Raw genomic sequence first — 57,671 nt, forward strand, 5'->3', positions numbered from 1 at the left:
TCCCGAGGGGGGAGAGATGCTCGAGGGAGGAGCCGGAAGGGGGGAAAGGTAAACGTCGTGCGGGTTGGTGTGCCGGTTTGCTGTGGCCTGGGTACACGTTGAGCTCCCTGCTAACGATGAACGTCGGGTTCATGGTTGAGTGTAGCGCTAACGAGAGGGGCGATGCTTGCTGCGCGAAAGGCGCGGCCGGGCAGGCCGCGCCCCTGGCGTTACTTGATGTCGATGAAGGGCAGGGCGCCGTTTGGTAGCACGGTAGTCGGCAAGACGCCATTCCAGCGCTCGGCCTTGGTCAGTTCCACCAGGTTCTGGTTGCTGGCCAGGGCCTGGGCCCGCGCCTTGATGGCTTCGGCTTCGGCTTTGCCGCGCAACTCGGTCGCCAGTGCGTCTGCCTTGGCCTGCGCCACTTGCGAATCGGCTTCGGCCTGGGCCTGAGTCACGCGAATCTGTGCTTGCACTTGCTCGGTGGCGAGCTGTTGCTCGCGGGTCTTGACTTGGACTTCCGCAGCCATGCGCGCTTCGATGGCTTTTTCGTAGGCATCACTGAAGTCAATGTTCTCGACCTGGACGCTGTCGATGATCACGGGGCCGGTAATGGTGGCCTTGATGGCGGTGGAAATATCGTTGACCAGTTGGACGCGGTTCTGCACGGCAGCCACGGCGTTGAACTTGCCGAATACGTTTTCCACCTGGGTTGGCACCTGGCGGCTGATCATCCGGTCGCGGATACCTTCCAGGTCCTTGAACTGGGTGTAGACCTTCGCAACATCCGAAGGCGCGATGTGCCAGGACACGGACACCTTGAGCTGGGCGGACTGTTGGTCCTTGCTGTAGGCCTGGAGGTCTTCATAAGCCGTCACTTGGCTCTGGACGCTGATCAGGCGTACCGACTCGATAAATGGCGTCTTGAAGGACAGTCCCGGTTCAATGACGCCGACCAGCGCCCCGTTGCGCAGCAGCACGCCACGCTCGGTTTCGTCGATCGTGTACCAACTGCCAAAGAACACGCACAACAGGACGATGCCCGCGATTGCGGCAACGATGGAGCCGATGGTTTTACTGGTCACTTTTCTTTCCTTGATTGGCTGGGGAGGGTTTGCCATAGCTGTGTCCAATGTTGAAGCCGCAATTGGCATTCTGAATGCCAGACACGAAAAAGCCCTGAATAATCAGGGCTTTAACGTTAGAAGATGGCGGAGGCGATGGGATTCGAACTCATGGACCTGTTACAGTCGACGGTTTTCAAGACCGTTGCCTTAAACCACTCGGCCACACCTCCGTATTGCGTTGCGGGCGCCATAATACCCGAATGAAACACACTGTCAAACTCTCTACGTAGCTTGTTACAGAGCGTCTGTTATGATCCTTGCCACTGAATGTTTCAAAACCGGAGGAGTGTCGCCATGCGCGAACAGGATTACGCAGTGAACAACAGCGTGCAGGCTGAGCAGCTAGAGGTTAGCCGCGTCCTGCGCAACACTTATGGCTTGCTGGCCCTCACACTCGCTTTCAGCGGTGTGATGGCCTACGTCGCGCAACAGATGCGGGTGGGTTACCCGAACATCTTCGTCGTGCTGATCGGTTTCTACGGCCTTTTCTTCCTCACCAACAAACTCCGTGATTCGGCCTGGGGCCTGGTGTCGGCTTTCGCCCTGACCGGCTTCATGGGCTTTTTGCTCGGCCCGATCCTCAATCGCTACCTGCAAATGCAGGGCGGCGCCGAAGTGGTCAGCTCGGCCTTCGCAATGACCGCACTGGTATTTGGTGGCCTGTCGGCCTACGTGCTGATTTCCCGCAAGGACATGAGCTTCCTGGGTGGTTTTATCACCGCAGGTTTCTTCGTGTTGCTGGGGGCGACGCTGGCCAGCTTCTTCTTCCAGATCAGCGGCCTGCAACTGGCGATCAGCGCCGGCTTCGTGCTGTTCTCGTCGGTCTGCATCCTGTACCAGACCAGCGCCATCATTCACGGCGGCGAGCGTAACTACATCATGGCCACCATCAGCCTGTATGTATCGATCTACAACCTGTTCGTCAGCCTGCTGCAGCTGTTCGGCCTGATGGGTCGCGACGACTGATTGCATTCGTGATGGGTGAGAAGCCCGCTTCGGCGTGATGCTGTTCACATACAAATAACGGCGTTTTTTCAGAAATGAAAGGCGCCGTTTTTTTTCGTTTTTAGGTGCATTTTTTTGGAGGGCATATCCGTTTCTGCGGTAACGGCTGCTTAGGGTTCCGCCCTGACGGCGGCTCACTTTTGAAAAGCCCGGGAGCCGGCCCAGTCAAAAGTAAGCAAAACGCTTTTGCCCCACCACTCGATGTCTCGCCTAGGCTCGGCATCCATGTCGAGGTGCCCACTGCGCAATGCCTGCGTTCGGCCAGCGTGGTTTAACGGGGCTCTCAGATCAAGATCCAAAGCAAAGCAAGAGCGGGACATGGGGCATGTCCGGCATCCATGTGGCTGAGTCACCGCTATCGCGAGCAGGCTCGCTCCCACATTGGATCTTCGGCAGACACAATATTCGTGTGCTCCCGGAGTTCCTTTGTGGGAGCGAGCTTGCTCGCGATGAGGCCCGCAGCCCAACATCCCTGTAACTGACCCACCGCCTTCGCGAGCAAGCTCGCTCCCACAGGAGAAACGCGATCACCAAGAACCAGGTCGGCTGTTAGGCCGCCTCGGCGTGGACGTTGATCTCGGCGCCCCGTTAACCACGATGGCCGAACGCAGGCATTGTGGAGTGGGCATCCCGGCATGATGGATGCCGGGATAGCCGTGCTGGGCCATGGATGGCCCTTCGCGGCGGCCCACGGAGCAATGCCTTCGTTCAGGCATGCCGAGCCTAGGCGAGGCACCAAGTGGTGGGGCAAAGCGTTTTTGGTTACTTTTGGCGCTCTTCCAAAAGTGACCCGCTGTAAGAGCGGAACCGCCAGCAGCCGTTACCGCAAAAACGGATATACACACCAAAGCAAGTAAATCCCGAGCCCCCTCAAAAAAAACGGCACATCCCCTTGGAAAAAGAGAGGTGCCGCTTTTGGAACCTAGGTGAACGGTATCGCCACATGAAGTGGACTTAAGAGGCAAACCGCCGCAACCCCACCGGTGGCACAAAGGCTTCCAGCTCGGCCTCCACCGCCTCGATTATTCGTTCAACATCCGGGGCATTCATCACAGTTGCGCAGGGGATACCCGCAATGGCGATCATGGTTTCGCCGCTGGCACGGTCAAACAGCCGGGCAACCATGCTGCCAGGCGCATCCATGCTCGCTTCGAATCCCATGGGATGGAAGTGCCAGCGCATCAACTGGCAAGCGTTGGGGAACGTAACCTTGCTGAAAGATCCTTTATTCATGTGTTGCCCGCCTTCTTCAATCGAGCGCTTCCTTTTGCTCATGTCAGGAAGGAAGAGCCATCATGGCTCTACCAGTGAGAACTAAAAATAGCACCTGAAAATGAAGCTCATGTGGATTTTTTCAGTCCGTTTTGCGATTGGTTCACTTTTTTTGATCTGGATCACGACTTAAGCGGCAATGTCCAGAATGCCATCACGCTTGGCTGGGGTTGTCCCGAGGCTTGGGCAATGGCTCTGGCACGCGGCTTTTCCAGGCGATGAGCAGGGCCAGGGTCATCATCGCCAGGGCGACGGCGAAGGTCATGTGCAGACCGTTCGTCACGGTCGCAGGGCTGGCGTGGGTGATGTCATTCGTCGCTGCCGCTGCCGCAAACACCGCGCCGAGCACGGAGGCTCCGGTGAAGAAACCCAGGTTGCGCGACAGGTTGAGCAGCCCGGCGATGACGCCTCGCCGCTGGGCAGCGACATCGGCCATGACTGCTGTGTTGTTGGCCGTCTGGAAGAATGCGTAGCCGAGGGTCGTCACCACGATAGCCGTGAGGTAGCCGACGATGCCAAGCGCAGGGGAAACCAGTGACAGCATCAGGCAGCCGAGGACCATGGTTGCCAGGCCGGCGAGCCGCATGGGCTGCACGCCGAAGCGATCCGCCAGGCGTCCGGCAGGCACTCCGGCCAGCGCCGCGACGGACGGCCCCGCGGCCAGCGCCAGCCCCACGAAGGCCGCCGGCAATCCGAGGGTGATGGACAAGTAAAAAGGCCCGACCAGAAGCGTCGCCATCAAGACCGTCGCGACCAGGGCGCTCGTCGCCAGGCCTGATACCAATTGCTTGTCGCGAAAGACTGCCAAGGGAATCAACGGCGATACGGCCCGGGACTGGGCCCGAATGAACAGTCCGCCGCCCACGAGCGCGATCAGCAGCAGCGCAAGATTCAATCCGCCAAAGTTTCCGTGTTCGGAGGTCATGGCCAAGGCATAGGCGGCGAGTGTCATTGCCAACAGCAATGTACCGGTCACATCGAGGCGGACTCCTTCGGGCTTCAGCGGCACTTCACGCACCGGTAGCGAATACCACGCCAGCCCTAGCGTCAGCAGGCCGAGGGGAATGTTGACCAGGAACAAGGCCGGCCAACCGAACCCGCTGATCAACATACCGCCAAAGGACGGTCCAAGGGCTGTGCCCACTGCCGACAGCGTTGCCAGCAGGCCCATGGCGCTGCCGGTTTTTTCCTGATCGACCGTTTCGCCAACCAGCGCCAGGGTCAGCGCCATCATGATGGCGGCCCCCAGGCCTTGCAGCGCCCGACCTGCGACCAGCAGCCAGAGCGAGGGCGCCAGGCCGCATACCGCCGATGCCAAGGTGAACAGGGCGATACCGACCAATAGCAGCTTGCGCCGGCCCATCAGGTCTCCCAAGCGGCCGACACTGACAATCAGCGTGGTGATTGCCAGCAGATAGGCCAGCACCACCCATTGGACCTGCTGGAAAGAGGCACCGAGCGCCTCGGCCAGCGTCGGCAGTGCCACCGAAGCCACACTGGCGCCAAGGGAGGCCAGCAGTGTCGAGAGCGCAAGGCTGGCCAGGGTCCGGCGAGGTGAAAAGGGCTTGAGCGTGGGCGCGGTTGCCGGCCGGTTCTGTTGCGTGTTGACGGGTTTCATCGTGTCACCTGTATCGTGGCGCTCGAAACGGAGCTGTCAGAACGTTACGCCTGGGCATAACATGGCGGAAGACGCAGCATTTGCACGTTATAGCTGCAGCAAACGCCATATCTTCAATTCGAGCTACCGCCATGTCCTCACCTGACCTCAATCTGCTCGTCACCCTTGATGTGCTGCTCTCGGAAGGCAGCGTGGCCAGGGCCGCCCGGCGCTTGCAGCTCAGCCCGTCGGCCATGAGCCGGGCACTGGCGCGGTTGCGTGAAACCACCGGTGACCCGCTGTTGGTTCGGGCCGGGCGAGGGCTGGTGCCGACACCCCGCGCGCTGGAGTTGCGCGAACAGGTCAGCCACCTGGTGCAGCAGGCCCAGGCGGTGCTGCGGCCAGTGACGACCCCGGATCTCGGGCGCTTGAGCCGAACTTTCACGTTGCGCACCCGCGAAGGGTTCGTGGAAAACTTTGCCATCGACCTGATCACTCGCATCCATGAGCAAGCGCCCGGCGTGCGCCTGCGTTTCGTGGAAAAGACCGACCGCGACAGCACGGCGCTTCGCGAAGGCACCGTGGACCTGGAGACCGCCGTCGTGGACAAGGACACCAGCCCCGAACTGCGAACCCAGGCCTTGTTCAGCGACCGCTTGATCGGCGTGGTGCGCGCGGGACACCCGCTGAGCCAGGCAACGGTGAGCGCCACCGGTTATGCCGCAGGCGGGCATGTCGGTGTGTCGATGCGCGGCCTGGATCATGGCGTCATCGACCAGGCCCTGGCGGCGTTGAATCTGTCCCGGGAAATCGTCACCACCGTGCCAGGCTTTTCCTCGGCGCTGGGACTGGCCCGCTCGAGTGACCTGATTGCCAGCGTGCCTGAACGCTACACCGCGAGCCTGCGGGTCGGCCTGCACAGTTTTACGCTGCCGTTTCCCGTACCTGGGTTCACGATCGCCATGCTCTGGCATCCGCGGATGGACGCCGATCCTGTGCATCGTTGGCTTCGAGGTTGTCTGCGGGAAGTGTGTGCACGTAAAACCGTTGAGGTTTAGTAGATATTCATTAATAGCATTTCGCTGGCACTTAGTTGGCGAAAGTGCGACGCCGTGCGCAAATTGCTAGTTATCGATATTTAATATTTAAATAGAATTTTGTCCGACAATCCGCAACTCGGGCAATTGAGCGTGGGCACTAACGAGGCAGAACCCTATTATTTATGGGCGTTAAGGGTGGGGCGTGAAATTGAACGAAAAAAATTGCTAGACGTTTGATTTCCAATTGTGTCAGGTTTCTTACGTCCTCATTGGGCGAGTGATAGGACGATCTCGCCAGAGATTGTCTGTCTGACTAAAACTGTTCCATTTGCAAACAAGGAAGTATGTTTATGTCGAAAGTCAAAAGCAGCGCTATTGATTCTGCCGAACAACTCCTCTGGGCGCCGCAATCATTGGCAGCTGCCAGTAGTGCGTTCAACCAGATCAATAGTTTCAGCCACCAATACGACCGGGGCGGTAACCTGACTGTCAACGGCAAACCGTCGTACTCTGTCGACGAGGCGGCCACTCAGTTGCTGCGCGACGGCGCGGCTTACCAGGACCGGGACGGCAGCGGCAAGATCGAGCTGACCTACACCTTCCTCACTTCCGCCTCTTCCAGCACCATGAACAAGCATGGAATCAGCGGCTTCAGCCAGTTCAGTGCGCAGCAGAAAGGCCAGGCGGCCCTGGCCATGCAATCCTGGGCGGACGTGGCCAACGTCACCTTTGCCGAAAAAGCCAGCGGCGGCGATGGTCACATGACCTTCGGCAACTACAGCGGCGGCCAGGATGGCGCGGCGGCGTTCGCTTATCTGCCAGGGACGGGTGCCGGCTATGACGGGACCTCCTGGTACCTGATCAACAGCAGCTACACCCAGAACAAGAACCCGGACCTGAACAACTACGGCCGCCAGACCCTGACCCACGAAATCGGTCACACCCTCGGCCTGGCCCACCCGGGTGACTACAACGCTGGTGAAGGCAGCCCGACCTACGATGACGCCACTTATGGCCAGGACACCCGTGGCTACAGCGTCATGAGCTACTGGAGTGAAAGCAATACCGACCAGAACTTCAGCAAGGGTGGCGTCGAAGCCTACGCATCCGGTCCGCTGATGGATGACATCGCGGCCATCCAGAAGCTCTATGGTGCCAACACCACGACCCGTACCGGCGATTCGACCTACGGTTTCAACTCCAACACCGGACGCGATTTTCTCAGTGCGTCTTCGTCGTCGGACAAAGTGGTGTTTTCGGTATGGGACGCGGGCGGTCGCGACACCCTGGATTTCTCCGGTTTCACCCAGAACCAGAAAATCAACCTCAATGACGCCTCGTTCTCCGATGTTGGCGGCATGGTAGGCAACGTCTCCATCGCCAAGGGTGCCGTCATCGAAAACGCCATCGGCGGCGCGGGCAGCGACTTGCTGATCGGCAACTCGGTGGCCAACGAACTCAAGGGCGGCGCGGGCAACGATATCCTTTGGGGGGCCGGCGGTGCAGACAAGCTCTGGGGTGGCTCGGGGTCGGACACATTTGTGTTCGCCGCCAGTTCCGATTCGCGGCCGGGAGCGACGGACCAGATCCTCGATTTCGTCAGCGGCCTGGACAAGATCGACCTGACCGGTATCACCAAGGGCGCGGGCCTGCACTTCGTGAGCGCGTTCACCGGGGCGGCGGGCGATGCGGTGTTGTCGACATCGGCTGGCAACAGCCTGCTGTCGGTGGACTTCTCCGGGCACGGCGTGGCTGACTTCCTGGTCAGCACCGTTGGCCAGGCAGCGGTCTCGGATATCGTGGCCTGATGTCCATGTCCCGCGGGGGCGGCTGCCCCTGCGGGACCCCGGCCAGGATGAAAAAATGCGTAGAAAATTCATGCCCAGTAGCGTTCAGGCAACCGCCGGGTTGCTCGCTACGCTGATGATGTTTTGTGGAGAAGTCGCCATGGCGCGCAGTCTGTTGTTAGCAGAACCCTCGCAGTTGGCCGGTCAGTGGCAGGCTGTTCTGTCGAGCCCGCAGGACAATGCGCAAACCCAGGCGATGCAGGACAAACCGTCCAACAGTTGCCTCGTCGAACTCAAGGTGGACCAGACCCTGGGCGGGCAAACCGATTGCCTGGGCCAATGGTTGGGGGATGAACCGGTTCGTTGGTTCACCGAACCCGACGGACTTTCCCTGATCGGCAAACAAGACTCCAGGACTCACTTGGGGCTGCGTCAGGGAGATCATTATCAAATGACCTTGAAGTCCGGTTTGATACTCAGGCTTGAGCGGAATAAATCCCAGAGTGCTCATTAACGAGTGAGTACAGTTGAGCCTTGATCGAAGTGCGCTTGTTCAAACAGGCGTGCGTTTCGGTGTGGACCGAATTGAAAAACAAAGATTGGTAAGTTGAATAACGGGCCCGTTCGCGGGCAAGCCAACTGCAAGGAAGATCATGAATAGGGTAAGGAGCGTTGCCGCGGCGCCGCTGTTTAAAGCGCTGGGCGATTATAAAAATATTCTGATCAGTGTTGGATGTTTTACCGCGCTGATTAATGTCCTGATGCTCGCACCTTCGATTTATATGCTCCAAGTGTATGACCGCGGGTTGTCATCACAGAACGAGACCACGCTGGCGATGTTGTCATTGATGGTCGTCGGCTTCTTCGTATTCATCGGGCTGCTGGAGATGGTCCGCAGCTTCGTGGTCATCCGCATCGGCAGCCAGTTGGAGAGACGCTTCAATCTCCAGGTGTACAAGGCCGCGTTCGAGCGCAATCTGCGCCAGGGTGAAGGCAACGCCGGGCAATCCCTGGGCGACCTCACGCATATTCGCCAATTCCTCACCGGGCCGGCGCTGTTCGCTTTCTTCGACGCGCCGTGGTTTCCCATCTATCTGCTGGTGATCTACCTGTTCAACGTGTGGCTCGGCGTGTTTGCCTCCATCGGCACGCTGCTGCTGATCGGCCTGGCCTGTCTGAACGAGGCCATGACCAAAAGAGCCTTGGGGCAGGCCAGCGTCTACTCGCAACAATCCACTCAACTGGCTACCAGCCATTTGCACAACGCCGAGACGATCCAGGCCATGGGCATGCTCGGAGCGCTGCGCAGCCGCTGGTTCACCGTGCACTCACGGTTTCTCGGCTTGCAGAACCAGGCCAGCGACACCGGCGCGGTCATCAGCTCCCTGAGCAAGACCCTGCGCCTGTGCCTGCAATCGCTGGTGTTGGGCTTGGGCGCACTGCTGGTGATCAAGGGCGAGATGACCGCCGGGATGATGATTGCCGGCTCGATTCTGATGGGACGGGTATTGAGCCCCATCGACCAGTTGATCGCCGTGTGGAAGCAGTGGAGCGGCGCCAAGCTGGCTTACCGGCGTCTCGACGCGCTGTTGCAGGCATTTGCGCCCCAGGATGACGGCATGACGCTGCCAGCGCCCAAGGGCCAGGTGAGCTTCGAACAAGTGAGCGCAGGGCCACCAGGGCAACGCAACGCGACGCTGCAGCAGGTCAGCTTCAGCTTGGCTGCCGGGGAAGTGCTCGGCGTGCTGGGGGCGTCCGGCTCCGGCAAGTCCACCCTGGCCCGAGTCCTGGTGGGTGTGTGGCCGACCTTCGCGGGTACGGTGCGCCTCGACGGGGCCGACATTCATCGCTGGAATCGCGAGCAACTCGGCCCGCACATCGGCTATCTGCCCCAGGACATCGAGCTGTTCAGCGGCAGTATTGCCGAGAACATCTCCCGGTTTCGCCAAGCCGATCCGCAAAAAGTCGTTGCCGCCGCGCAGCAGGCCGGGGTCCATGAGTTGATCCTGCGCCTGCCCCAGGGCTATGACACGGTGCTGGGGGAGGACGGCGGTGGTTTGTCCGGCGGGCAGAAACAACGGGTTGCGCTGGCCCGGGCGATGTACGACCGGCCGAGCCTGGTGGTGCTCGACGAACCTAACTCCAACCTCGACACGGTTGGCGAAGCGGCGCTCGCCAGTGCCATCGCGCAGATGAAGACCCAGGGCACCAGTGTCGTGCTGGTCACTCATCGTTCCTCGGCACTCGCCCAGGCCGACAAGTTGCTGGTGCTCGACGAAGGCCGGCTACAAGCCTTCGGCCCAAGCCAGCAAGTGTTGCGGGCGCTTTCCGGCCAGTCGGGCCAACAGGACAACGCGCCGCGCAGCTCACCGCCGAACAGTCCCCAGACGGCCCCCAACGGACTGAGCATGAGTCGCCAGTACCAGGCTGCCAGCAAACCGGGTGGCACATGAGCAAGGAACTCGACATGAATCTCGAACATTCTCAGGACGTTGAGCACCCGGAGCGCGACGCCCGCTTCTTCACCCGCATGGGCTGGGCGCTGGCGCTTGTTGGCGCGGGCAGTTTTTTTACCTGGGCCAGCCTGGCGCCGCTGGACCAGGGCATCCCCGTGCAAGGCACCGTGGTGGTTTCAGGTAAGCGCAAGGCGGTGCAATCGATGAGCAGCGGTGTGGTCAGCCGGATCCTGGTGCGCGAAGGCGAAGTGGTGAAGCAGGGTCAGCCGCTGTTCCGCCTGGACCAGACCCAGGCCGCCGCCGACGTGCAATCGCTGCAGGCGCAGTACCGGATGACCTGGGCAAGCCTGGCGCGCTGGCAAAGCGAGCGAGACAACCTGTTGCAGGTGAGTTTCCCGGCTGAGCTGAGTCGCGATCCCGACCCACGCCTGGCCCTTGTGCTTGAAGGCCAGCGGCAACTGTTCAGCAGCCGCCGCGAAGCCTTCGCCCGGGAGCAGGCTGCGTTGCGCGCCAACATCGAGGGTGCGGCGGCGCAACTGGCGGGCATGCGTCGGGCCCGCAGCGACCTGACCGCCCAAGCCGAATCCCTGCGCCTGCAACTGGGCAACCTGCAACCCTTGGCCGACAACGGCTACATCCCGCGCAACCGATTGCTGGACTATCAACGCCAACTGTCGCAAGTGCAGCAGGAACTCGCGCAGAACAGCGGCGAAAGCGGGCGAGTGGAGCAGGGGATCGTCGAGTCGCGCCTGAAGCTGCAGCAGCATCACGAGGAATACCAGAAAGAGGTGCGCAGCCAATTGGCCGACGCCCAGCTCAAGAGCGAAACCCTGCAACAGCAATTGAAATCCGCCGGATTCGAGCTGCAACACAGCGAAATCCTCGCCACCGCCGATGGCATCGCCGTCAACCTGGGGGTGCATACCGAGGGCGCGGTGGTACGCCAGGGCGACACCTTGTTGGAAATCGTCCCCCAAGGCACGCGGTTGGAGGTGGAAGGGCATTTGCCGGTGCACCTGATCGACAAGGTCGGCCCGCATTTGCCGGTGGACATCCTGTTTACCGCCTTCAACCAGAACCGCACGCCAAGGGTGCCGGGGGAAGTCAGTTTGATTTCCGCCGACCAGATGCTCGATGAGAAGACCGGCGCGCCGTATTACGTCCTGCGCAGCAGCGTCAGCGACGTGGCGATGGACAAGCTCAACGGCCTGGTGATCAAGCCCGGCATGCCGGCCGAGATGTTCGTGCGCACGGGCGAGCGCTCGTTGCTCAACTACCTGTTCAAACCGCTGCTCGACCGAGCCGGCTCTGCGTTGACCGAAGAATAAGGATGTCCGGCGGTATGAAGCGTTTCTATTGGCTGGCCGTGCTGGCCGTTTCCGTGTGCAACAACGCCTGGGCCATGGGGCCCTTCGAGTTCTACGAGCAGGCCCTGCGCAATGACCCGGTCTACCTGGGCGCGATCAAGGAGCGCGATGCGGGCCTGGAAAATCGCGCCATTGGCCGCGCCGGGCTGTTGCCGCACCTGGGCTACAGCTACAACAAAGGTCGCAACCAATCCAAGGTCACGTACCTCAACGATCGCGGCGCCAGTCAGCATGACGATCGCAACTACAGCAGCTACGGCTCCAGCCTGACACTGCAACAACCGCTGCTGGACTATGAGGCGTACGCGGCCTACCGCAAGGGCGTGGCCCAGGCGCTGTTCGCCGACGAAAGTTTTCGTGGCAAGAGCCAGGAGTTGTTGGTGCGGGTGCTGAGTTATTACACCCAGGCGCTATTCGCCCAGGACCAGATTGACATTGCCCTGGCCAAGAAAAAGGCGTTCGAGCAGCAATTCCACCAGAACGAGCATCTGTTTCGCCAGGGCGAAGGTACGCGCACCGACATCCTCGAGGCGCAGGCGCGCTATGAACTGGCTATCGCCGAAGAGATCGAGGCGCGCGATGAGCAGGACGCCGCCTTGCGTGAACTGGGCTCGCTGATTGGCGTCCCGGCCCTGGATATCGGCGACCTGGCCCCGTTGCACGACACCTTCCAGACCTTTGCCTTGCAACCGGCCAGTTTCGACACCTGGCATGAGCTGGCGGTGAGCAATAACCCCAACCTGGCATCCCAGCGCCAAGCGGTGGACGTGGCGCGTTTCGAGGTGGAGCGCAACCGCGCCGGGCACCTGCCCAAGGTCAGCGCCTACGCGACGATGCGCCAGAACGAATCGGAAAGTGGCAACACCTACAACCAGCGCTACGACACCAACACCATCGGCCTGGAAGTCAGTGTGCCGCTGTACGCCGGTGGCGGGGTCTCGGCGTCGACCCGCCAGGCCAGCCGCAATATGGAACAAGCCGAATACGAGCTGGATGCCAAGACCCGCGAGACGCTGATCGAATTGCGCCGCCAGTTCAGCGCCTGCGTGTCCGGGGCGAACAAACTGCGCGCTTATCAGAAGGCCCTGAGCTCCGCTGAAGCACTGGTGGTCTCGACCCGGCAAAGCATCCTTGGCGGCGAGCGGGTCAACCTCGACGCACTCAATGCCGAGCAACAGCTCTACACCACCCGCCGCGACCTGGCCCAGGCCCGTTACGACTACCTCATGGCCTGGACCAAGCTGCATTACTACGCCGGCACCCTCGGCCCGCAGGACCTGGCGAAGGTGGATGAGGCGTTTGTGTCCCGGGCGCCAATTCAATGATCGGCGCTTTGTCTTTGTGGCGAGGGGATTTATCTGTGGGAGCAAAGCTTGCTCGCGGTGCAGGCGCCTCGGTTCCAGAGATACCGCGTTGTTTTTATCGCGGGCAAGCCTTGCTCCCACAGATAAATCCCCTCGCCACAGAAGGTATTTTCAGCAATTCATAAAACGCTACTAAGGATGGTTCGTGATGAAAGTCGATAACAAAAAACAGCCCGGACAGACGGGCCGCGTGTTTCTGCTCAAGGCCCTCAACCGCGCCGTGCTCTGCGCCCTGGCGACCTTGGGCATGGCCCAGGCGGCGCCTTATGTCGAGAGCGGCAGGGCGGGCAACCCGGACAGCTGGCGCAGCAGCGAATTCAACGCCGAATGGGGGCTGGGAGCCATCAACGCGCAACAGGCCTACGCCGCCGGGTATACCGGCAAGGGCGTCAAGCTGGGGATCTTCGACCAGCCGGTCTACGCGGCGCACCCAGAGTTCTCCGGCACCGGCAAAGTCGTGACGCTGGTCACCAGCGGCATCCGTGAGTACACCGACCCCTACATCCCGGTGAAGGCCGGTGATGCGTTCCGCTACGACGGTTCACCCACTGTGGGCTCCGATGGCAAGCTGGGTTCCCACGGCACCCATGTCGGCGGGATCGCTGCCGGCAGTCGCGATGGCAGCCCGATGCACGGTGTGGCGTACAATGCGCAGATCATCAGCGCCGACAACGGCGACCCGGGCCCCGAGGATGGCATCATCCTGGGCAACGATGGCGCGGTGTACAAGGCGGGTTGGGACGCGTTGATCGCCAGCGGCGCACGCATCATCAACAACAGCTGGGGCATCGGCATCACCGATCGTTTCGACCTGGGCGGCCGCGATCCGGCGTTCCCGCACTTCACCGTGCAGGACGCGCAACTGCAATTCGATCAGATCAAGCCGCTGCTGGGCACCAAGCCCGGCGGCGCCTACGAGGGCGCCATCGCCGCGGCCCGCAGCGGGATCGTGACGATCTTCGCCGCCGGCAACGACTACAACCTCAATAACCCCGACGCCATCGCGGGCCTGGCGTATTTCGTGCCGGACATCGCGCCGAACTGGCTCACCGTGGCGGCGCTGCAAATCAACCCCGACACCGCCAGCGCCGATCCGTACACCATCAGCACCTTCTCGTCGCGCTGCGGCTACACCGCCAGTTTCTGCGTGTCGGCACCGGGCACACGGGTCTACAGCGCCGTGATTGGCGGCACCAGTGCCGACGACCTGACCGTCGGCTACGCCAACAAGAGCGGCACCTCCATGGCCGCGCCCCATGTTGCCGGCAGCGTGGCGGTGTTGATGGAGCGTTTCCCGTACATGACCGGCGCCCAGGTCGCCAGCGTGCTGCGCACCACCGCTACCGACATGGGCGCGCCGGGCGTCGATGCGTTGTACGGCTGGGGCATGATCAACCTGGGCAAGGCCATCGACGGTCCATCGATGCTGGTGACCGAGCAGGACATTCCCGAGGAATTTCGCATCGAGGGCGCCTACGGCTCCGGTCAGTTCGTGGTGGACCTGCCGGGCATTGGCGCGATCATCGATGCTGGCAAATCCACGGAGCGGGTGTGCAGTGGCATCCAATGTGGCCTGGACGTTTGGCGCAACGACATCGCGGGTCACGGCGGGCTGACCAAGGAGGGCATCGGCACCCTGGTGCTCACCGGCGCAAACACCTACAGCGGGCCAACCCTGGTCAATCAAGGACGGCTGGCAGTCAATGGCTCGCTGGCCTCGGCCGTTACCGTCAATGACGGCGGCATCCTTGGTGGCAACGGGCGCATCGCCAGCCTGACCGCCAACCGCGGCGGCAGCGTGGCGCCCGGTAACTCCATCGGCACGTTGCAAGTGGCCGGCGACGTGACGTTCCAGCCCGGTTCGAACTACGCGGTGGAGGTCTCGCCCACCTCCAGCGACCTGATCGTGGCCGGCGGCAAGGCCTCCATTGACGGGGCGACGGTGTCGCTGTCCCTGGAAAACAGCCCGACGCTGCTGACGGCCGGCGACGTGAAAAGCCTGCTGGGCAGGCAGTTCAATATCTTGCAGGCCGTCGATGGTATTGACGGGCGCTTCGCTGAAGTCTTGCCCAACTATGCGTTTCTGGGGGGCGACCTGGCGTACAGCGCCAGTGGCATTCAACTGGCGGTCGAGCGTAACGATGCGTCGTTTGCCAGCCTCGGCTTGACGCCTAACCAGCGTTCCGTCGCCTCGGCCGCCGAACAATTGGGCGCGGGCAACGGACTCTACGAAGCCTTGCTGCTTTCGCCCAGCGCCGCCGTGGCGCAACAGGCATTCCAGCAACTGTCTGGTGAAATCCATCCGGCCATTGGCACGCTGCTGATCAACGACAGCCGTCAATTGCGCGACGCCGTGGGGGATCGCCTGCGCCAGGACGCACTGTACGACGCCGGTACGCCGACCGATGCCAGCAGCAATGCCTGGTTCAAGGTGCTGGGTGCTTGGGGCAAGAACGATGGCGGACATGATCACGCCAGTACGACCAGCTCCATCGGCGGGCTGCTGGCCGGTGTCGACGGCCTGATCAGCGACCAGACGCGACTGGGCTTCGTCACCGGCTACAGCGACAGTTCGTTGAGCATGGGCGACGGCACCCACTCTTCGGCCAAGGCCGACAGCTATCACCTGGGCGTCTATCTGGGGCATGAGATCGACGCGCTGCGCCTGACCGTCGGCGGCGCCCACAGCTGGCATCGCATCGACGTCAAGCGGGACCTGCAATGGGGTGACGTCAGCGGCCGAGAGAAAACCAAGCGCGATGCCCGGACCACCCAGCTCTTCACCGAAGCGGCGTATCGCCTCGACTTGCAACCGGTCGCCCTGGAGCCGTTTGCCAACCTGGCCTATGTGCACCTGGACAGCGACAGCTTCCATGAGAAAGGCGACAACGCAGCCCTGCACGCTGGCGACGACCGTCGCGATGCCGTGCTCTCGACCCTGGGCGTGCGGGCCAGCCACACCCTGGCCCTGTCGGATAAACAACAACTGCAGCTGTCCGGCTCCCTCGGCTGGCAGCACAACCTGAGCAACACCACGTCCGAACAGGATCTGGCATTTGCCGACAGCAGCAGCACTTTCGCGGTGCAGAGCGTGTCCATGGACCGCAACGCTGCTGTGATCGGCGCCCGTGCCGGACTCGCGGTCGCCAAGGATGTGCGGGTCAACCTCGATTACAACGGCCTGCTCGGCTCCCGGGATAAATCCCATGGCGTGGGCTTGACGCTGGATTGGCAGTTCTGACCAGGAGCAAGGAAGTCTTGCCACCCGGTTCCCGCATTCCAACAACAAAAGAGAGCAACAACCATGGGTATCTACGACTACAAGAACCTCGGCACTACCGAGTCCAAGGCACTGGTCAGCGACGCAATGGCGATCATGCTGTATTCCTACCACAACCTCGACAACGGCTTTGCCGCCGGTTACCAGCACAACGGCTTCGGTGCCGGCCTGCCGGCGACCCTGGTGACTGCGCTGCTGGGCGGCACCGATTCCCAAGGGGTGATTCCCGGCGTGCCGTGGAATCCCGACTCGGAAAAACTGGCCCTGGAGGCGGTACAGAAGGCCGGCTGGACGCCCATCAGCGCCGATCAACTGGGTTACGCCGGCAAGGTGGATGGCCGCGGGACGTTTTTTGGTGAAAAGGCCGGCTACACCACCGCGCAGGTAGAGATCCTCGGCAAGTACGACGCCGAGGGTCACTTGCAGGAAATCGGCGTGTCGTTTCGCGGCACCAGTGGCCCTAGGGAAAACCTGATTGGCGATTCCATCGGCGACGTGATCAACGACCTGATGGCCGCGCTGGGGCCCAAGGACTATGCGAAAAACTACGTCGGCGAAGCCTTTGGCAACCTGCTGGGGGACGTCGCGAAGTTTGCCCAGGCCCATGGCCTGACGGGCAACGACGTGCTGGTCAGCGGCCACAGCCTGGGTGGGCTGGCGGTCAACAGCCTGGCGGACTTGAGCGCGAGCAAATGGTCAGGGTTCTACTCCAGTGCCAACTACATCGCCTACGCCTCGCCAACCCAGAGCAGTACCGACAAGGTCTTGAACATCGGCTACGAGAACGATCCGGTGTTCCGCGCCCTGGACGGCTCGACGTTCAACCTCGCGTCGGTGGGTGTGCACGATGGGCAACAGGAATCGGCCACTAACAATATCGTCAGCTTCAACGACCACTACGCTTCGACGGCATGGAACGTGTTGCCGTTTTCCATTCTCAACATCCCCACCTGGATTTCCCACCTGCCTACCGGCTATGGTGATGGCATGGGCCGGATCATGGGCTCGGTGTTCTACGACCTCACCGAAAAAGACTCCACCATCATCGTCGCCAACCTGTCGGACCCTGCGCGCGCCAATACCTGGGTGCAAGACCTCAACCGCAATGCTGAAACCCACACCGGCAGCACGTTCATCATCGGCAGCGACAGCAATGACCTGATCCAGGGCGGCCAGGGCAACGACTACCTGGAAGGCCGCGCCGGCAACGACACCTTTCGCGATGGCGGTGGCTACAACGTGATCCTGGGCGGGCAGGGGAGCAACAGCCTGCAACTGCAGCAGTCGGTGAAGGATTTCAGTTTCGCCCACGACGGGGCCGGGACGCTGTATATGCGCGACGCCCATGGCGCGATCAGCATCACCCGCGACATCGGCACGTTGGTCAGTAAGGAGTCCGGGTTGTTCTGGGGGCTGCTCAAGGATGAAGTGAGCCACAGTGTCACCGCCAATGGCCTGGTGGCCGGTGCCAACCTGACGGCGTATGCCTCTTCGATCAAGGGCAGCGCGGCCAACGACACCTTGGTGGCGGGAGCGAAGGGTGACTGGCTGTTCGGCCAGGACGGCAACGATGTGCTGGTGGGCGGCGCGGGTAACGACACCTTCGTCGGTGGTGCAGGCAATGACCAGATGCAAGCGGGAGGCGGCAGTGACACTTTCCTCTTCAACGCCGCCTTCGGCCACGACCGGATCAGCGGCTACGACGCGGGGGACAAGCTGGTGTTCCTCGGCGTACCAGGTGCCGGGGCAGGTCATGACTACAGCCAGTACCTGTCACAAGTGGGCAATGACACGCTGCTCAAGGTGGGCGACAGTTCCGTGACCCTGGTGGGCGTAGGTCTCGGTCAGGTGGGGGGCGAAGGGATCGTGTTCGCCTGATATCGCCATCGCGAGCAAGCTCGCTCCCACAGTGGATCTCGGGTGTATGCAGTATTTGTGTTCATCACCGAACCTTGTGGGAGCGAGCTTGCTCGCGATTGGGCCGGCACATCCAACCCCGCTGCTACTGACTCACCGCTATCGCGAGCAAGCTCGCTCCCACAGTGGGTCACAGGTGTGTACTGGATTTGTGTTCACCACCGAGACTTTGTGGGAGCTCGCGATGGCGGTGCAGCAGGCGAATCACCGGTAATCAGTCTTCCTTGCGAATGGTTGCCACATCATCGGCGCGCACCCGGACTTTCCTGCCGGAAATATCCTCGAACTCGTAGAAACCGTCAGCGGTGCGGGTATTGGGGGTGTCCTTGGTCAAATACTGGGTACCGTTCTGCAAGGTCACCACGGTTGGCGACGCGCAGCCAGCCAGAGCCAGAAATGCCACGGCGACCATGGGCAGGCCCAGAAACCTGATGTTCATAACCATAACCTCTCAATCAAAAGGACACGGCGCAACTGATTCGACCGCGCCATCATGTTAGTCAACCGCCATTGGTCTCGCTTGCTGTAGGAAAGTTCATCGCTAGCTGAAGGATTTCATCTTAAATATAGGAGACCGTTCATCTTTTGCTGTTGCCTGGCTGGTTTACAGCTGTTATCTGTATGCATAACCAGTATCCGATATCCTTGGTGTTCTTTCCGTGGCAGTCCGTTCCCTCGACGATCCGTTTTACTACCTGAACAACTTCCAGCAGGTGCTCGCTTGGTTGACGCAGCGTTATGCCGATGTGCTCAGCACTGACGAGCAGCGTTTCATCGAGCACTTCGCCGCGCTGCCGCGTGGTGCCCAGGGCTTGCTGGTGCGGATGGTGATGCGCAAGGGGCTTCGGTTTCGCCATAGCAAGCTGCACTACCCGGAAATTGGCGACATCGGCGCCGCGGTCGCGCCACTGCTGGCGCTGGGTTGGGTCGAGAAAGAGGCCCCCATCGGGCTCGCCGAACTGTTCGAGGTGCTGCTCAAGCCGGAAATCCTCCTGTGCCTGGGTCACCTGATCGAACAGCCCAAGGCGAAAAAGACCGAATGGCTCCAGGCCTTGGACGAGCGCCTCAACCAGTCCCAGCCGTTCCGTGCCTGGTGCCCGCAGCTGGACGACAGGCTGTACAGCCTGACGATCATGAATCTGTGTGACCGGCTGCGGTTGATGTTTTTCGGCAACCTTTACCAGGATTGGTCGGAATTCGTCCTGTCGGACCTGGGCATCTTCACCTACGAAACCGTCGAGTTCAGTGCCGAGTCACGGGGGTTGCGCAGCCGCGAGGACGTCGATGCCTGCCTGTTCCTGCACGACTGCCAGCAGCGCTTCGAAGCTGGCGAGTCCCTGGAAGAGATCGTCGCCCAGGTCAACGAGCTGTCCCTGGACAATCCGTGGCTGGAGCGGCGCCGGGGCAAGTTGTTGTTCCAGATTGGCCAGCACGGCGAACGCATCGGTGACTTCGCCTTGGCCTTGGGCATCTATCGCGCTTGCGCTTACCCGGGGGCGCGGTTGCGGATGGTCCGGGTGCTGGAACGCATCGGCGAATACGCCCTGGCCCTTGAACTGGGCGAGGTGGCGATGCAGGCACCGCAAAGTGCCGCCGAAACCCAGGCCTTGCTGCGGATCGTGCCCCGTCTTCGGCGCAAGTTGGGCGGGCCGCCGGTGCCACGGAGCCTGGCCCGGGAAGTGGAGCGCCTGGAACTGCAACTGCCGCGCGTCGATCCGACCTTGTCGGTGGAGTACCACGTCCAGGCCCACCTGCACGACGAAACCGCGCCAGTGCATTACGTCGAGAACAGCCTGATCAATTCGCTGTTCGGCCTGCTGTGCTGGCCGGCGATCTTCGCGCCGTTGCCGGGCGCGTTTTTCCACCCGTTCCAACGCGGGCCGGTGGACCTGCTCAACGAAGATTTCCATGCCCGTCGCGCCGAGCTGTTCGCAGCTTGCCTGGCAGAGTTGGACGATGGCCGCTATCGGCAGACCATCGGCCGTCGCTATGCCGAAAAGCGGGGCGTGCAGTCGCCTTTCGTATTCTGGGGCGCGCTGTCCGAGCCCTTGCTGGAGCAAGCCCTCGATTGCCTGCCGGCCGCGCATCTCAAGCACTGGTTTGACCGTCTGCTGCTGGACATCAAGGCCAATCGCGCCGGTATGCCGGACCTGATCCAGTTCTGGCCGCAGCACAAGACCTACCGCATGATCGAAGTCAAAGGCCCTGGCGATCGGCTGCAAGACAACCAGCTACGCTGGCTGGAGTTCTGCCATGAACACCAGATGCCCGTTGCCGTTTGTTATGTGCAATGGGCAGAGTCAGCCATCGCGAGCGAGCTCGCTCCCACATGGGATGAGTCACCACAGATCACCTGTGGGAGCGAGCTTGCTCGCGATGGGGCCGCATGAACCCGGCACCCAGCTACAGCATCGCCGTGCGGGCATTGTGTGAGTTCACCGCCAAGGTGGGTGACCTTGACCTGCGCTTCACACCTTCGCCCACGGCCCTGGAAGGCATCGCCGGCCATCGCACCGTGGCCTCGCGGCGCAGCGAGGGTTATCAGGCTGAAGTGGCCCTCGAAGGTCATTACCAGACACTGACAGTCAAAGGCCGGGCCGATGGCTACGACCCCGTTCGCCAATGCCTTGAAGAAGTGAAGACCTACCGGGGTGAGCTGGCCAAGCAGCCAGCCAATCATCGCCAGCTGCATTGGGCCCAGGCGAAAATCTATGGCGGGTTGATGTGCCAGAAACTGCAATTGCCGCACATCGACGTGGCTCTGGTGTACTTCGACATCGTCAGCGAAAAGGAAACCTGCATCACCCAACGTTTCGAGGCGACACAGCTGCAAGCCTTCTTCGAAGCGCAATGCGCGTTGTTCCTGGCCTGGGCCGAACAGGAAATGGCCCATCGACAGGCGCGCAACCTCGGCGCGCAATCGCTGGTATTTCCCCATGCGGGTTTCAGGTCGGGGCAACGGCACCTGGCCGAATCGGTGTTCAAGGCCGTCAGCACCGGCCGCTGCCTGATGGCCCAGGCGCCAACGGGCATCGGCAAGACCGTCGGTACCTTGTTCCCAATGCTCAAGGCTTTGGCGCCGCAGCAACTGGACAAAGTGTACTTCCTCACAGCGAAAACCCCAGGGCGCAAGCTGGCCCTGGATGCGGCGCGGGTGATCACCCACGGCGCGTCGTCAATGCCATTGCGGGTGCTGGAAATGATCGCCCGGGACAAGGCTTGCGAACACCCGGACAAGGCATGCCATGGCGAATCCTGCCCACTGGCCCGCGGTTTCTACGACCGCTTGCCGGGCGCCCGGGCAGCAGCGAGCCAGGTCACGTTGCTCGACCAGGCGGCGTTGCGCGAGATTGCGCTGGCCCATGAGGTCTGCCCGTATTACCTCAGCCAGGAAATGGCCCGCTGGGCCGACGTGGTGGTGGCCGACTACAACTATTACTTCGACTTCAGCGCGTTGCTCTTCGGCCTGGCCCAGGCCAACGGCTGGACTGTCGCGACCTTGGTGGATGAAGCCCATAACCTGGTGGAGCGCGGGCGGCAGATGTACAGCGCGACCCTCGACCAGGCCACGCTGACCAGCGTGCGCAAAACCGCCCCCGAACCGCTGAAGAAATCCCTCGATAGGGTCAATCGCCAGTGGAACGCCTTGCATGCGCCCCAGGTGGCGGCCTATCAGGCTTATGAAAAACTGCCGGAAAAACTGCTCCAGGCCCTGGCCAACTGCACGACGGCTATCGGCGATTACCTCAACGATCATCCCCAGGGCCTGGACAGCGGATTGCAGGCGTTTTACTTCGACGCGTTGCAGTTTGGCCGGGTGGCGGAAACCTTCGACGAGCACTTTCTGTTCGACATCCACAAGCGCGAACTTGGCCGCCAGCGCAGCCTGTCTACGCTGTGCCTGCGCAACGTGGTGCCGGCCGCATTCCTGCGGCCCAGGCTGACGGCGGCCCGCAGCACGGTGCTGTTTTCCGCGACCTTGAGCCCCCGGCACTACTACGCAGATTTGTTGGGGACGCCGGGCGACACGGTATGGATCGACGTGGAATCGCCGTTCAAGGCCGAACAACTGGACGTGCAGGTTGTCAGCCGCATTTCCACCCGTTTTGCCCACCGCCAGGCGTCCCTGGAACCCATTGCCGCGTTGATGGCCCGCCAGTTCAGCGAGCGCCCAGGCAACTACCTGGCTTTTTTCAGCAGCTTCGATTACTTGCAGCAAGTGGCGGGGTTGTTTGCCGAGCGGTACCCGCAAATTGCGCTTTGGACGCAATCGCGCGGCATGGGCGAAGCCCCCCGGCAGGCGTTTATCGAGCGGTTCATGGAGCACAGCCAAGGCATTGGCTTTGCGGTGCTGGGCGGTGCGTTCGGCGAGGGCATCGATTTGCCGGGTTCACGCCTGATCGGCGCGTTCATCGCCACCTTGGGGCTGGCGCAGTTCAACCCGGTCAATGAGCAGATGAAACAACGCATGGCGGCGATCTTTGGCGATGGTTACGACTACACCTACTTGTATCCCGGCCTGCAAAAAGTCGTGCAGGCGGCCGGCCGCGTAATCCGCACCCAGCAGGATCGCGGGGTGGTATTGCTGATCGATGACCGGTTTGGCGAGGCCAGGGTGCAGCACTTATTGCCGCGTTGGTGGTCTGTCACTCAGGAAACACACCCCGCCACCTGTAGGAGCGAGCTTGCTCGCGATGGCGGTCTGTCAGTGACATGAAGGCTGGCTGAAACACCGCCATCGCGAGCAAGCTCGCTCCCACAGGGGAATCCATCAGGGCTTGGGTTTGTGAATAGCCTGGGAGACCTGAGTATTGCGCTCCCAAAGCTCAATAATTTTTCCTGGCGCCAGACTTGTTCCATACTCCGCAAAAGTCCACACGGATGCCCCGGCCAGATGCTTGAGAACGCCCCCAAGACCCCACTCATGAACGAGGAACAGCGTTTTCGCCTGCTCATCGACGCTGTGGTCGACTACGCCATCTACATGACCGACCCATCGGGCATCATCACCAGCTGGAACTCTGGCGCCAGGCGTTTCAAGGGCTACGCGGAGTCCGAGATCCTGGGCCAGCATTTCTCCCGTTTCTATACCGATCAGGACCGCGCCGCCGGCCTGCCGCAACGGGCGCTGGACACGGCTGTGCAGGAGGGGCGCTTTGAAGGTGAGGGTTGGCGGGTGCGCAAGGACGGTACGCTGTTCTGGTCCCATGTGGTGATCGATCCGATCATCGACAGCCAGAGCGGCACCTTGCTTGGTTTCGCCAAGATCACCCGCGACCTGACCGATCGCAAGATGGCCGAGGAAACCCTCAAGCAAAGCGAGCAGCAGTTCCGCCTGCTGGTGCAAAGCGTCACCGATTACGCCATCTACATGCTCGACCCGCAAGGCCAGGTCACCAACTGGAACCTGGGGGCGCAGCGGATCAAGGGTTACCTACCGGCCGAAGCCATCGGCCAGCATTTCTCGATGTTCTACACCCCCGAAGATCGCGATACCGGCGAACCGCAGCGCGCGTTGAGCATCGCCGCCAGCGAAGGGCGTTTCGAGAAGAAGGGCTGGCGCATGCGCAAGGATGGCACGCGCTTCATGGCCCACGTCGTCATCGATGCGATTCGCAGCGACACCGGCACGCTGTTGGGCTTTGCCAAGATCACCCGCGACATTACCGATGCCACCCAGGCCCAGCAGGCCCTCGAACAGGCCCGCGAGGCGCTGTTCCAATCCCAGAAACTGCAAGCCATCGGCCAGCTCACCGGCGGCATCGCCCATGATTTCAACAACCTGTTGACGGTCATCCTTGGCAACCTGGAGATCGTGCGCAAGCGCATGCCCAACGAGCCGAAACTCACTCAATTGCTGGACAACGCGACCCAGGGCGCGCTGCGCGGGGTTTCGCTGACCCAGCGCATGCTGGCGTTTGCCCGCCGGCAAAAACTGACCTACGAATCGGTCGAGCTGTCGGCCCTGGTGCAGGGTATCAGCGGCCTGCTGCAAAGCTCCCTGGGCCCGTCGATACACATCCAGACCCGTTTCGCCGAGGCGCTGTCGCCGGTGTTGGCCGATGTCAACCAACTGGAACTGGCGATTCTCAACCTGGCGACCAACGCCCGGGACGCCATGCCCCATGGCGGCCAGCTCATGATTACTGCCGATGAGCGGCAAGGGTGTGATGCGGCCCCGGACAAGCCGATGGCTCCCGGGCGCTACATTTGCCTGGCGATTACCGATGAAGGCGAGGGCATGGATGAAGCCACGCTGGCCTCGGCCGTGGACCCGTTTTTCACCACCAAGGGCGTTGGCAAGGGCACGGGCCTGGGGTTGTCCATGGTGCATGGCCTGGCGGAGCAGTTGGGGGGACGTCTGACGCTCAGGAGCCAGAAAGGTGTCGGTACCACCGCGCAGTTGTGGCTACCGGTGGCGAACAACCCGGCACCGGGTAAAGCGTCGATCCAGGAAGCAACACAGCCGGTCGACGAGTTGAAAGTGCTGGTGGTCGATGATGACAGCCTGGTGCTGACCAGCACGCGCCTGCTGATCGAAGACCTCGGGCACCGGGTCCTTTGCGCAGCCTCGGGCGCCCAGGCGCTGGAGTTGCATGAGCGCAACCCGGACATCGACCTGGTGATCACCGACATGGCCATGCCGCAGATGGACGGTGCGCAGCTGGCGAAACTGTTGCGCGACCGCCAACCGACCTTGCCCATCATCCTGGCCACCGGTTATGCCGAACGCCTGGAAGGTTTCGCCACGCAATTGCCTCGGTTGATCAAGCCGTTCAAGCAGATTGACCTGGTGCAGATCATTGGGCAGACGATGAAATAGCCAGGAGCGCAACGTCCGCCTCCTTTGGTGAGGGAGCAGCCGCCTATTCGGTATTCTTCTTGAACCCACGCAAATTCATCGCACACAGGCAAAACTGCAACACGATCAATGCATACGCGTGGGTATGAAGCCCCCAGATCACCCACAGAATATTGCTGGCAATAAAACAACTGAATCCCGCCACCCGGCGTCGCGGTTGACGTGAGCCGATCAACCAGGCGGCCAGCACCGTGACGAGCATCGCTGGCCATTGCACCCATCCAAGATAATCCACACAAGCGTCCTCTTGCCCATATGAACTAGAGACCTTGGCGGTCAGGGAGTGTTTCCTCGGGCGCTTGATGCCCCTGCGGTCCATTGGCTTGAACTTGCCGTGTGCCGGGTTCTTCTAATGAGTCCGAATCATCATCGAGGCTCAGCCTGCGCAATGCCCAGAATACTCACCGGGCCAACCCCGGAAGAAGAACTGACGGAACACAACGCCAAACTGTTCGGCTCGCCCAAGGAACGACTGGATTTCTATCGCCGGGAGATCCAGTACGAGACCAGCATTCTGGCCAACCGAACCGATGCTTACCTCGCCGCGCAATCTTTCCTGGTGATCGCCTTTGCCTCATGCATGGCCAACTTGAACCCGGAATGGGGCAAGTTGTTCACGCTGATCGTGCCGCCATTCCTGGCCTTGCTGGGCTTCTTGAGCTCACTCAATGCCTGGCCGGGCATCAAGGCGGCCTACGAGATCATCGATCATTGGCATTTCAAACAGAGCGAGTTATTGCGCGCCGAACCCTTGATGGGCCTGGCCTACGACGAGTCGCCGCTGTTCAGCGAGCGGGAATCGACGCACAAAGGCTACCGCAAGTCGCTGCTGTTCTCGGTGCGTACGCCATGGATCTTCGCCACCTTCTGGGTGTTGCTGGGGGTGTATTCGGTCTATATCCAGATGGGCGATCCTGGCGGTTGAGACACGCTCGTCTCAGCCCGAATGCTTGCGGCGCTCATACCATGCCAGGGTCGGTTGGGTCGTGACACCATGGACCAGAATGCTCAACGCCACCACCGACAGGGTGAGGTTGATGCACAGTTGCGCCACCTCCGGCTGCAGGTCATGGTTCAAGGCAAAAAACAGATAAAACAGGCTGCCGATCCCGCGGATGCCAAACCAGCCGATCAGCAGCCGCTGCGGTCCGTCGAGCAATCGCCCCCAGGGCATCGCCAGGACGCTTAGCGGGCGGATGACGGCAAACAGCAGGGCACCGATCGCCAAGGCCCGCCAGTCCCAATGGTTGGCCAGCACGACGCCGAGCAGGGTGACCAGGAACACTTCCATCGATCGCTCCACCAGGCTGCCGAATGCGAGCATGTCGCTCATCATGACCCCAGCGGCCAATTGACCATCGTCCAGCGACTCGGTATCGCCCAGGACAGCCTGCTGGGGATCGACGGTTTCGTGGCCCACCACCGGTTGCACCAAGTGCTCTGCCGGCGGCGCCGCTTCATCGGTGGACTTGACCTCGGCCTGGCGCAGCCCCAGGCCGGCGGCGAACACTGAGAGAAAGCCGTAGCCCTGGATCCATTCGGCCACGACGTAGGCCAAGGCAATCAGCGCCAGGGCCAGGTAGTCATTGGGCGACAGCGTGCTGTCGGCATTCTTGATGCGCATCGACAAGGTCAGCTTGCCAATCCCGCGGCCCATCCAGTAGCCGACCAGCAAACCGGCCGGCACCGCCCACAGGACGTTACGCAGCAGCCACTCACCGAGAAAACCGCTGCCGTCGTCGCGCAGCATCAACAGGCCGAAGATCACAAAGGGAAACGCCGTCCCGTCGTTCAGTCCCGCTTCGCCCGACAGGCCGAAACGCACCCGGTCGTCATCCCGCGCGTCGTTGACCTGCACCAGCGCCGCCAGCACCGGATCGGTAGGTGCCAGCATCGCGCCGATCAGCATCGACACGCCCCAACTGAGCCCGAACAGATAATGCAATGCCAGGCACAGGCCGGCGATGCACAGGATCATCACCGGCCCGGCCAGCCCAAAGGCCACGCGCCAGGCACGGTTGTTGAGGGGCAAACGCAACTTGAGGCCGCTGACGAACAACGAAAACACCACCGCGACTTCCGTGAGGTGCTCCATCCAGACCGAGGAGTCGCTGATGTCCAGCTTCAGCACGTCCAATCCCATCGGCCCGATGGCGACGCCCAGCACCAGGCACATCGCCGAGGTGGTGACCGGCATCCAGCGCAGATAGGAGGAGGTCAGGGCCAGGGTCAGCAACACCGCACCGAGCACCGCTACCCATACCGTGAAAGTCATCGTTGCTCCTTGGATAGCAAGGGAGTCAGTCGCAACACCCTGTACGACCGCCAAGCACAATACTGTGGCGAGGGGATTTAGCGAAACGTCGCACCGCCCCGCTGTGGGAGCAAAGCTTGCTCGCGATGCAGGCGCCTCGGTTCCAGAGAGACCGCTTTGTTTTTATCGCGGGCAAGCCTTGCTCCCACAGATAAAACCCCTCGCCACAAGGGTGTTCACTTGCTGGTATTGGCGCACTTGTCCTCATTCGAGGGCTGGAGCGAAACGAGGGTTCCCCTCGTGAACGGACAACCCGTTTATCCGCCGGCCTTTCAACCCAACGGAATTTTTCGTCGTTGCCGGCGCTCTGCAACAGAAGAGACGTGTTGATTCAGCGTCCGCCGAGAACCCAAGAGGCCCTTATGACTGCGCTGACACCCCTTCAATCCCGGCCGGCTACCGTGCACCCCGTTACGCCTGACGGGCACGTGCGCCAATGTTATGAACAACTGTTCCAGGGCCCCGACGACGCTGACAAGCAAGCCGTCGCCCAAGCGTTCCTCCAGGAATGCATCGCAAAGGCTGCGGCGCTTCCCCAGGAGATGCCCGATGACCCCACGGCGCTGCAGGCCTGGGTCGAGCAGCACAGTGCCGGCGTGGCCCGGCAATACGCTGACTACCTGGAGCGGCGCAAAAATGGCGGCGCGCGCGAGTTCTTCAGCGGCAAGGCCCACGCCCTGTACTTCCTGCAGGCGGTGGCACCGACCAAACGGGTGGACGGTGCCTGGCTGTATGGCGTGGTCAAGCACTGGCACGACCACCGTTTCGAAGGGTTGCTGTGCACCTACCTGGAAGAACTGGGGGACGGTCATCCCGCGCAGAACCATGTGGTGCTCTATCGCAAGTTGCTCGCCGAACACGACCTGTCGGATGCCCCGGACATCGATGACGACCTTTATCTGCAAGGCGCCGTGCAGCTCGCCTTGGGTTACGCCAGCGACGAATACCTGCCAGAGGTCATCGGCTACAACCTGGGCTATGAGCAATTGCCCCTGCATCTGCTGATCAGCGCCTATGAGCTGAGCGAACTGGACATCGATCCGTACTATTTCACCCTTCATGTCACCATCGACAACGCCAGCACCGGCCACGCCCATAAGGCCGTGCAAGCGCTGCTGCAGCTGATGCCGATGGAAGCCGACCGTGACGCTTTCTGGCACCGGGTCACGTTGGGCTATCGCCTCAATGACCTGGGGCAGGGCAGCCGGGACATCATCGGCTCGTTCGACCTGGATCGCGAAGTGCTGGACATGCTTGAACGCAAACGCCCGTTCGGCCAGCACATGCATTCCGATTACTGCAAGTTCGAAGGCAAGACCGTCAACCAGTGGCTCTCGGCGCCAGGCCAGTTGGAAGGGTTCTTGGCGGCAATGCAGAACAAAGGCTGGATCAAACGCCATGAAGACCCGCAGAACAGCCGCTTCTGGAAGCTGATCAACGGGGCTGGCGCAGCCATGTTCGGGGTGTTCAGCCCTTACGAAAAACAGCTGCTGCACGATTGGATAGCCGGTGACTGGCTGGACGAGGGCACAAGGTCCGGCGTCCGGCGCGGTCCGGTTGCGGCTTGCGAGCCAACGACACCGATGGATGATCCCGATGTACAAAGCTTGCAACAGGCACTGCAAGGCCGGGCGCCCAACGAGCAGATGCAGGTCCTGATGCCCTGGCTCTGTGCTCGGCGTCATAGCCATCCGGCGGGGCTGTTGGCGACTCGCCGCTTCATCGAACTCAAATCCGCACTTCGCTAGGGAGCCCTGCATGAATGAGGAAGAACGCCTGTCCGAGACGGACCTTGCGCTGCTGCAACTGGGCCGGCGCCTGCAAGCCGACGGCTACCGTTTCATTACCCCGACGCCGTTGACCCACGAGCGGGTCAACCAGCGTCCCGGCAATGAGCGCGCCAAGACCATGCGGGACGTGTTCGGCTGGTCACGGCCGTTTGCGCCGGGGCTGATCAGCACCGATGAACAGCGGCAACTGCAAGACGCCCAGGTGCTGGAAGCACACGACGGCCTGTTGCGTAGCCGGGTGCGCTGGTCGAGCCTGGATGGCTTGCTGTTCGCTCATTCGCAGTTCCCCACCCAGGCCACCGATGCGGTGTTTTTCGGCCCTGACAGCTACCGCTTTGCCCAACTGATCCATACTCATCTGCAACAGAACTTCACGGCGGTGCATCGCGCCGTGGACATCGGTTGTGGTGCGGGCGTCGGTGCGATCGTGATTGCCCGCGCCCGGCGTGAAGCACAAGTACTGGCGGTGGACATCAACCCGCAAGCCTTGCGCCTGAGCGCTGTGAACGCCGCGCTGGCCGAGGTGGGCAATGTCGAGGTCGCTCGCAGCGACGTGCTGCAGGACGTGCCAGGCAACTTCGACCTGATCGTCGCCAACCCGCCGTACATGGCTGATCCATCCGAGCGCGCCTATCGCCATGGCGGCGGCGCACTAGGCGCCGGGTTGTCGTTGCGTATCGTCGAACAGGCCTTGCCCCGGCTGGCCCCGGGCGGCTCGTTGGTGCTTTACACCGGCGTGGCGATGGTGGATGGGCGCGACCCGTTCCTGGAAGCGCTGGGTCAATGGCGTGACTCGACGGATTTCGGCTGGACCTACAAGGAATTGGACCCCGACGTGTTTGGTGAGGAACTGCTGACGCCGGGTTATCAGGACGTGGAAAGGATCGCCGTGGTGGCGTTGGTTGTAACCCGCATTGGCGCAGGTATTGGCGGGGTTATCGGAGGGATTATCGATGAACAGGCGCATGAAATTCGGCATTGAAGAGGAGTACTTCATCACCGATCTGCAAACCCGTCACATGCCAGGCGAGCCACCCGCGGAGGCTGTCGCCGCGTGCCAGGCCGAGCTGGGCAAGCATTTCGCCCATGAAATGTTCTTGTGCCAGGTCGAGATGGCATCGCCCATCTTTCGCAGCCTGTCAGAGGCTGCCGACTACCTGAGCCAGGTGCGTACGGGCTTGAACCAGCGGTTGGCGCCGTATGGCCTGGGCCTGCTCAGCGCCGGTTCACACCCGATGGCCACCCCAGTGCTGCAACCGACCGACGAGCTGCATTTCCAGCAACTGTTCGATGATTACCAGCGGGTGGCGCGGCGCAGCGTGCTGTCGGGCCTGCATGTCCATGTGGAAGTCCCGGCCACCCAGGATCGGGTGCGAGTCATGAATGAGATCCTGCCCTGGCTGCCGATGTTCCTGGCCCTGAGCGCGTCATCGCCGTTCTGGAACGGTGCCTACAGCGGCTTCAGCAGCTACCGGCAAGTGGCCTGCGATGAATGGCCACGCATGGGCGTGCCGGAGTTTTTCGAAGACGAGTCGGCGTTCGCCAGCTACGTCGACATGCTCATGCGTACCGGGTCCATTCGCCAACCCAGCGATTGCTGGTGGGTGATACGGCCTTCCTCACGTTACCCCACGCTGGAACTGCGCATTTGTGATGCCTGTCCTCGGGTCGACGACGTCCTCTGTCTGGTCTCGCTGTTTCGCCTGATGGTGGCCCATGCCGTGGCGCAGCGCCGGCCTGGCGCCAACTACAGCCAGATGTCCCAGTGGGTCCTCAAGGAGAATCGCTGGCGGGCCAAGCGTCACGGGATTCTCGCGGAGTTTATCGTCGAGGGGCAGGAGCAGCCGATGTTGATCGGTGAATGGCTGACCCTGGCCGAGCAAACCTTCGGTGAGACCGCAGCAGAGTTGGGTGTTCAGGACGTATTCAAGCAGGTGCGCCGCATGGTGCAGGAAGGCACCAGCGCCGACCGGCAAATCGTCCTCTTCGAACAGGGGCTGCTGCTGGGCGATTCCGTCGAACAGGCCTTGAGCCGCGTGGTCGATCAATTGCTCGCGGAAACCGCCGGGCTGCCGGTCGCCGATCCGGCGTTGCAACAGGTGGCAGGTGGGCCATGAGCAGCAAGACCCTGGATGACTACAACCGCATGCGCGACTTTGCCGCCACCCCGGAGCCGGCGGCGAAGCGCTCGCGCAAATCGGCGAAGACTGCCCATGCCTTGCAGTTCTGTATTCAAAAACACGACGCCTCGCGGCTGCATTACGATTTTCGGCTGGAGCTGGACGGTGCGCTCAAGAGCTGGGCGGTGCCCAAAGGCCCCTCCCTGGACCCGAAAGCCAAGCGCCTGGCGGTGCATGTCGAAGACCATCCGCTGGATTACGCCACGTTCGAAGGCAACATCCCCGAGGGCCATTACGGCGCCGGTGACGTTATCGTCTGGGATCGGGGCGTCTGGATTCCCCAGGATGATCCCTATGAGGCCTATGAAAAGGGCCGGCTCAAGTTCGAACTGCAAGGCGAAAAGCTCAGCGGCCTGTGGAACCTGGTGCGCACCCACATGCCTGGCAAGCAGGAGCAGTGGTTCCTGATCAAACATCAGGACCAGGCCGCCCGCCCCGAGAGTGAATACGACGTGGTCCAGGCCGAACCGAACAGCGTGCTCAGCGATCGCACCCTGGTGCCCAAGCGCCGCGGCAAGGCCGCTGCAGCCAAAGCGGTGAAACAACCGGAAAAGGCCGTGCAGGCGAAATCGCCAAGAGGCGCCGCGAAAACCACCCTCAGCGGCGCGGTCGCCGGACCGTTGCCGGACACCCTCAAGCCGGAACTGGCAACACTGGTGGAAAGCGCGCCCGACGGCGAGTGGCTCTATGAAATCAAGTTCGACGGTTACCGGGTCATGGCGCGCATCGAACACGGCGACGTAAGGTTGCTGACCCGCAACGGCCATGATTGGACCCACAAATTGCCAAGACAGGCCGAAGCCTTGGCTGCGCTGGGCTTGGAATCGGCCTGGCTCGACGGCGAGATGGTGGTTGCCAACGACCAGGGCGTGCCGGACTTCCAGGCCTTGCAGAATGCCTTCGAGGCCGGCAGCAGTGGCAAGATCGCCTATTACCTGTTCGACATGCCGTACCTCAATGGCATGGATTTGCGCAAAGTGCCAGTGCAAGAACGCCGGGCGGCATTGGCCGCAGTGCTGGAGCCCAATGAAAGCCCCTTGCTGCGGTTTTCCGATGCTTTCGAAGAAACTCCCGAAGCGCTGCTCAACAGCGCCTGCCAGATGCAGATGGAAGGGTTGATCGGCAAGCGCATCGGCAGTGCCTATGTGTCCAGGCGCAGCAACGACTGGATCAAGCTCAAGTGCAAGAATCGCCAGGAGTTCGTGGTGGTGGGCTTCAGCGATCCCAAGGGCGCTCGCAGCGCCTTCGGTGCCTTGCTGCTGGGGCTGCATGACGCTGACAGCGGCCAGTTACGCTATGCCGGCAAGGTCGGCACCGGGTTCAACGAAACCACCCTTAAAAGCATCTACCAGCAACTGCTGCCCCTGGAGACCAAAAAGGCCGCCGTGGTCAACCCGCCCAGCGGTTACGAAGCCAAGGGCGTGCACTGGCTCGAACCGACGCTGTTGGCCGAAGTGGCCTTTGCCGAAATGACCAAGGACGGCTCGGTGCGCCATGCGGTCTTCCATGGCTTGCGCAACGACAAGCCGGCCAAGGACATTACCCAGGAGCTGGTCAAGCCCGTGAAAAAAACCGCTGCGGCAAAAAAAACCAAAGCCAAGCATGAGCCTGGCGCGACACCGGCCAAAACCAAGAGCAAGGCCAAGGCACCGGCCTTGGACGGCAAGGTCCGCATCACTCATCCGGAGCGGGTCATTGACGCCAGCAGCGGCACCACCAAGCTGCAACTGGCCGAGTACTACGCCAGCGTGGCCGAATTCATCCTGCCAGAACTGGCGGATCGCCCGGTGGCCTTGGTCAGGGCGCCGGATGGCATCGCCGGGGAACTGTTCTTCCAGAAGAACGCCGAGCGCCTGGCGATTCCCGGTATCACCAGTCTGGACAAGGCGCTGACCGGGCAGCCGGTGATGATCATCAACAACGCCGAAGCGCTGATCGGCGCGGTGCAGATGAGCACGGTGGAGCTGCACACCTGGAACGCCACCTCGGTCGATCTGGACAAGCCTGACCGCTTCGTTCTCGACCTTGACCCGGACCCGGCGCTGCCCTGGAAAAGCATGGTCGAGGCGACGCAGCTCACGTTATCGGTGCTCGATGAGCTGGGGCTCAAGGCGTTCCTCAAGACCAGCGGAGGCAAGGGCATCCATGTGGTGGTGCCGCTGACGCGCAAGCTGGGTTGGGACGAGGTCAAGGGGTTCAGCCATGCGATTGTCAGTCACATGGCCAAGCTGCTGCCGGACCGTTTTTCGGCGGTGTCCGGGCCGAAGAATCGGGTAGGGCGGATTTTCATCGATTACCTGCGCAATGGGTTGGGCGCTACCACCATTTGCGCTTACGCCGCCCGGACCCGGGAAGGGTTGCCGGTTTCGGTGCCTGTTTTTCGCGAGGAGGTGGCCGAGCTCAAGGGGGCGAATTTGTGGAATGTGCACAATGTTCATGAGCGTCTGGCGGAAGTTGGGCATGAGCCTTGGGCGGGGATTAAGCGGACTCGGCAGAGCATTACGGCTGAGATGCGTAGGCGTATTGGTATGAGGGAGACGGATAAGTAGTGTGTTTTATAGGGGGTGTGGATCCATTGTTGCGGTAACGGCTACTTATGGTTCCGCTTAACGGGGTGCCGAGATCAACGTCCTCCACGAGGCGGCCTAACAGCCGACCCGATTCTTGGTGGAGACCGCGTCTTTCCTGTGGGAGCGAGCTTGCTCGCGATGGCGGAGTGTCAGTTTGCGGTGATGTTTGGATGTGCCGGCCTCATCGCGAGCAAGCTCGCTCCCACAGGTTTTTTGGTGTGTCCAGATACTGCGAATACCCGTAAACCCATGTGGGAGCGAGCTTACTCGCGATGAGCACTGCAACGCCGCCGTCATTGGCGGGTGCAGTATCACCTTCAGCCCACCGGCACTCGCAGATATTCCGGCTGCAGGTAGTTGAACCATAGCAGGATCATTTCCACCAGGATTGTCACCAGGACCAGCAAGCCGACGCCCCAGACACTCGTCGAGTAGAGCAGGCCCTGTTCTTTCCTGAGGCTCATGAACTTGGGCAATCCGACGAATAGCAGGAATGTCGAGTAGGCCGAGGCCAGCAACAAGACGGCCACCGCCAGCCAGCGATTCGGGTAGAGCCCGAAAATCCCGGCCAGGAAGTATGGCGTCGCCGTGTAGGCGGCGAAGCCGATGCATTGGTTGACCGTCGGACGGACGTCGAAGGAGCGGGACATCCAGCGAATGAACAGTCCCATCAGCGCGACGCCGACCACGATGGTCAGGTACAGCAGCACGCACAATTGAAATGCGCTGGCGCGGCTGAGCCGTACCGTCTCGTTTTCGACCAGGCTCCAACCAGTCCAGGTGGTGCCGATGAACAGGCACACCGCCGGAATCAAGGCTAGCAATAGCAGATGAGCCAGGTAATGGCGCGGATGAGCCTGTTCCTGCTCGCGAATGTCTGTCCAGGCGAAATCAGGGTGCGTGAACAGTTTGACGAAAGGTGCAGACATGACGACCTCCTGATCAGGATGGCCTCTGCATGAGGCCCTTATAGGTTTGAGGTGCAGCAAAAGACCGGGGTTTCATTTATTTGTTGGCGCCGGACGACGGGGCGATAAAGGGAATGAATCACTACGGCAAGAGTCAACCCATCAGCATCCCTGAAGGACCCTTTGCCATGACTGCAGCCAAAATCCTGGTCGATTATCTACGAGAGCATGACCTGCGCCTGACCACGGCCGAGTCCTGTACCGCCGGGCAGATCGTTACGTTGTTGGCCGAGGTGCCGGGCAGTGGTTCACTGATCGAAAGCGGTTATGTGGTGTATTCCCCTGAAGCCAAGCAGCGTCTGCTCGGTGTCAGTCCACGCACCATCGATACCTTCAATCTGACCAGTCGTGAAGTGGCCGAGGAGATGGCCCTTGGCGCCTTGCGCGACGCCAATGCCAATGTCGCAGTGGCGACCACCGGGCTGCTCGGACCAGATGACAAGGACGGCATACCTGCCGGCACCGTGTGTTTTGCCTGGGCGTTCGATCTGAACGGCCAGCGAGCGCTGTTCAGCCGCTGCGAACGGTTCTTTGGCAGTCGCGGCCAGGTGCAACTGTGGGCAGCGCAATACGCGTTGCAGCAATTGCCGGTCTTTCACCAGCGGGCTGTGGCCGTTGAGCGTCGGTAGGGATAGATGCTGATCGTTCCCCCGCTCCGCGTGGGAATGCATCCCGTGACGCTCTGCGTCACACTTCAGAAACGGAACGCGGAGCGTCCCTGGCGGCATTCCCACGCAGGAGCGTGGGAACGATCGAAAAAATGTTGCGCCTGGCTCAAAGTATCGGCTTACCCCCGGTAATCCCATAGCGCTCCCCGGAGATGTAGCTGGCTTCGTCCGAGGCGAGCAGCACATAGATCGGCGCCACTTCAACCGGTTGGCCGGGGCGGCCGAGCGGGGTCTGGGAGCCGAAATTCTGTACCTCTTTCTCGGGCATGGTCGCTACGATCAGCGGCGTCCAGATCGGTCCTGGTGCCACGCTGTTCACACGGATGCCCTTGGGGCCGAGCATTTGTGCCAGGCCGCCGGTGAAGTTGGCGATGGCGCCCTTGGTGGTGGCATACGCCAGCAGCGTCGGCTTGGGCATGTCGGAGTTGACCGAACTGGTGTTGATGATCGAGCCACCCGGCTTCATGTGCGGCACGGCGGCCTGGCAGATCCTGAACATCGCCGTGATGTTGATATCGAACGTACGCACCCATTCTTCGTCGGATATTTCCTCAAGACTTTCATGGGTCATCTGGAACGCGGCATTGTTGACCAGAACGTCGATATGCCCGAAGCGGGCGACGGTTTCATCGACGATTTTGCGGCACTGGTCTTTGTTCGCCAGGTCCCCGGGCAGCAACAGGCATTGGCGCCCGGCCTGCTCGACCCAGCGCGCGGTTTCCTTGGCGTCTTCATGCTCGTCCAGATAGGCAATCGCCACGTCCGCGCCTTCACGGGCAAAGGCAATGGCGACGGCGCGACCGATGCCGCTGTCGGCGCCAGTGATCAGGGCGATTTTGTTCGCCAGTCGTCCGGAGCCGGTGTAGCTCTGTTCGCCGCAGTCCGGGTAGGGATCCATTTTCCGTTGGCTGCCAGGCACCGGCTGGCTTTGTTTCGGGAAAGGTGGGAAAGGGTATTCGACCATTGTCGTTCTCCAGGCTTGGTTGCGATGGAGGGTGGACTGCGGGGTTTCGGGCAGAGTTCGGTCGGATTTTATTGCCAGTCGATGAGCGTGATACCGGGCGTTTCGTCGGTGAATCGAGCGCTGTGACGAGCGTCGGATGAAGCTGTATTCTTCAATGGAAGGACTGGTTTCGATAAGGAGCAGGACAATGTTCAGCCACATACAGATCGGTGCGCGCGACCTGCCGAAAATGGTCGCTTTCTATGATGCCGTCCTCGGCTGCCTGGGGCTGGAGCGTATCGAAGGTGAACACGACTCGGGCCCGCCGGGGGAGGGGTGGCAGCGCCCCGGCAAGCATTGGCCACAGGTTTTCGTCCAGTTGCCTTTCAACGGCCTGCCCGCCACCTGGGGCAATGGCATGCAAGTGAGCTTCGCCGCTGACTCCCCGCAAACCGTGCGTGCTGCCTGGGAGCAGGCGATTGCCATGGGCGGCTCCGACGAAGGCCCACCCGGCCCGAGGCCGCAGTATTGCGAAGGTTATTTCGGGGCCTATTGCCGCGATCCGGAAGGGAACAAGCTGTGCTTTGTCCATGCGCCGGATATGCATGAGTAACGGTTGTGACGAGGGGATAAATCCCCTCGCCACAATGGATTGTTGTCGCCTGTTGGATCAGCCCCTGGCTTTCAGGCTACGCTCCATCCGCGCAATCCCTTCCTCCAGCAGCGTCCGCGGGCAGCCGAAGTTCAAACGCACGAACTGACCGGCATCGTCACCAAAATCCAGGCCGGCACTCAGCCCCACCTTGGCTTCTTTCAGGAAGAAGCCCTGCGGGTCATCCAGTCCCAACCCGGAACAATCCAGCCAAGCCAGGTAAGTGCCCTGGGGCACGGTCATGGTGATGCCCGGCAGGCGAGAGTTCACCGCTTCGACCAGGTAATCGCGGTTGGCTTGCAGATACACCTTCAAGGCCTCTAGCCACGGGCCGGCCTCGCTATAGGCCGCACGGGTCGCTTCAAGGCCCAGGGCATTGACGCTGTCGACCATGCCAGCCCGGGCGCTGTTGACCCGTTCGCGCAGCTTGGCGTTCTGGATAATGGCGAACGAGGTTTTCAACCCGGCTATATTGAAGGCCTTGCTGGCGGACATCAGGGTGATGGTGCGCTCGGCAATTTCCGGGCTGAGGGACGCGGTTGGAATGTGCACACGGCCGTCGAAGCACAGTTCGGCATGGATTTCGTCGGAGATGATCCAGGCGTCCTGCTCCAGGCAAATGTCTGCCACGGCCTTGAGTTCCTGGCGGTCAAACACCTTGCCCAGCGGGTTATGGGGATTGCTCAGCAACAGCGCGCCGCCGCCCTGCAATGCGTCGCGCAATGCCGCCAATGGCGTGTGGAATTCACCGTTGACCGGGTTGAATGGCAATTCCACTTTGTTCAACTGCCAGTTACCCGCTGCGTTGCGCAGCGGCGGGTAGTTGGGCACCTGCACCACGACATTCTGCTGGGGTTCTACCAAGGCATGCAGCGCCATGTTGAAGCCCGGTTCGACACCCGGCAGGAACACAATCTGCTGGGGCTCGACGCGCCAGGCGTACTTGCTCCACAGGTCGGCCACGATGGCGGCACGCAGATCGTCCTGGGCCACGCTGTAGCCCAGCATCGGATGTTCCAGGCGCTTGTGCAGCGCGTCGATGATCACGGACGGGGCGGAGAAGTCCATATCAGCGACCCACATCGGCAACACATCGGCCGGGTAGCGGCTCCATTTGGTACTGCCGGTGCCGTGGCGCTCCAATACCGTGTCGAAATCGAAAGTCATGGGGGTTCCATCAGTCAGTCATGAGATGGCGAACATCATAAAGCAAAGGCCAGCGAGAAAAGCTTGGTGGCGTAGTGCCACTAACTGATGATAATCAGTTACAGTTCACTGTCGAAACGCCGCCAAGACGTGAACGGCATTGGTAACGGACCCTCCAGGCCTTTGAAAAGGACGACCCCATGACATCGCCCGTGCGCTTTAACGATCACCACCGTAAAGCCGATCGCATCATGTTGGGGCTGCTTTGGCTCACGTTGTTGTATTCCCTGAGCCTGGCATTCCTGCACTCGACGTTTACCCAGGCGTTGCTGGTCGGGGCGACAACCTGCGTAGCAAGCACCGTGCTTTATCGCGTCCTGGCGGGCACTCGGGCCATGCGTTGCATTATCGCGGTGGCGTTGATGGTCATGGCGGCATTGCACATCAACCAGACCCGGGGCGTGATCGAGTTCCACTTCGGGATCTTCGTGCTGCTGGCCGTGTTGACGTTCTACCGTGACTGGCTGCCGATTGTCGTGGCCGCCGCCACCATTGCGGTTCATCACCTCGGTTTTCACTGGCTCCAACACCAGGGTTATCCGGTGTTCGTGATGGATGCCCACGGTGGCTGGTCGATGATCTTTCTCCACGCGTTCTACGTGGTGGTGGAAAGTGTGATCCTCATTTACCTGGCGAACCAGAGCCTGGCCGACGCCACGGAAAACCAGGATGTGCTCGATAAGGTTCTGGTGGCGGCCGCGCAATTGAGCAACGACGCTGGCAGGCAGCGCAGCGAGGGCGCCAAGGTCTCGTCGAGCGAGCGTTTCGATCATTTCCTCCAGCAGATCACCCAACTGGTGGACGGCGTGGTACGCGATACCCGAAATCTCTCGGACCTGGGCCAGGACCTGTCCCAAGTCGGCCAGACCCTGGAAACCGGCGCCCGCCACCAACTCGATGAAGTGGCGCAGATGAGCGGAGCGATCAGCCATCTGGTCCAGGCCATGGAGAACATTGCCGGCCATGTCGACCAGACCTTGCAGCGCGCCGGCCAGGCCAACGAACAGGTCAACCGCGGGCGCAGCACGGTTGACCAGACCCGAGAAGAGATCGTCGAACTGGCCGGGCGCATCAACCTGACCAACGAAACCGTGCAAGTCCTGGCCGAACAGGCACAGCAGATCGGCCAGGTGCTGGATGTGATCAATGGCATCGCCGAACAAACCAATCTGCTGGCCCTCAACGCGGCCATCGAAGCCGCTCGGGCCGGCGAGCAGGGCCGTGGTTTTGCGGTGGTAGCCGACGAAGTCCGGACCCTGTCCCAAAAGACCTCGACGTCCACCACGGAAATCCAGCAGATCATCGCCAAGCTGCAGCAGGGCAGCCGCCAGGCCGCTGTCGCCATGCAAGACAGCCGCGATGGGGTGGCGCGCTGCGTGTCCGCCAGCCAACTCGCTTCGCAACTGCTCCACGCCGTGGTGGAAGACATCGCAGTGATCAACCATTTCAACGACCTGATCGCCACTACCACCCAGGAACAATCCAAGGTATCAATGGGCATCAATGAGCGTTTGCAAACTGTCCAGGCCGTGGCTGAGCGCAATGCCGACAACATTGGCATCCTGACTCGCAGCAGCCAGTGCCTGCCACCGTTGGCAGAGCGGTTGGCGGTGTTGGGGCAAGCGTTTCATGGCAAAGCCGGGACGGTCTGAGCGGCAGGATCTGCAGTGACGACCGCGCCTACATACCGGTAGCAAACGCCGGAGGATGTTCTAGGGCCAGCCGTATCTCGCGAAACGCAACTTCGTACTGGCAGAGCATGCGCAACGCCCAATCAGCACGCCCCCGAATGCGATTGTCGTCTTCGTGGGCCGGTTCCTGGTCGTTGAGCGTCGACTCCACCTGCCGAATGATCAGATGTTCCGGCAAATACGTGATCCGGCAATTCTTGTAGCTCGACGCACGCAGCTCGGCGATGGGATAGGCGCCGCCAAGTCCAGCCGAGACGCCCACCAACAGCGCGGGTTTGTGCCCGAGCTCATTGATCCCCGCATAGAGGAAGAAGTTCTTCAGCGCGGGGCAGGCCATGCCATTCCACTCCGGGCTGATCACGATCAGTGCTGTCGCTTTGGCAAGGATCGATTGTTGGGCAAGCCACACCTCATCGCGGTCTTTTTCCGGCCAAAGCGGCAGGCGGCAGGCGGCCAGGTCAATCAAGTCGCTGGCGTCGCACAGGTTCAGATCCGTCAGTCGCTGGCGCAGATAACGCGCCACTTTCAGCGACTGACTGTCCCCGCGGTTGGAACCCGACAGCACAACGATGTGGCGGCTCATTGCGTCACCTCCGGTTGTGCGCTGGCCTTGGGCGCGGTACGGCGTGAGCGCACGACGGGCCAGAACAATTCCTCTTGCCAACTGATCGGTGACAGGTGCTCGATTCCGTAGGCTGGCGGGCGTCGGCGCGTGATTTTTGCCGTCCCGAACAGCACATCCCATAGAAACAACAGGTTGCCGAAGTTGCCTTTGTAATGGGTGACACCGTCCTCGGCCGTCAAGCCATGGTGGGCAGAGTGGGTGGATGGGGTGGAAATTATCCGTTCCAGAAGCCAGACCACAGGCCGCAAACCACGAACCCCATAAAGCTTGTCATCCCATGCAACGCTGCTGTGCGCCGCGAAAATAACAGTCATCTTGATGATCAGGTAAACGTAGTAGACCGGCGCGAGGCCCAGGTAGATCAGCATGCCGGACAGCCAGATCCCGGGCATGAGCAGGTAATAAAAACTGTTGTTGCGGTAAACGATCCGGACACTCATGTAGGGCGCGGAATGATGGGCGCGATGCAACGCATAGAGGGCGGGAACCCGGTGTGTCAGGCGATGCCACCAGTATTGAGTCATGTCGTCCAGCAACAGGAACAACACGAACCCGGCGGCCCAGGGGATCGCCACCAGCGCGTCTTTCATCTGCGGGGCAACCAGGCTGAGCAACTTGCCGCTCAGCCACATGACGGCGGGGAAGGTGATTGCAATCAGGATCCCGGAGCCGATGACTTCAATCAGTACATCACGCCTGCCGCCCGATGACTGGCGCAAGGCCGAGCAAGCAAGTTCCAGCAAAATGAAGGCGAGGAATATCCCGGCCACGACTGCAGAAGGATTATTGGCGAGCATTGTTGTATTCATGGCACTCTCGATTAAGGCCCCAGCGGGCAATGCCATTTCATTAGAAGCCAGCGAGTCAGCCCTCCCAATGCGCGAAACGGACAGAATCGAGCGAGAAGCGGTCAATCGTTCACCCCAACGCTTTCACCGGGGCAAATTGGGCCAGGTGCTGGAGCGCTTCCTGGACAGTCACGCTGGCGGGAGGCAAAAAGACTACAACCTGATCGAGCTGGATCAGCTCTGGCGCGAAGCGGCGCGTGTCGATCCGGCGATCGGCCTGAAACTGTTTGCGCTATTTACGCCTCAGGACTGGCACGTCCTGGCTTATCTTTGCCTGTACAGTCCTGACGTGTTGTCGTCTATGCAGCTTTGGGCGCGGTACGCCGCGCTTGCCTCGGACACGGACACGGTGCGCTTGCTCAATGACGAAAACGGTCTGGGCGTCGAGTTGAGTGTCGATGCACCGGGGGATTTGGCGCGGTACGTCGTAGAGCACTATGGCGTGATGGCCGTTACGCAATTACGGCGAGGAACGGGACAGGACATACGGCCGACTCTCGCCAGATTCGCCCATTCGCGGCCCTCGTATTACCAACAGTACAGCCAATGGTTTGGAGACCGTATCGAGTTCGACTGCCCGGACAACCGTTTCTATTTCGATGCCCCAAGCGCACGCCTGCCGATGCAGACGCGTCATCACGGCATGTTGGAGCTGTTGACCCAGGAACTCGACCGCCGGGTCGCCGCGCACCGCAGTTTCACCGGCTGGTCGGCCAGGCTGGCCGACGGTGTCCGGCGATCACTGGCCAAAGGCGAAACGCCAACGCTGGTCGATCTGGCGCAAGCACTGCACCAGACGCCGAGGACCCTGCGCAGGCGCCTTGAGGAACAAGGCACGACCTTCAGGCAGTTGCTCGACCAGGTTCGCGCCGAACTGGAGTTGCTCCTGGAAATGCAGGGCGAATCCCTGGCGCAGATCGCTGCTCAGTTGGGTTACAGCGATACGACCGCGTACCTGCATGCACGAAGCAGATGGCGGGCGGTGAAGTAAGGCAATCAGCGAGCCCTCCGGATACGAATGTATCTCTGTGTATCCAAGGCCATTGTTGATACGGACGATTTCATTCAAGGCCGTCGCTGACACATGCGCGATACCTGGCCGACGTCAAATGAGCCCACCGAGACAGCCCAAGCCGTCTCACTGGCTCACCCCACGTCGGAGATAACGTCATGAACTGGAAAAACCTCAGCATCGCGTCCCTGTTTGCCGCACTGAGCCTTGGCGCTGTCGCGGCCAATGCCCAAGGCAGCATCAAGCCTCACACCTACATGTATGGCGACCACCTGGATGTCGCCAAGGTGCTTTCGGTCAAGCAAGGCTCGGGCTGCGGCGTCGTGGAGACACGCATGACCTACCTGGACTCGGCCGGCCAGATCCAGGCACTGGACTACAACGCCGTCGCTCAGGACTGCGCTCAGGACAATTGATCCAGGTCCGTGGGCCACTCACTCAAGGAGAGTCATCATGCTTGCAATTTCATCCGTTTGCGCCTGGCACCGTTGCCTGGTTCACACCGCCTGGGGCAGTGCGCTCAGTCTCGCACTGCTCGCTGCCAGCCCGGGGGCCTGGGCGGCCACCGTCGACGTCGCGCCATCCGGCACGGTTCAATCGTCTCAATCCGAAGCCATCCGTCCATACCGCATCCATGTCGATGACGCGAAGCTGGCCGAACTGCGCAAGCGCATTGCCGACGCCCGTTGGCCGGACAAGGAAACCGTCAACGACGTTTCCCAGGGCGTGCAACTGGCCCAGGTACAGGACTTGGTGAAGTATTGGGGCAACGGTTATGACTGGCGCAAGGCCGAGGCCAGGCTCAATGCATTGCCCGAATTCATCACCACGATCGATGGTGTCGACATCCAGTTCATTCATGTGCGTTCGCGTCATCCCAACGCCATGCCGCTGATCCTTACCCATGGCTGGCCGGGTTCGCAGTTCGAGTTTCTCAAGACCATCGGCCCGCTGACCGATCCGACCGCTTACGGCGGTCGCGCCGAAGACGCTTTCGACGTCGTGATCCCCTCGATTCCCGGCCACGGCTTTTCCGGCAAGCCAACTGAGTTGGGCTGGGGCCCGGACCGCGTGGCCAAGGCCTGGGACGTGCTGATGAAACGCTTGGGCTACACCCATTACGTGTCCCAGGGCGGTGATCATGGGTCGGTCATCTCCGACGCCCTGGGCCGCCTGGCGCCGCCCGGTTTGCTGGGCATCCATTTGAACATGCCGGCGACCGTGCCGCCGGAGCTGGTGAAGCCGATCAACAGCGGCGAACCGGCACCTGCGGGGTTGAGCGGTCCGGAACGCACTGCCTACAACTCGCTGAGCACCTTCTTCGGCCGCAATGCAGCCTACGGCGCGATGATGGTGACCCGGCCGCAGACCATCGGTTATCTGCTGGCGGATTCGCCCTCGGGCACAGCGGCATGGATGTACGAAAAGTTTGCCGCCTGGACTGACAGCGACGGCAAGCCGGAACGTGTGCTCAGCCGCGATGAAATGCTCGACGACATCAGCTTGTATTGGTTGACCGACACCGGCGCATCGTCCTCCCGTTTCTATTGGGAGAACAACAACAATAACTTCAGTGCGGTGGCGCAAAAAACCGCAGACATCAAGGTCCCGGTGGCGATCACCGTGTTCCCCCACGAAATTTACCAAGCCCCGAAAACCTGGGCCCAGCGGGCCTATCCATCGCTGTCCTACTTCAACGAAGTCAGCAAGGGCGGCCATTTCGCTGCCTGGGAGCAGCCGCAATTGTTCAGCGAAGAGTTGCGCGAGGCATTCCGGCCATTGCGCAGCGCCGCGAAAAACACCGTCGCCCAGACCGCTCATTAAACCTTTCCTGGCGGCTCCGGACCGGGAGCCGCTCACCCGCCATTCGTAAGGGAGATTCACATGGACACGACTCTGAACCACCCATCCGCACTGCGCCGTACTCGTTTGTTCACCCCAGCCATCCTGGTGTTCGCGATAATGCAATTGGGCGCCTTGGGCTTCGCGTCGTCGCAGGCAAACGCCGCCGATGTACCTGCCAGCACCATCGGCGCCATTACCCCGGGTAGTCACACCTCGTTCGGCCCGTTGAAGCACGTCAAGGCCGGCCTGCTGGACGTTTCCTATGCCGAGGTCGGTCCCGCCGACGGGCCGGTGGTCATCCTGCTGCATGGTTGGCCCTATGACATTCACAGCTACGCGGATGTGGCGCCAGCGCTGGCAGAGAAGGGCTATCGCGTGCTGATCCCGTACGCCCGCGGTTATGGCGATACGCGTTTCCTGTCGGCCAAGACCCTGCGCAACGGCCAGCCTTCTGCACTGGCAAGCGATCTGATTGATTTCATGGACGCACTGAAGATCAAGCAAGCCGTGCTCGGCGGTTATGACTGGGGCGCACGCACCGCCGACATTGTCGCGGCCCTTTGGCCGGAGCGGGTGAAGGCGCTGGTGGCGGTGAGTGGCTACCTGATCGGCAGCCAGGAGGCCGGCAAGACACCGCTGCCACCGGCCGCCGAACTGCAGTGGTGGTATCAGTTCTACTTTGCGACAGAGCGTGGTCGCCTCGGCTACGAGAAAAACACCCACGACTTCGCCAAACTGATCTGGCAGCTGGCGTCGCCCAAGTGGAACTTCGACGACGCGACGTATGACCGAAGCGCCGCCGCTTTGCAGAATCCCGATCATGTCGCCGTTTCAATCTTCAACTATCGCTGGCGGCTGGGCCTGGTCAAGGGCGAGGCCAAATACGACGCGCTGGAAAAGAAACTGGCGACGTTCCCGTCGATCAGCGTGCCGACCATCACCTTGGAGGGTGATGCCAATGGCGCTCCTCATCCCCCCGCCGAAGCCTATGCCAAGCGTTTCACTGGCCAATACGAGCATCGCCTGATCGATGGCGGTGTCGGCCACAACTTGCCGCAAGAAGCGCCGCAGGCTTTCGCCCAGGCTGTGATCGACGCTGATCATCTGCGCTAACACTCAAAACCCAAGGAGTATTCAATGAAAAAAGTCATTGCCGTACTGGCGTGCAGCGCTGGTCTGTTCATCGGTGCCAACGCGTTTGCACAAACTGAAAAACCCACCGTGGTCCTGGTCCATGGTGCCTTTGCCGATGCATCGAGCTGGAATGGTGTCGCCAGGATTCTCGAGAAAGACGGCTACACGGTGGTGGCGGCGGCCAACCCTCTGCGCAGCGTGAAAAGCGATGGCGCGGCGGTGTCAGCCTTGTTGACCAGCATCAAGTCTCCCGTTGTGCTGGTCGGTCATTCCTACGGGGGCAACGTGATCAGCGAAGCGGCCAATGACCACGCCAACGTCAAGGCACTGGTCTACGTCAGCGCGTTCGCCCCCGAGGCGGGGGAAACCGTCGCCGGACTTGCCGGCAAATTCCCCGGCAGCACCCTGGGCCCAACCCTTGCCGCGCCTGTCCCGCTGACGGATGGCGGCAAGGACTTGTACATCCAGCAAGCCAAGTTCCACGACCAGTTCGCCGCGGATGTTCCCGCCGGACAAGCGGCCCTGATGGCCGCGACTCAACGGCCGGTCACGGAAGCGGCTTTGAACGAGCAGGCCGGGCCGCCCGCCTGGAAGCACATTCCGTCCTGGTACATCTATGGCGACAAGGACAAGAACATCCCGCCGCAGGCCATGGCGTTCATGGCCCAGCGTGCCGAGGCCAAGGCGGTGAAAGTGGTCAAGGGCGCGTCCCATGTGGTGATGGTTTCAAACCCCGAGCCGGTCGCTCGCTTGATTGAGACAGCCGCTGCGGCGAAGTGATACTCATCTGAGCGGCCTCGGAAGATAGAGCGCGCCTCTCGAAGGCGGGTTGTACCTTCATTCTCTGATGGATTGCAGGGATCGAGGCAACGGTTGTCTGAAACAACGGTATTTCTCCAAAAGGTCCGAGACCTGAAATTCCCTTGGATCAGGCAACGATGCCGGCGAATCCGGCAAACGGATAGGCGTTTCGCTCCACATACTCTCGCGGCCCTGAGGCCCTGCCACAGCTGTATCCGAGTGGCAGGGGCTTTTGTAGGCCATCGAAAACATGTGTGCGAGTGCTTGATATGGAGAACAACACGATCCGCTTTGCCTGCAACGGCTGCGGGATCTGCTGCAAGGGCCGGCTGATTCCGCTGACGTTGGATGAGGCAAGGCAGTGGCTAAACCGCGGACATGAGGTGGCGGTCATACTGGAGGCGTTCGATGAGTCAACCTGGCCTTCCGAGCCTAGGCAATTCGCCCACAGCGCCCAACGGGCCGTGGCAGTCACCAGTGGCGATGCCCAGATTCGAGTCGTTGCGGTACTGGCGGGTAATGCGCTGACGCAATGCCGCAATCTCGGCGACGATGGTCGTTGCGGTATCTATGAAGAGCGGCCGTTGGTCTGTCGAATCTACCCGATGGAAATCAATCCGCTCATTGCCTTGCGTCCTGCCGACAAGGTCTGTCCGCCTGAGGTCTGGGAGGCGGGCGAGGTCTTGTTTACCGACCGCGTTGTCGATCCGATCCTGGCCGATCAGATCGAACGTTCCCGCCAGGCGGACAGGGACGACGCCCGGGCCAAGATTGCGCTGTGTGAAGCGATGGGCATGAACGTCGCCGCCTGGAAGGGCAACGCGTTGGCGGTGTACTTGCCTGATCGGGCGCAATTGGCTGAAGCGATCATTCGCTACGATCGCGCGCCCGTGGCACCGACAGGTCTGGATTGGAAAGTGCGGGTCGAAACGCCGGCCCTGGCCCAACAACTGCTGCAAGTGGGTATCGCGTTGGATGATCATCAGTCAACCGGCTACATCTTCCAGAATCTTTAGGCACCCAGCGAAGCCATCACTTTGTGCACCCCCACCCCATGAAACATCTTGTAATGCCCGGCTGCCAGTGACTGATGCGCGCTACGGATCGTTAAATCGTGCAAGAAATTGCGTCAATCAGGCAAGCGACTCGAATCGCCGACCCAGCATACTGCGTCCATATTGATCAACGACTTGCGGTGATGCCGAACAGTATTCGCCATCACCGCAAGTCGTGGGTCCGATGTTTTCAAGGAGTGAAATGTGCACACCGATTTCAACAGCGATCAGGGCGTCTGCGACATCAGTCGCCTGGCCGGTTCGGTCAGCCAGCTTGTGCCCAGCGAGGGCGACCAGATCACCGCCATTGCCGGCTTGAGCCTGCATCGGCGCAACGCGATCACCGCGCCGACGCACTGCATCTATGGCCTGGGTATCGGCGTGACCTTGCAAGGCCGCAAGCAAGCCATGCTCGGGGACGAGATACTGACTTACGCGCCGGGCCAGTCCATGGTGACCTGCGTGGATCTGCCGGTCATTTCCCATGTCTCCCAAGCCAGCGTCGCCAAGCCGTTCCTGGGCATGATGCTGAGATTCGACAGCACGATGGTCATGCAGGTGGCCGAGCGCATGCAGTTGTCACAACGCATGAGGGACGACGCGTTTCGACCGATTACCGTACAAGCGCTGGATGCCGGGGTGCTGGACGCCCTGCGGCGCTTGATAGAACTGCTGGAGGAACCGTCGCTGCTTGAGACAGTGGCTCCGCTGATCAAGGAAGAGATCATCGCTCGCCTGTTGAGCGGTGCCCACGCGCCACAGTTGCTGCATGTGATCGCTGCCGGGTCACCCAGCCAGCACATCGCCAAGACGGTTGCCTGGCTGAAACTGAATTTTCGCCAGGCGTTGCGGATGGACGATCTGGCGGCACAAGCGCACATGAGTCCATCCACGTTTCGCCAGCATTTTCGGACCGTGACCGGTATGAGTCCGTTGCAATACCAGAAGCAGCTGCGGCTACAAGCCGCTCGGCAGTTGATGTTGAGCCAGAACGTCGATGCGAGCAGTGCAGGGGGCCTGGTTGGCTATGAAAGTGCCTCGCAGTTCAGCCGTGAATACAGCCGTCTCTTTGGGGCGCCGCCGCAGCGGGATATCAAGCGCATTCGCTTGTGATCGTGAGGCTTGTCTGGCATTGCGACCAGACAGCCTCACACGCCTGTCACGTCAACTTGAAAGGCAACTCACGCAACGGTTTACCCGTCAGGCTCGCCACCGCGTTGGCAAAAGCCGGGGCCAGTGCCGGCAGGCCGGGTTCACCCATCCCCGTAGGAGGCTCGGCGCTGGGCACGATGTGGACGGCAAACGCCGGCATGTCGGTAATGCGCGGCACGCTGAAGTCAGCAAAATTGCTCTGCTGCACCACGCCATCTTTCAGGGTGATCGCGCCACCTGGCAGGCACATCGACAATCCCATCAGCGCCGCGCCTTGGACCTGGGCCTCGACACTGCGTGGGTTGACGGCCAGGTTGCAGTGCACACCGGCCGTCACGTTGTGCAGCACCGGCCGGCCGTCCTGCACCGAGGCTTCGACGACGTAGGCCACCACCGAGCTGAACGACTCGTGGACCGCCACGCCCCAGGCATGGCCTGCCGGTAACTGGCGCTTGCCATACTCGCTCTTGTCCACGGCCAATTGCAGCGCCTCGCGATGGCGTGGGCTCTGCTCACCAAACAGTTTCATCCGGTAGGCCACCGGATCCTGCCTGGTCGTGCGGGCGATCTCGTCGATCAGCGTTTCCATCACAAACGCCGTATGGGTGGAGCCCACACTGCGCCACCACAGCACGGGAACGTTGAGCTTGGGGTGATGAACCGTCAGCCGCATGGGCAGCGGATACGGATTGCGCAGGCCTTCCGTGGCGGTCGGGTCGATGCCGTTTTTCACCCGCCCGCCAAACACGGTGCCGGTGATGATCGATTGGCCCACCAGGGCGTGGTCCCAGGCGAGCACCTTGCCGCTGTCGTCAAAACCGATGCGCGCACGGTGCAGGTGCATGGGGCGATAGTAGCCGCCCTTGATGTCGTCCTCCCGACTCCAAAGGGTGCGGATAGGGGCGTTGACCCCGGCGGTGCGGGCGGCCTTGGCGACCTCACAAGCCAGTACGACGAAATCGTTGGTGGGCACACCGCGCCGGCCAAAACCACCGCCGGCGGTCTGCACGTTCACCTGGATCTGTTCCGGCTTGAGGTTCAGCACCTTGGCGGCCGCGGCACCATCACCGCCAGGGAACTGCGTACCGACCCACAGTTGAGCGCCATCCCCGGCTAGCTGCACGGTGCAGTTGAGGGGCTCCATCGGCGCATGGGCGAGGTAGGGAAACACGAACTCGGCGTCCAGTTGATGCGGCGCGCTGGCAAGCGGCGTCATGTCTGCATCAAAGTGCAGCGGGCCGGGTTGCTTGGCCAGTTCCCGGTATTGAGCCAATTGTTTCTCGCTGTCCACTTTTTCTACAGCGCTCGCATCCCACTCCACCTTCAGCGCATCGCGTGCCAGCTTTGCCTGCCAGTAACTGTCGGCGACCACCGCAACACCTTCGGCGCCGCCGTCCAGCGGTATGCGCAACACGGCTTTTACACCTTTCGTGGCACGTGCCGCGCTGTCATCCAGGGAGGCGATTCTGGCGCCGAACACCGGTGGCCGGGCGACGACAGCGGTGAGCTGCCCCGGCAGATGCATGTCGATGCCAAAATCCTGCTGGCCGCTGCTCTTGGCCTTGGCATCGATACGGGTGGTGGCCTGGCCGATGATGCGGAAATCCTTGGGATCCTTGAGCGTGATCTGCTCGGGCACCGGCATCGCCATCGCGGCTTCGGCCAGCTCGCCGTAGCTCGCTTTACGGCCTGCCGGGCCGAGGACCATGCCGGCCTGGGTGCTCAGGCTCGCCACGTCGACGTTCCAGCGCGCGGCGGCGGCACTCAGCAACATGGCGCGGGCGCGGGCGCCGAGTTCGCGGTACTGGGTATAGCTGTTCTTGATCGAGTTGGAACCGCCGGTGAGGTGGATGCCGAAGGCCGGGTCCATGTAGGCGGCGTCGCTGTTGCCGTTGCGACTGCGTACCAGGCTCCAGTCGGCATCGAGTTCTTCGGCAAGAATCATCGGCAAGCCGGTCTGCACGCCCTGGCCGAACTCCAGGCGGTTGATGGTTACCGTGACCTCGCCGCTGGGCGCGATCTGCACGAATGCCGAGGGTTGCTGGGTCGGTTTGAGCGGCGCGGCAGCACCATTGGCCTCCTGCGCCAGGGCCAGGTGAGGAAAAGCGCCGAGCGCCAGACCACCGACGCCGACGATCTTGAGAAAACTGCGGCGCGGCAGCGTAGCGGGACCGTCAGCCTCGTCGCGTTCAAGCAGGTGCTGCAAGGCGCGAGGGTGCTCGTTCGGGAAAATCTCGTTCAACATGGTCTGCTCCGATCAGGCAAGGGCTTTGGCAGCATCAGCCACCGCGGCGCGGATACGGGCGTAGGTGCCACAGCGGCAGATATTGCCGGCCATGGCCGAGTCGATCTCGGCGGCCGTGGGCTGCTTGCCCTTGGGCTGGGCCTTGAGGAAAGCGGTCGCGCTCATGATCTGGCCGCTCTGGCAGTAGCCACATTGCGCCACGTCATGCTTGACCCACGCTTCGTGCACGGCGCTGCCGACCGGGTCGCTGCCGTTGGTTGCCGCTTCGATGGTGGTGATCTTCTTGCCTTCGGCGGCGGCAATGGGCGTCACGCAGGAACGAATGGCCTGGCCATCCAGGTGTACGGTGCAGGCGCCACACAACGCCGCGCCGCAGCCGAACTTGGTGCCGGTCATGCCCAGCGTGTCGCGCAAGGTCCAAAGAATCGGGGTGCTTGGGTCTACGTCGACCGTGTATTCACGGCCATTGATGTTGAGGGCGCTCATAGGGGTACCAGCTCCGGATGGTTTGGCTCTGGTCAACTATAGAAAGCAATGCCGGGGGGCGATTGCACAATCCGGGCGGATAATTGCCTGATCGTGCGAATCGAAAAGGTGCTGAGTGTTGCCACAGCACAGGTGAGATCCCAACAGACAACACCCAACAGACAACCAAGCCAGGAGAGCGTCACGTGTGAGTTCCACTCCCTGGCCCCGAACAATACTGACCGCTTACAGCAATGGAATGCTATAGCTCACGATCAGGCGATTCTGATCCTGGTCACGAGCAATATCGCTGCGGGACATGCCGTTGCGCCAGCCGAAACCGACGTTCTTCAACGCGCCGCTCTGAATTACATAGTCCAGGGAGATATCACGCTCCCACTCACTGGCGTCCTGGCCGCTGGCCGTCTGGATGTTGTCGCCCTTGAGGTACATCACCGAGGCCTTCAAACCCGGCACGCCAAGCCCTGCGAAGTCATAGGCATACTGGGCGAATGCCGTGCGCTCGCCGGCCTGGATGAATGTCTGGATGGTACGGTCGGTGTAGAGGTAGAGACTCGCGCCGCCTTCGCCTTTACCCACCAGGCCGCCCTGGTTCAGTTGTGTAAAGTTGCTGTCTTCGGACACGCTTTGATAACCGGCGGTAATGGCATGGCCGCCCAACGAGTAAATGAACGCCGCACTCCAGGTATCGTTGTCGATTTCACCGCTGCCGTCCTTGGTATAGCCGCCGACTTTGTAACCACTGGCGCGACCGGCTGCGCTGCCGTTCTTGCCATCGGACGTGGTCTTGAAATAACGCAGGTCGGTTTTCAACGAGCCGTATTCACCCAACGGTAATACATGCAGCAAACCGGCGAAGTGCTGCTGGTAATAATCTTCCAGATTGGCGTAGTAATACTGGGCGGTCAGGTCCTTGGTCAGTTTGTAATCGCCACCGGCAAAGGTGAATTTGTTGCTTTCCTGGCTGCCGCCCGCCACGGCCAGGCCGGCGCTGTCACTGGAAGCACGGCCGGTGGCGTGTTCCAGTTGTCCGGCAGTGAAGGTCAGGTTGTCGATTTCATTGCTGGTGACTTGGCCACCCTCGAAGGTTTGCGGGAGCAGGCGGCCATCGTTGGAAACCAGGATCGGCAGCTTCGGCTGCAAAGTGCCGTAACGCAGTTCGGTCTTGGAAACACGCATCTTCGCGGTTGCACCGAGACGCGACCATTGGTCCGCCGCCTTGTCACCATCGTTTGGGAACATCGAGCCGCCAACATGACGACCCGCGCCGCTGTCGAGCTTCAGGCCTAGCAACCCGATCGCGTCCAGGCCAAACCCCACGGTACCGTCGGTAAACCCGGATTGATAATTGAGCATGAAGGCCTGGCCCCATTCTTCGGTCTTCGAAGGTGCGGCGGCGCCATCACGGTTATCGTTGTTGAAGTAGAAGTTGCGCAAGTTCAAGTTGGCTTTGCTGTCGCTGATAAAATCAGCCGACGCCAATGGACTCAGGACCAGACTCACACCGCCAGTTAAAACACTCAGTACTTGCAATAGGGCTTTCATCAGGACGAACTCCACCGCGGAATCACTGTTCCGGGCATGTTGGAAAGGCAGCAGTAAGCTCTCGGCCGATCACCTGATTGGCCGATGCGTTAAATGACTCGTTAGAAAATCTTCAATGCATAGAGTGGGGTAGGGGATAAATCTCCAAAGCGTGCCATCAGTGAAAGTCCCTGGGTTATCAGTCGATCAATCCATGAGCGTCATAAAAGGGGTACGGCCCGGGATACTCGCCAAACACGCCGTTATGGGTCACCAACCCCTGTCCATGCCAGTGGTGCAGCAGGTAGCCGGGTGGTTCCAGGTTGAAATGCGCGGGAGCGGTTGGCTGTAGATCCAGGACAATTTGATGGGAGGTGCCGGGACACACGCAGCTCAGGCTGCCACCAAAGCGTCGCTGCATCGGCCGATGCAAATGCCCGCACAGCAGGCGCTCTACCTGCGGATGACGGGCGATGACCTGCTCCAGCGCCGAGGCGTTGACGAACGGTTCGCGGTCCATGTGGCCGATGCCGCTGATAAACGGCGGGTGGTGCAGGACCAGCAGCGTTGGCACGTCGGGGCGACCGGCCAACTGTTCATCGAGCCAGCTCAACTGGCTATCCAACAACCGGCCGCCATGGCCGCCGGGAATGGTGCTGTCCAGGCCGATCAGGCGCAGCGGATGTTCGTCAACCACCCAATCCAACGGGGCTCCGGCCACGCTTGGCAAATAGTCATGATCGGCAAATGCCGCCCGCAAATGCTCGCGGTTGTCATGGTTACCGGGAACCAGGTAGCAAGGCATGTGCAGGCGCGCCAGTTCGGGGTGCAGCACGGCATATTCATCAGGGCGACCGAAGTCCACCAGGTCGCCACTGATCACCACGATGTCGGGACGCGGCACCCGGGCATTCAAATGGTCAACGGCATGACGCAACGCGGCGAGGGTATCGACGACGCCATAGGTCAGTTTTTCTCCGGCCTTGAGATGCAGGTCGCTGATCTGCGCAATGAGAAACGGATGATTCAAAATAAACCCTCTGAAAACACGAATATCACGATGACAAGGTGAACAGCACCTGCGGCTCGACGGCCAAGGAAACCAGGGCGCCAGGGGTGTGTATGACGCTGTCGGTGCTGTCCACCAGCAATGGCTGGGCGGCGCCGACGTCTACCAACAGGCGGCTTTGGGCTCCCTGGAAAAACTGGCCCACCAGTCGCCCGCGCAGATGCCCCTCGTTGTCCATCACCCGCAAATGCTCGGGGCGACAATAGACGGTGGCGGGCAGCCCGGCACCACGCCATGGCAACTCTCCGCCATGGACTTTCAAGCTCAGGGAGGTGTGCTCGAGCACCGCGAAAGCGTTGAGGTTGCCGACAAAACTGGCGACGAAAGCGCTGGCCGGTTGCTGATAGATTTCCCGTGGGCTGGCCAATTGCGCAACGCGGCCGCGCTCCATGACCAGGATCCGATCGCCCAGCGCCATGGCTTCGCCCTGGTCGTGGGTGACGAACACGGCGGTAATGCCCAGATGGCGTAGTAACTGATCCAGTTCGCTGCGCAGGCGCTCACGCAACTGCGCGTCCAGTGCCGCCAAGGGTTCATCGAGCAGCAATACCCGGGGCTTGGGCGCCAGGGCACGGGCGAGCGCGACCCGCTGGCGCTGACCGCCGGACAACTCGTGGATGCTGCGCTTGCCATGATCCTGAAGGCCCACCAGTTCCAGCAGCTCCGAGCAACGCTTGTTCCGTTCGGCAGGCGCCATGCCGCGAATCTTCAAGCCATAGACGATGTTGCCGGCCACATCCAGGTTGGGAAACAACGCATAGTTCTGGAACACCATGCCCACGTCGCGCCGCTCGATGGGCAGGCGGGTAACGTCGGTGTCGCCAAAAAATACCTGCCCCACATCCGGGCGTTCGAGCCCGGCGATCAGCCGCAGGGTGGTGGTTTTACCGCAACCGGACGGACCGAGGATCGCCAAGGTTTCGCCGGCCTCTATGGTCAGGTCCAGGTCATGGACGGCAACGGTGCCGTCCGAGAACGCCTTGCGGCAACCCGCCAGGCGAATGGTGGTTCCGGTCATCGTTTGTCTCCACGGGAAAGGCGCGCGCTGATGGCCTGCAACGCAATCAGCAGCGGCACGATCATCAGCAGGAATATGAGGGTGTAGGCGCTGGCGACTTCCAGCCTGGCCGAGGCATAGCTGTCCGCCAGGCCTACCGGCAATGTCTTGGTCATCGGCGTGTGGAGCATCCAGGTCAGGTTGAACTCGCCCAGCGACAGCGTGACAACCATGAGTACCCCGGCGAGAATCCCTGCCCGACAATTAGGCACTACCACACTGAAGAATCGTCGCAACGGCCCGGCGCCAAGGCTGGCTGCGGCTTCTTCCAGGACGGGCAAGTGCTGGCGTTGCATCACCGCCATCACCGGACGCACGAGGAACGGCAGGGTGAACAGCACATGGCCGACGAGAATGAACAGCCAGCTGCTGCGAAATCCGCCGAATTGGCCATAGGTGAGCAGCAACGCCAGGGCGCTGGCCAGGCCTGGCATCGCCACCGGTAGCACCATCAACTCCTCGAACGCACGGCTGAAGCGGTTGTTCATCCGTACCAGCGCGTAAGCCGCCGGAACACCCACCACGCAGACGCACAGTGCGCAGGCCACGGCCAGCTGCAGGGAGAGCCAGACCGTCGGCGAATAGGCCTGCCAGACTTGCACCAGCCAATCGAACGTCAGGCCGCTGGACACGCCCTGGAAATAATTGCGTGTCAGCCCGGCCAGCAGTGACATCAGCACCGGCACCAACATGAACGCGCAGACCAGCAGGGTGAACAGCAACTGCCCGATGAACAGCGTTGAGCGTCTCACAAGACTGTCCTCGAATTTTTCGCCAGGCGCCTGGCCAATAGCAGCACCGCCCAGGTCAGCGCCCCCAATACCACCGACAGCGCAGCCGCCACGGCGAAATTGGCATAATTGGTGAACACGTTGTAGATCGCCACCGGGGTCACGTTCAGGCGGGTGCCCAAGGTGAAGGCCGTACCGAACGCGCCCATGGAAGTGGCAAAGCAGATCGCTCCGCACGAGACCAGCGCCGGCGCCAGGCCTGGGACGATGACATCGCAGATCACTCGCCAGTGGCCGGCGCCCAATGAATGCGCGGCTTCTTCCAGGCTGCGATCCAGGCTTTCGCAAGCGGCCATCACCGTGAGGATCACCCGCGGAATCGAGAAGTACAGGTAACCGATGCAAAGGCCCATCAGCGAGTAGGCGAAGATCCAGCGTTCACCCGCCAGCTCGAGGCCAAGGCTGGCGAACAAGCCTTGGCGCCCAGCCAGCAAAATCACCAGGAAACCGACGACCACACCGGGGAATGCCAGCGGGAAGGTCAACAAGGCGACCAACAGCGAACGACCGAAGAAGCGCTGGCGACTGAGGAAAACCCCACTGATGCCACCCACCAACAGCGCTGCGAGGGTCGTCGCCAAAGCCAGCAGGCAAGTCTGTGCCAGACTGCCCAGGTATTGCGCACTGCCCAGTACCTGCCAATAACCGTTTTCGCCGCCGTCGCGACGTTGCCCGCCCAGCACGATCAGGTGCGCCAGCGGCAACAGCCAGAACGCAAACAGCACCGCTGCCGCAGGCGCCAGGGCCCAGGCCGCGGTCAGCCGCAGACGCGGCACCGTGGCCTGGCCCGACGAGACTCCCCGGGCTTTTATTACCGAGGCGGTCACTTACTTGACCTCTTTCAGGTAACGCGCGGAAAAGGCTTCCTGCGCCGCCGCCATCTGCTCGTAGTTGACCACACCGGCCCGGGCGTAATCGCTGTCCGGCAGGAACTGTGCGGCGACGTCGGCTGGCATCCTCATCGCCCGCACCGGCCGCAGGTAGGCCTTGGCCCAGAGCGCCTGGCCTTGCTCGGACAGGACGAAATCCAGGACCTTCTCGGCGTTGGCTCGATGGGGCGCGTTGCCGACGATGCTCATCACGTAAGGCACGCTGATGCTGCCTTCCTTGGGAATCACGAAAGCGACGTTGGCCTTGTCCTTGTAGCGCGCCCGGTAGGCGTTGAAATCGTAATCGACCAGGATCGGCAATTCACCGGACAACACCCGCGCATAAGCGGTCTGCTTGGGCACGATGGGTGAGTTTTTCGCCAGTTTCTGGAAGTAATCGATGGCAGGCGTAAAGTCATTGAGGCTGCCGCCCATGGCCTGGTTGATCGCTACCGCAGAAACGTAGCCGACGAACGCACTGGACGGATCAAGGTAGCCGACCATGCCTTTGTACTCAGGCTTGAGCAGATCGCCCCAGCTTTGCGGCACGGGCAAACCGCCCAGTGCATCGACGTTAACCATGATGCCCAAGGTGCCGGAGTGAATGGCAAACCAGTGTCCTTGCGGGTCCTTCAAACCGTCCGGGATCTGCTCCCAGCCCTTGGGCTTATAGGTGCCGACCACCCCGGCTTTTTGCGCCTGCAAACCGAAGGTCACGCCGTAATACACCACATCCGCCACTGGCGCGGCCTGTTCGGCCACCAGTTGTGCCAATGCCTGCCCGGAGTTCTTGTTGTCCAGCGGGACCTGCACGCCGGTGGTATCGGCAATGGCCTTGAGCTGCGTGCCCCAGTCGGCCCATTCCGGTGGGCAGTTGTAGCAAATCGCCGTTTCGGCAGCCTGGGCCAGGCTGGCAATGCCGCAAAGCAGCAACGTCGCCAGGGTTTTACTGAAGCGGATCATCAAGCGTCTCCTCGTAGGGTTGAGTACTTTCGCCCGGCCGGATATGGCAGGGCAGGCAATGGGAAACCGGTGCGGCGCCGCCGATCTGCGCCAGCAGTTGGTCGATCACGGTGCAGGCCAGGGCTTCGATGGGCTGGACGACGCTGCACAGCGTCGGGTG

General features: G+C 61.4%; 47 protein-coding genes and 1 tRNA gene (1 of these 48 only partly in view). 27 read left to right on the plus strand and 21 right to left on the minus strand.

The annotated features are described in order from the left end of the window. Positions 1-209: 209 nt before the first annotated feature. A complete protein-coding gene (locus F7R20_RS11335) occupies positions 210-1,064 on the minus strand; it encodes a prohibitin family protein (RefSeq protein ID WP_003201760.1) in 855 nt (284 codons plus the stop codon). 124 nt (positions 1,065-1,188) lie between these two features. Further along, positions 1,189-1,276 (minus strand) — tRNA-Ser (locus tag F7R20_RS11340). Between the two features lie 124 nt (positions 1,277-1,400). Here F7R20_RS11340 and F7R20_RS11345 point away from each other — a divergent pair. Beyond that, positions 1,401-2,072, plus strand: a complete 672-nt coding sequence (locus F7R20_RS11345) for a Bax inhibitor-1/YccA family protein (protein WP_003201763.1) — start codon at positions 1,401-1,403, stop codon at positions 2,070-2,072. 993 nt (positions 2,073-3,065) lie between these two features. Here the strand turns inward: F7R20_RS11345 and F7R20_RS11355 are convergent. Continuing rightward, positions 3,066-3,344 (minus strand): DUF1652 domain-containing protein, encoded by a 279-nt coding sequence (locus F7R20_RS11355; protein WP_003201764.1) that lies wholly within the window; start codon positions 3,342-3,344, stop codon positions 3,066-3,068. Between the two features lie 193 nt (positions 3,345-3,537). Further along, positions 3,538-5,001, minus strand: a complete 1,464-nt coding sequence (locus F7R20_RS11360; RefSeq protein WP_003201766.1) for an MFS transporter — start codon at positions 4,999-5,001, stop codon at positions 3,538-3,540. A gap of 131 nt (positions 5,002-5,132) precedes the next feature. Between F7R20_RS11360 and F7R20_RS11365 the strand changes: the two genes are divergently transcribed. The 8 genes from F7R20_RS11365 to F7R20_RS11400 all read left to right on the plus strand — a co-directional run bounded on the left by F7R20_RS11365 (position 5,133) and on the right by F7R20_RS11400 (position 18,152). Then, a complete protein-coding gene (locus F7R20_RS11365; protein ID WP_003201768.1) occupies positions 5,133-6,038 on the plus strand; it encodes a LysR family transcriptional regulator in 906 nt (301 codons plus the stop codon). Between the two features lie 332 nt (positions 6,039-6,370). Further along, on the plus strand, positions 6,371-7,828 hold the full coding sequence (locus F7R20_RS11370) for a serralysin family metalloprotease (protein ID WP_003201770.1): 1,458 nt from the start codon (positions 6,371-6,373) through the stop codon (positions 7,826-7,828). 55 nt (positions 7,829-7,883) lie between these two features. Next, positions 7,884-8,321: an AprI/Inh family metalloprotease inhibitor gene (locus F7R20_RS11375; protein WP_371916703.1), complete on the plus strand. Its 438-nt coding sequence runs from the start codon at positions 7,884-7,886 to the stop codon at positions 8,319-8,321. Between the two features lie 139 nt (positions 8,322-8,460). Further along, the gene (locus F7R20_RS11380; protein ID WP_003201775.1) at positions 8,461-10,260 is read left to right on the plus strand and encodes a type I secretion system permease/ATPase; all 1,800 of its coding nucleotides are present in this window, start codon (positions 8,461-8,463) and stop codon (positions 10,258-10,260) included. Then, positions 10,257-11,591, plus strand: coding sequence for an HlyD family type I secretion periplasmic adaptor subunit (locus F7R20_RS11385; protein ID WP_013693340.1), 1,335 nt, complete (start codon positions 10,257-10,259; stop codon positions 11,589-11,591). Before F7R20_RS11380 ends, F7R20_RS11385 begins: the two co-directional genes overlap by 4 nt. A gap of 14 nt (positions 11,592-11,605) precedes the next feature. Continuing rightward, the gene (locus F7R20_RS11390) at positions 11,606-12,955 is read left to right on the plus strand and encodes a TolC family outer membrane protein (RefSeq protein WP_003201779.1); all 1,350 of its coding nucleotides are present in this window, start codon (positions 11,606-11,608) and stop codon (positions 12,953-12,955) included. A 187-nt stretch (positions 12,956-13,142) separates the two neighbouring features. After that, on the plus strand, positions 13,143-16,235 hold the full coding sequence (locus F7R20_RS11395; RefSeq protein WP_003201781.1) for an autotransporter serine protease: 3,093 nt from the start codon (positions 13,143-13,145) through the stop codon (positions 16,233-16,235). A 63-nt stretch (positions 16,236-16,298) separates the two neighbouring features. Next, positions 16,299-18,152, plus strand: coding sequence for a polyurethane esterase (locus F7R20_RS11400; protein WP_003201783.1), 1,854 nt, complete (start codon positions 16,299-16,301; stop codon positions 18,150-18,152). 253 nt (positions 18,153-18,405) lie between these two features. On the opposite strand, the gene F7R20_RS11405 is transcribed toward F7R20_RS11400, so the two are convergent. Beyond that, positions 18,406-18,630 carry a YgdI/YgdR family lipoprotein gene (locus tag F7R20_RS11405; RefSeq protein WP_003201785.1) on the minus strand — a complete coding sequence of 75 codons (225 nt, stop codon included), beginning with the start codon at positions 18,628-18,630 and terminating at the stop codon, positions 18,406-18,408. A 220-nt stretch (positions 18,631-18,850) separates the two neighbouring features. On the opposite strand from F7R20_RS11405, the gene F7R20_RS11410 reads away from it, so the two are divergent. The 3 genes from F7R20_RS11410 to F7R20_RS11420 all read left to right on the plus strand — a co-directional run bounded on the left by F7R20_RS11410 (position 18,851) and on the right by F7R20_RS11420 (position 25,014). Beyond that, the gene (locus F7R20_RS11410; RefSeq protein ID WP_003201787.1) at positions 18,851-20,581 is read left to right on the plus strand and encodes a VRR-NUC domain-containing protein; all 1,731 of its coding nucleotides are present in this window, start codon (positions 18,851-18,853) and stop codon (positions 20,579-20,581) included. Further along, entirely contained in the window at positions 20,578-22,908 is a 2,331-nt protein-coding gene (locus F7R20_RS11415; protein WP_003201789.1) for an ATP-dependent DNA helicase, read from the plus strand. The genes F7R20_RS11410 and F7R20_RS11415 overlap by 4 nt, the downstream gene beginning before the upstream one ends. 177 nt (positions 22,909-23,085) lie before the next feature. Then, a complete protein-coding gene (locus F7R20_RS11420; protein ID WP_003201791.1) occupies positions 23,086-25,014 on the plus strand; it encodes a hybrid sensor histidine kinase/response regulator in 1,929 nt (642 codons plus the stop codon). A 43-nt stretch (positions 25,015-25,057) separates the two neighbouring features. Here the strand turns inward: F7R20_RS11420 and F7R20_RS11425 are convergent, their stop codons facing one another. After that, on the minus strand, positions 25,058-25,288 hold the full coding sequence (locus F7R20_RS11425; protein ID WP_003201793.1) for a hypothetical protein: 231 nt from the start codon (positions 25,286-25,288) through the stop codon (positions 25,058-25,060). A 153-nt stretch (positions 25,289-25,441) separates the two neighbouring features. Between F7R20_RS11425 and F7R20_RS11430 the strand changes: the two genes are divergently transcribed. Then, a complete protein-coding gene (locus tag F7R20_RS11430) occupies positions 25,442-25,978 on the plus strand; it encodes a hypothetical protein (RefSeq protein WP_003201795.1) in 537 nt (178 codons plus the stop codon). Positions 25,979-25,990: 12 nt separating this feature from the next. On the opposite strand, the gene F7R20_RS11435 is transcribed toward F7R20_RS11430, so the two are convergent. After that, positions 25,991-27,328, minus strand: a complete 1,338-nt coding sequence (locus tag F7R20_RS11435) for a cation:proton antiporter (RefSeq protein ID WP_003201797.1) — start codon at positions 27,326-27,328, stop codon at positions 25,991-25,993. A 401-nt stretch (positions 27,329-27,729) separates the two neighbouring features. On the opposite strand from F7R20_RS11435, the gene F7R20_RS11440 reads away from it, so the two are divergent. From F7R20_RS11440 to ligD, 4 genes are read left to right on the plus strand one after another with little or no spacing between them, the layout of a single operon-like run. Continuing rightward, on the plus strand, positions 27,730-29,115 hold the full coding sequence (locus tag F7R20_RS11440) for an iron-containing redox enzyme family protein (protein WP_027913053.1): 1,386 nt from the start codon (positions 27,730-27,732) through the stop codon (positions 29,113-29,115). A gap of 10 nt (positions 29,116-29,125) precedes the next feature. Next, entirely contained in the window at positions 29,126-30,139 is a 1,014-nt protein-coding gene (locus F7R20_RS11445) for a methyltransferase (protein ID WP_003201800.1), read from the plus strand. Continuing rightward, entirely contained in the window at positions 30,111-31,274 is a 1,164-nt protein-coding gene (locus F7R20_RS11450) for a carboxylate-amine ligase (protein ID WP_003201801.1), read from the plus strand. Before F7R20_RS11445 ends, F7R20_RS11450 begins: the two co-directional genes overlap by 29 nt. Then, complete coding sequence (gene ligD / locus F7R20_RS11455) at positions 31,271-33,886, plus strand: DNA ligase D (RefSeq protein ID WP_003201802.1); 2,616 nt, start codon at positions 31,271-31,273, stop codon at positions 33,884-33,886. The genes F7R20_RS11450 and ligD overlap by 4 nt, the downstream gene beginning before the upstream one ends. 338 nt (positions 33,887-34,224) lie before the next feature. Here the strand turns inward: ligD and F7R20_RS11460 are convergent, their stop codons facing one another. After that, the gene (locus F7R20_RS11460; protein WP_003201804.1) at positions 34,225-34,836 is read right to left on the minus strand and encodes a Yip1 family protein; all 612 of its coding nucleotides are present in this window, start codon (positions 34,834-34,836) and stop codon (positions 34,225-34,227) included. A gap of 167 nt (positions 34,837-35,003) precedes the next feature. Between F7R20_RS11460 and F7R20_RS11465 the strand changes: the two genes are divergently transcribed. Further along, positions 35,004-35,504 (plus strand): CinA family protein, encoded by a 501-nt coding sequence (locus tag F7R20_RS11465; protein WP_081352555.1) that lies wholly within the window; start codon positions 35,004-35,006, stop codon positions 35,502-35,504. A 145-nt stretch (positions 35,505-35,649) separates the two neighbouring features. On the opposite strand, the gene F7R20_RS11470 is transcribed toward F7R20_RS11465, so the two are convergent. Beyond that, on the minus strand, positions 35,650-36,507 hold the full coding sequence (locus F7R20_RS11470; RefSeq protein WP_003201809.1) for an SDR family oxidoreductase: 858 nt from the start codon (positions 36,505-36,507) through the stop codon (positions 35,650-35,652). A gap of 187 nt (positions 36,508-36,694) precedes the next feature. On the opposite strand from F7R20_RS11470, the gene F7R20_RS11475 reads away from it, so the two are divergent. Next, complete coding sequence (locus F7R20_RS11475) at positions 36,695-37,099, plus strand: VOC family protein (protein ID WP_003201811.1); 405 nt, start codon at positions 36,695-36,697, stop codon at positions 37,097-37,099. 57 nt (positions 37,100-37,156) lie between these two features. Here the strand turns inward: F7R20_RS11475 and F7R20_RS11480 are convergent, their stop codons facing one another. Then, positions 37,157-38,305 (minus strand): MalY/PatB family protein, encoded by a 1,149-nt coding sequence (locus tag F7R20_RS11480; RefSeq protein ID WP_003201813.1) that lies wholly within the window; start codon positions 38,303-38,305, stop codon positions 37,157-37,159. A 179-nt stretch (positions 38,306-38,484) separates the two neighbouring features. On the opposite strand from F7R20_RS11480, the gene F7R20_RS11485 reads away from it, so the two are divergent. After that, positions 38,485-39,996 (plus strand): methyl-accepting chemotaxis protein, encoded by a 1,512-nt coding sequence (locus F7R20_RS11485; RefSeq protein WP_003201815.1) that lies wholly within the window; start codon positions 38,485-38,487, stop codon positions 39,994-39,996. Positions 39,997-40,024: 28 nt separating this feature from the next. On the opposite strand, the gene F7R20_RS11490 is transcribed toward F7R20_RS11485, so the two are convergent. Both F7R20_RS11490 and F7R20_RS11495 read right to left on the minus strand, forming a co-directional pair. Continuing rightward, complete coding sequence (locus F7R20_RS11490) at positions 40,025-40,618, minus strand: NADPH-dependent FMN reductase (RefSeq protein WP_003201816.1); 594 nt, start codon at positions 40,616-40,618, stop codon at positions 40,025-40,027. Then, the gene (locus tag F7R20_RS11495) at positions 40,615-41,469 is read right to left on the minus strand and encodes a sterol desaturase family protein (protein ID WP_003201818.1); all 855 of its coding nucleotides are present in this window, start codon (positions 41,467-41,469) and stop codon (positions 40,615-40,617) included. Before F7R20_RS11495 ends, F7R20_RS11490 begins: the two co-directional genes overlap by 4 nt. A gap of 67 nt (positions 41,470-41,536) precedes the next feature. On the opposite strand from F7R20_RS11495, the gene F7R20_RS11500 reads away from it, so the two are divergent. The 7 genes from F7R20_RS11500 to F7R20_RS11530 all read left to right on the plus strand — a co-directional run bounded on the left by F7R20_RS11500 (position 41,537) and on the right by F7R20_RS11530 (position 48,468). Next, entirely contained in the window at positions 41,537-42,499 is a 963-nt protein-coding gene (locus F7R20_RS11500; RefSeq protein ID WP_003201820.1) for an AraC family transcriptional regulator ligand-binding domain-containing protein, read from the plus strand. Between the two features lie 179 nt (positions 42,500-42,678). Then, positions 42,679-42,936 carry a DUF2790 domain-containing protein gene (locus tag F7R20_RS11505; protein ID WP_003201821.1) on the plus strand — a complete coding sequence of 86 codons (258 nt, stop codon included), beginning with the start codon at positions 42,679-42,681 and terminating at the stop codon, positions 42,934-42,936. Between the two features lie 37 nt (positions 42,937-42,973). After that, positions 42,974-44,344, plus strand: coding sequence for an epoxide hydrolase family protein (locus tag F7R20_RS11510; RefSeq protein WP_003201823.1), 1,371 nt, complete (start codon positions 42,974-42,976; stop codon positions 44,342-44,344). Positions 44,345-44,404: 60 nt separating this feature from the next. Beyond that, entirely contained in the window at positions 44,405-45,478 is a 1,074-nt protein-coding gene (locus tag F7R20_RS11515) for an alpha/beta fold hydrolase (protein WP_003201825.1), read from the plus strand. A gap of 24 nt (positions 45,479-45,502) precedes the next feature. Beyond that, positions 45,503-46,279 (plus strand): alpha/beta fold hydrolase, encoded by a 777-nt coding sequence (locus tag F7R20_RS11520; protein WP_003201829.1) that lies wholly within the window; start codon positions 45,503-45,505, stop codon positions 46,277-46,279. Between the two features lie 290 nt (positions 46,280-46,569). After that, on the plus strand, positions 46,570-47,316 hold the full coding sequence (locus F7R20_RS11525; protein ID WP_003201831.1) for a YkgJ family cysteine cluster protein: 747 nt from the start codon (positions 46,570-46,572) through the stop codon (positions 47,314-47,316). A gap of 243 nt (positions 47,317-47,559) precedes the next feature. Next, complete coding sequence (locus tag F7R20_RS11530; RefSeq protein ID WP_003201833.1) at positions 47,560-48,468, plus strand: AraC family transcriptional regulator; 909 nt, start codon at positions 47,560-47,562, stop codon at positions 48,466-48,468. A 46-nt stretch (positions 48,469-48,514) separates the two neighbouring features. On the opposite strand, the gene F7R20_RS11535 is transcribed toward F7R20_RS11530, so the two are convergent. The 9 genes from F7R20_RS11535 to F7R20_RS11575 all read right to left on the minus strand — a co-directional run. Further along, complete coding sequence (locus F7R20_RS11535; RefSeq protein ID WP_003201835.1) at positions 48,515-50,752, minus strand: xanthine dehydrogenase family protein molybdopterin-binding subunit; 2,238 nt, start codon at positions 50,750-50,752, stop codon at positions 48,515-48,517. A 12-nt stretch (positions 50,753-50,764) separates the two neighbouring features. Beyond that, positions 50,765-51,238, minus strand: coding sequence for a (2Fe-2S)-binding protein (locus F7R20_RS11540; protein ID WP_003201837.1), 474 nt, complete (start codon positions 51,236-51,238; stop codon positions 50,765-50,767). Positions 51,239-51,463: 225 nt separating this feature from the next. Then, positions 51,464-52,783 carry an OprD family porin gene (locus F7R20_RS11545; protein WP_003201839.1) on the minus strand — a complete coding sequence of 440 codons (1,320 nt, stop codon included), beginning with the start codon at positions 52,781-52,783 and terminating at the stop codon, positions 51,464-51,466. Positions 52,784-52,961: 178 nt separating this feature from the next. After that, positions 52,962-53,792: a phosphodiesterase gene (locus F7R20_RS11550; RefSeq protein WP_003201841.1), complete on the minus strand. Its 831-nt coding sequence runs from the start codon at positions 53,790-53,792 to the stop codon at positions 52,962-52,964. A 25-nt stretch (positions 53,793-53,817) separates the two neighbouring features. Further along, a complete protein-coding gene (locus tag F7R20_RS11555; protein ID WP_003201844.1) occupies positions 53,818-54,849 on the minus strand; it encodes an ABC transporter ATP-binding protein in 1,032 nt (343 codons plus the stop codon). Then, a complete protein-coding gene (locus F7R20_RS11560) occupies positions 54,846-55,640 on the minus strand; it encodes an ABC transporter permease (RefSeq protein ID WP_003201846.1) in 795 nt (264 codons plus the stop codon). Before F7R20_RS11560 ends, F7R20_RS11555 begins: the two co-directional genes overlap by 4 nt. Further along, the gene (locus F7R20_RS11565; RefSeq protein ID WP_085983272.1) at positions 55,637-56,491 is read right to left on the minus strand and encodes an ABC transporter permease; all 855 of its coding nucleotides are present in this window, start codon (positions 56,489-56,491) and stop codon (positions 55,637-55,639) included. The genes F7R20_RS11560 and F7R20_RS11565 overlap by 4 nt, the downstream gene beginning before the upstream one ends. A gap of 15 nt (positions 56,492-56,506) precedes the next feature. Next, positions 56,507-57,511, minus strand: coding sequence for an ABC transporter substrate-binding protein (locus F7R20_RS11570; RefSeq protein WP_003201851.1), 1,005 nt, complete (start codon positions 57,509-57,511; stop codon positions 56,507-56,509). Further along, positions 57,495-57,671, minus strand: partial view of a LacI family DNA-binding transcriptional regulator gene (locus F7R20_RS11575; protein ID WP_003201853.1) — the 3' portion only. Its footprint extends 843 nt past the window's final position; 177 of the gene's 1,020 nt are visible here — the last part of the coding sequence; its start codon lies beyond the right edge, outside the window; its stop codon occupies positions 57,495-57,497. The genes F7R20_RS11570 and F7R20_RS11575 overlap by 17 nt, the downstream gene beginning before the upstream one ends.

This window comes from Pseudomonas brassicacearum subsp. brassicacearum (assembly GCF_008801605.1).
In the GTDB taxonomy this organism is placed as follows: Bacteria; Pseudomonadota; Gammaproteobacteria; order Pseudomonadales; family Pseudomonadaceae; genus Aquipseudomonas; species Aquipseudomonas brassicacearum.

What these genes read in the sequence shown, in the direction of transcription:
- F7R20_RS11505 (WP_003201821.1), top strand. Translation starts at nt 42,679, where the DNA reads ATGAACTGGAAAAACCTCAGCATCGCGTCCCTGTTTGCCGCACTGAGC.
- F7R20_RS11480 (WP_003201813.1), bottom strand. Translation starts at nt 38,305, where the DNA reads ATGACTTTCGATTTCGACACGGTATTGGAGCGCCACGGCACCGGCAGT.
- F7R20_RS11475 (WP_003201811.1), top strand. Translation starts at nt 36,695, where the DNA reads ATGTTCAGCCACATACAGATCGGTGCGCGCGACCTGCCGAAAATGGTC.
- F7R20_RS11555 (WP_003201844.1), bottom strand. Translation starts at nt 54,849, where the DNA reads ATGACCGGAACCACCATTCGCCTGGCGGGTTGCCGCAAGGCGTTCTCG.
- F7R20_RS11465 (WP_081352555.1), top strand. Translation starts at nt 35,004, where the DNA reads ATGACTGCAGCCAAAATCCTGGTCGATTATCTACGAGAGCATGACCTG.
- F7R20_RS11415 (WP_003201789.1), top strand. Translation starts at nt 20,578, where the DNA reads ATGAACCCGGCACCCAGCTACAGCATCGCCGTGCGGGCATTGTGTGAG.
- F7R20_RS11570 (WP_003201851.1), bottom strand. Translation starts at nt 57,511, where the DNA reads ATGATCCGCTTCAGTAAAACCCTGGCGACGTTGCTGCTTTGCGGCATT.
- F7R20_RS11485 (WP_003201815.1), top strand. Translation starts at nt 38,485, where the DNA reads ATGACATCGCCCGTGCGCTTTAACGATCACCACCGTAAAGCCGATCGC.
- F7R20_RS11385 (WP_013693340.1), top strand. Translation starts at nt 10,257, where the DNA reads ATGAGCAAGGAACTCGACATGAATCTCGAACATTCTCAGGACGTTGAG.
- F7R20_RS11445 (WP_003201800.1), top strand. Translation starts at nt 29,126, where the DNA reads ATGAATGAGGAAGAACGCCTGTCCGAGACGGACCTTGCGCTGCTGCAA.
- F7R20_RS11380 (WP_003201775.1), top strand. Translation starts at nt 8,461, where the DNA reads ATGAATAGGGTAAGGAGCGTTGCCGCGGCGCCGCTGTTTAAAGCGCTG.
- F7R20_RS11430 (WP_003201795.1), top strand. Translation starts at nt 25,442, where the DNA reads ATGCCCAGAATACTCACCGGGCCAACCCCGGAAGAAGAACTGACGGAA.
- F7R20_RS11540 (WP_003201837.1), bottom strand. Translation starts at nt 51,238, where the DNA reads ATGAGCGCCCTCAACATCAATGGCCGTGAATACACGGTCGACGTAGAC.
- F7R20_RS11470 (WP_003201809.1), bottom strand. Translation starts at nt 36,507, where the DNA reads ATGGTCGAATACCCTTTCCCACCTTTCCCGAAACAAAGCCAGCCGGTG.
- F7R20_RS11440 (WP_027913053.1), top strand. Translation starts at nt 27,730, where the DNA reads ATGACTGCGCTGACACCCCTTCAATCCCGGCCGGCTACCGTGCACCCC.
- F7R20_RS11525 (WP_003201831.1), top strand. Translation starts at nt 46,570, where the DNA reads ATGGAGAACAACACGATCCGCTTTGCCTGCAACGGCTGCGGGATCTGC.
- F7R20_RS11450 (WP_003201801.1), top strand. Translation starts at nt 30,111, where the DNA reads ATGAACAGGCGCATGAAATTCGGCATTGAAGAGGAGTACTTCATCACC.
- F7R20_RS11395 (WP_003201781.1), top strand. Translation starts at nt 13,143, where the DNA reads ATGAAAGTCGATAACAAAAAACAGCCCGGACAGACGGGCCGCGTGTTT.
- F7R20_RS11420 (WP_003201791.1), top strand. Translation starts at nt 23,086, where the DNA reads ATGCTTGAGAACGCCCCCAAGACCCCACTCATGAACGAGGAACAGCGT.
- F7R20_RS11460 (WP_003201804.1), bottom strand. Translation starts at nt 34,836, where the DNA reads ATGTCTGCACCTTTCGTCAAACTGTTCACGCACCCTGATTTCGCCTGG.
- F7R20_RS11360 (WP_003201766.1), bottom strand. Translation starts at nt 5,001, where the DNA reads ATGAAACCCGTCAACACGCAACAGAACCGGCCGGCAACCGCGCCCACG.
- F7R20_RS11355 (WP_003201764.1), bottom strand. Translation starts at nt 3,344, where the DNA reads ATGAATAAAGGATCTTTCAGCAAGGTTACGTTCCCCAACGCTTGCCAG.
- F7R20_RS11510 (WP_003201823.1), top strand. Translation starts at nt 42,974, where the DNA reads ATGCTTGCAATTTCATCCGTTTGCGCCTGGCACCGTTGCCTGGTTCAC.
- F7R20_RS11535 (WP_003201835.1), bottom strand. Translation starts at nt 50,752, where the DNA reads ATGTTGAACGAGATTTTCCCGAACGAGCACCCTCGCGCCTTGCAGCAC.
- F7R20_RS11405 (WP_003201785.1), bottom strand. Translation starts at nt 18,630, where the DNA reads ATGAACATCAGGTTTCTGGGCCTGCCCATGGTCGCCGTGGCATTTCTG.
- F7R20_RS11490 (WP_003201816.1), bottom strand. Translation starts at nt 40,618, where the DNA reads ATGAGCCGCCACATCGTTGTGCTGTCGGGTTCCAACCGCGGGGACAGT.
- F7R20_RS11545 (WP_003201839.1), bottom strand. Translation starts at nt 52,783, where the DNA reads ATGAAAGCCCTATTGCAAGTACTGAGTGTTTTAACTGGCGGTGTGAGT.
- ligD (WP_003201802.1), top strand. Translation starts at nt 31,271, where the DNA reads ATGAGCAGCAAGACCCTGGATGACTACAACCGCATGCGCGACTTTGCC.
- F7R20_RS11370 (WP_003201770.1), top strand. Translation starts at nt 6,371, where the DNA reads ATGTCGAAAGTCAAAAGCAGCGCTATTGATTCTGCCGAACAACTCCTC.
- F7R20_RS11520 (WP_003201829.1), top strand. Translation starts at nt 45,503, where the DNA reads ATGAAAAAAGTCATTGCCGTACTGGCGTGCAGCGCTGGTCTGTTCATC.
- F7R20_RS11365 (WP_003201768.1), top strand. Translation starts at nt 5,133, where the DNA reads ATGTCCTCACCTGACCTCAATCTGCTCGTCACCCTTGATGTGCTGCTC.
- F7R20_RS11345 (WP_003201763.1), top strand. Translation starts at nt 1,401, where the DNA reads ATGCGCGAACAGGATTACGCAGTGAACAACAGCGTGCAGGCTGAGCAG.
- F7R20_RS11390 (WP_003201779.1), top strand. Translation starts at nt 11,606, where the DNA reads ATGAAGCGTTTCTATTGGCTGGCCGTGCTGGCCGTTTCCGTGTGCAAC.
- F7R20_RS11495 (WP_003201818.1), bottom strand. Translation starts at nt 41,469, where the DNA reads ATGAATACAACAATGCTCGCCAATAATCCTTCTGCAGTCGTGGCCGGG.
- F7R20_RS11435 (WP_003201797.1), bottom strand. Translation starts at nt 27,328, where the DNA reads ATGACTTTCACGGTATGGGTAGCGGTGCTCGGTGCGGTGTTGCTGACC.
- F7R20_RS11500 (WP_003201820.1), top strand. Translation starts at nt 41,537, where the DNA reads ATGCGCGAAACGGACAGAATCGAGCGAGAAGCGGTCAATCGTTCACCC.
- F7R20_RS11515 (WP_003201825.1), top strand. Translation starts at nt 44,405, where the DNA reads ATGGACACGACTCTGAACCACCCATCCGCACTGCGCCGTACTCGTTTG.
- F7R20_RS11375 (WP_371916703.1), top strand. Translation starts at nt 7,884, where the DNA reads ATGCGTAGAAAATTCATGCCCAGTAGCGTTCAGGCAACCGCCGGGTTG.
- F7R20_RS11400 (WP_003201783.1), top strand. Translation starts at nt 16,299, where the DNA reads ATGGGTATCTACGACTACAAGAACCTCGGCACTACCGAGTCCAAGGCA.